We start from the raw sequence: 55182 nt of genomic DNA on the forward strand, positions 1-55182 counted from the left end.
GGCGCCCGGGGGGCCGACCCCCGGGGGGGGGCCGCCCCCCGCTACCACGTCAGCTCAGTTGACGTCGATGCGCACCGAGTCGAAGGCGGGGGTCTGGTTGGCCCGCTCCATCATCGGCAGGCGGTGCGAGCCGTCACCGGCCCAGACAGAGCACTGGGCGGTACCCGACTCCGGCAGGCCCGGAACCTGGATGGTCACCTCGTCGGCCTGGGCGCCACCGCGGCCGTCCTCCGTCGCGACGAAGAACGCGGGCACCTCCTGCGGCTCCGGCGGAGCGGTCAGGCTGTCCAGCATCCGGCAGGCGGTGTGGAAGTGACCACGGACCAGGCCCTGGTCGTTGAGCAGCGAGCTCTCCACGTAGTAGCCACCCTGACCGGCGGCCAGGAAGCGGTCCCGGACCAGGTTGCGGGTGCTGACCCGCAGGGTGAAGGGCTGGTTCTGACCGACCTGATCGGGGAACTGGGTGATCAGCAGCGACGGGTTGTTGGCCGCCGCGCCGACCTCACCGAACTCGGTGCTCACGCAACGGTTGCCGGTCTGGAAACCGTCGTGCGGCTGGAGCTGGCTCTCGTCGCAGTCGTTGGCGAGCACGCCGAGCCCGGCGCCGGGCTCGGTGCCGCCACCGTTGTTGCCGCCACCGCCGTTGTTGCCGCCACCGTTGTTGCCGCCACCGGGGGTGGTGGTGGGCGTGCTGCCGCCGCCGTTGTTGCCGGTGGGCTGCACCTGGCACTCGGCGAGCTGGGCGAGGCCCTGCGGCCGGGGTCCGACCCGGTCGATGGCGGTGGTGATCCGGTCCAGCACGGCGCGGCGCTTGCCGGCCAGCGGCTGGAGGATCGCGTTGCGGATGAACGCCTCACCCTTGTTGCCCTCGGCAGCCAGTCGGCGGTCCGCCTCGGCGATCTGGGTCTGCAACTGGGCGAGGTTGCGGTCCACCTCGGCCCGCGCCCGGTCCGGCACCTGCGGCAGTTTGGCCGCCACATCCGGGCAGGCGATGGCCGTGCCGGTGCCCACCGTGCCGTCCTTGCCGTCCTCGCACTCGGGGACCGACTGTTGTCCGTCACCCCAGTGATTACGCACCCATCGACCGTTCTGCCAGGTTCGGCTGGTCGAGCCGCCACTCGGCGCGGTCGCGCCCGGGCTCGGCTCCACGCACTGCCCCGCAGCCGGACGTGGCTTATTTGTCCGCCGGTCCTGGGCCGACGAAATCTGAGTCACGGCGACAACTCCGCCGAAGACCGCGAGCGTGCCGACAACTGCCAGCAGACGCTTGCTCCGCGCGTTGCCGGAAGGCCGGCGCGCCCGAGTGGACCTGCGCATCGAATTGCTCTCCTTCTCGATCCGGTAGTGGATTTCTGCCCTCGGCGGACCGACGGATGTGAGGTGGCACGGCCGCGGCAGGGACCCACCGTGACCTACCCGGTAATGCGTCGATGGCCGACGATGCCCTTTCCGCACCGTCTCCCGCGCCCGGTGGACGCGGATGGGGAGATCCTGTTCATTCGCGCAGGAGTACGGGGCGCCGGCCGGGAAGGTTCAACTGACGCACAGGAAATTGCCGCGACCGGACACGGAGCCGGCGCGGAGCGGGGATCAGCAGGCGAAACGGCGCCGGTCAGTCGGCGCAGAGGTGGTCGAAGGCGAACCCGCCGACCAGTTCGTGGCGGCGCTCGCTCAGCGCGGCGATCTGCGCCGTCCAGTCGGCGCGCGGCAGCAGGTCCGCGACCGCGTTCTCCCGCAGTCGCTCCCCCACGGCGACGGCGGCGAGATCCTCGGCCAGCCGGGCCGCGTCGATACCGCAGGAGAAGCGGTGTTCGGTCACCGAGACCCGCTCGACGAGGCACGCGTCGGGGCGTACCTGCACCCAACTCCACCCCTGTGCCGGCCCGTCCACCCAGCGGACGTGCAGCCCTCGCACGATCGGGTCGGCCACCTGCCCGGCCACGTACGCCTCGACCGCCGCCGCGCGGGTCAGCGCGCCGAGGTCGTTGACCGGTCCGGTACGCCCGTCCGGCAGTCGGCCCAGGATGTCCCGGAAGCCCACCGGCGCCGGTTCGGGGCCGGCGGCGGTGGGCCCGGCGCCGCCCGCGGCGTAGGCGCGCGCGTCGATCACGTACTCGACCAGGCGGCGGCCGTGCTCGGCGGCCCGCAACGTCGGCGAACCGATCCGCAGCACGGGCAGGCCGGCGGCGGCGCTCACCGCGTCCTTGAGTCGCTCCACGCGCTGCTCCGCCGAGGCGGCCGACGGCACCGGGCCGATCTCCACGGCGACGACCGGACGGCCGGTCTCGGCGGCGTAGACGACGAAGTCGAAGCTGGCGCGGCTCGCCGAGGTCCACTGGCTGCCGGTGACACCGGGTGGGCGGCCCTGGACCAGATCACTGAGCCGGCGTGCCGGCAGGACCCAGTGGCCGGCGCGGCTGAGCAGGGCGTCGTGCTGCGCCTCGGCGGGCATCGCCCGCAGCCAGCCGCGGTCGTCGCTCCCGATGCTCGTCATCTGCCTGATCCATTCGCCGGTCGGTCGAGCCGGGCCGAGTCTAGGTGGTCGATCATGGGCCACCGACTTCCGATGTGACCGGGATCACAGCAGCGTCGACGTTCCAGGGATGGCCGCCGGGTGTATCCAGCGACCGCCGGTACCGGACCGGCCCGGAGGTGAGCATGTCGCGACAGCAGTTCGGCTTCCTCGCCGGGTTCCTCGCCGTGGCGGTCTGGGCGCTCGTCGGCGCCGGCGTGACCGCCCTCGCCGTGCTCGCCGGCCTACTCGGCTGGCTGGTCGTCCGGGTGCTCGACGGCGACCTCGCGGTGACCGGTCTCGGCGACCGCCGCGCCGACGCTCGGCGACGCCGATGACCACCCGTCCGTCCCCGGGGCCGAACCCCGCCAGCGGACTGGCCGGCGGGACGACCGGTTCGGAGCGCCCCCCGGGCGACGCCGCCGACGTCGCCCGGATCGCGGCGCAGGCGGCCAGCCTCGTGCCGGGTGTGTCCGTCGTCCGCCCGGCGGCGGTCCGCCTGGATGACCGGTCCGTCGGACTCGACCTGCACCTGATCACCTGGTACGGGCACAGCGTGCCGACGATCGCCGAAACGGTCCGGACGGTGGTCGCCGATCGGGTGGCCGCCCAGACCGGGCTCACCGTGGCGGTGGTGACCGTCACCGTGGACGACCTGCTCGTCCCCGGCGTCGACTCCTCCGGAGCCGGCGCCGCCGCACCGGAGGACGGCTGAGATGCGCACCGCCAACCGGGTCGCCTCGGTGCTGCTGGCCGGCGCCCTGCTGATCGGCGGCGTGGCGGTCGCCGTCCAGGCCGTGCTGCTCAGCCTGAACCGCCCGCCGCTGCTCGACACCGCCAGCTGGCTCGACACGCTGAGCGGCACCCGGTGGCGCGAACCCACGGTCCGGGCCGTGGCCGGCGGGACGCTCCTGTTGGGCCTGGCCATCCTCGTCGCCCAGGTGCGCCGCTGGACGCCGGTCCGCGTGAGCGCCGACGAGCGCGACGGCTGGTACCTGCACCGGCGCTGTGTGGAACGCCGGCTCACTGACGCCGCCAGCGCGGTGCCGGGCGTCCGCCGCGCCCGCGCCCGGCTCCGACGGCACGACGGCCAGTGGCGTCCCCGGGTCCGCGCGACCGGCGACCCGGCAGCCCGGGCGGAGATCGAGTTCGCCGTGCACCAGGAGTTGCACCGGCTCACCGCGCCCCGCCCCGCCCGGGTCGACGTCCGGTTGCTGCCCCGTCGGCGGACGGCGTGACCAACGCCGGGCACCGACTGCTGTGGACCATCATCGCGCTGCTGCTGGTGGCGGGCGGCGCGGTGGCGCTGGCGGCCAGCCTCGGCACGCTACCCGGCGTCGACTCGGCGGCGGTGCTGCTCAGCGCCGATCTGGTCGACAGGTGGCGGATGGCCGCGCCATGGAGCACCCTGAGCGCAGCCGCCGTCGGGGCACTGGTCGCCCTGACCGGGCAGCGCCTGTTGGCCCGGGAGCTGCGGGGCCCCGGCGGCACGCTGCGCGGCACCCTGAGCCACCCCGGACGCCGGCCGGGCCGCACCCGGCTGGCCGCCGACGTTCTCACCGACGCGCTGGTACGCGACCTGACCGGCAACCCCGGGGTACGCCGGGCCCGGGTGGTGCTCACCGGCGCGCCACCGCACCCCGACGTGTGGATCCGCGTGGACCTCACCGCGGACGCGCCGGCCGCCGGCGTACGCGAGCACGTGCACGCCGCGGTCCGCCGGTTCGCGGCGACGGCCCACTGCCAACCCGCGCACCTCGACGTGACCGCCCGCATCGAGCCCGGCCATCCCTGACCCGCCGCCGGCCCGAGCGGCATGATCGGTGCCGGCGGCTCAGCCGTCGGTGGGGCGGCGGGCGGCCAGGGTGCTGGCGCCGATGGAGACCGCCAGGGTCAGCACCACCACGGCGAGGGTCAACCAGACCGGCAGCTTGCCCACCGGCGTCTCGGCGAGGATCAGTTTCAGCCCGGCGAAGGCCAGCAGCAGCGCGAGCCCGTACCGCAGGTAGCCGAAGTGTCGCAGGAGCCCGGCGAGGCAGAAGTAGAGGCTGCGCAGCCCCAGGACGGCGAACGCGGTGGCCGTCCAGACCAGGAAGGTGTTGGTGGTGATGGCGAGGATCGCCGCCACCGAGTCGATGGCGAAGACCACGTCGGTGGCCTCGATGGCGACGAGTGCCACCAGCAGCAGCGTCGCCACCCGCCGATCGGCCACCCGGGCGGTGAACCGGCCGCCGTGGTAGTGGGCGTCGGTGGGCACCAACCGGCGGAACAGCCGGACCACGACGTTGCGTTCCGGGTCGACGTCGGGCTTGCCGCGTACGGCCAGCCGCCAACCGGTCCAGATCAGGAACGCGCCCAGCACGAACCCGGCCCAGGTGAGCCGGTCCAGCAGCTCGGCACCGGCGAAGATGAACAGCAGCCGGAAGACGAGCGCGCCCACGACACCCCAGAACAGCACCTTGTGCTGGTAACCCGGCGGCACCTGGAAGTAGCCGAAGAGCAGCGCGAAGACGAACACGTTGTCCACCGAGAGCGCCTTCTCCAGCAGGTAGCCGGAGAAGTACGCGATGGCCGGGTCACCGCCGAGGCCCCACCAGACGACAAACCCGAACAGCAGGCCCGCGCCGATCCAGACGGCGCTCCACAGCAGCGCCTCGCGGAGCTCGATGACGTGGTTGTCCCGGTGCAGGAGCACATCCACGGCCAGCATCACCGCGATCACCGCGCCGACCACCGCCCAGGCCCAGAGCGGGACCGCGACCGTCGCCTCAGCCACCGACGCCCTCCGCATCGACCACCGCCCGTTACCAGGCCGGCCGGCCCTCTCCGAGCCTAGGTGAACACCCGACCCGGCAGCGGGCGGTCCGACGAACCGGCGGCGTCCATCTCGGACGCCACGGCCGGGCGCCGGCGGTCGTCAGGGTCGCCGGACGGGACCCGAGGGGGTCGAACGTCCCGGGTCGTTGCGGTCTGTCGGCCCTGCCACCGGGAGCGCCGTGGGCGTCCACTGGAGATGCCACCGGGAAGCGCGGTGCGAAGCTGAGAAGGGACGTGGAGACCATGACCGCGACGATCGACCGGGTCACCAACGAGAACACCGCTCCGAAGGCCGGCACCGTTCACGACCGGGCCGTCCGGTACCTCCTGGCCGGCACCCGGCTGGCACTCGGCTGGATCTTCCTCTGGGCCTTCGTCGACAAGATGTTCGGCTTCGGGATGGCCACCGAACAGAAGAACGCCTGGATCAACGGGGGCAGCCCGACCAAGGGCTTCCTGACCTTCGGCGTGACGGGGCCGTTCAAGGATCTCTACACCGGGATCGCCGGTGCCGCCTGGGCGGACTGGCTCTTCATGGTCGGCTTGGCCGGGATCGGTGTCGCCCTGCTGCTCGGCATCGGTATGCGGGTCGCCGCCGTGGCCGGCGGGCTGCTGCTGGTCCTGATGTGGACCGCCGTGCTGCCTCCGGAGAACAACCCCTTCATGGACGACCACCTGATCTACGCCGCGGTGCTGGCGGTCCTGGCCCTGGTCAACGCCGGCGACACCGTGGGGCTCGGCCGGGTGTGGGCGGCACTGCCGATCGTGCGGCGGATGCCCTGGCTCCGGTGAACCACCGCACCACCCCTCGGCGGGCGTCACCAGCACCGGTGACGCCCGCCGCGGCGTGGTGACCCACGACCCGAATCCGCACCGTCACCCGGGATCACCGACGCCCGATCGGTGGACGGGTTGCGGGGCAGGTGGCGGGTCCGCCGCACATCGGTGCGGGGTGATCCGGCAGGATCGACGGTGACCGGACACATCACCCAACACGGCAGGAGATCCCCGCATGAACCAGGCAGCAGGCGCCCAATCGGGTAAGCCGGAGGTTGGTCCGATCGAGGGTGCACCGCCGGCCGACCTCGTGATCGAGGACATCACCGTGGGCGACGGCCCGCAGGCCGAGCCGGGCCAGCTGGTCAGCGTGCACTACGTCGGCGTGTCGCACTCGACCGGCGGCGAGTTCGACTCGTCGTGGAACCGGGGCGAGGCGTTCGACTTCCCGCTCGGCGGCGGTCAGGTCATCGCCGGCTGGGACCAGGGCGTCGCCGGCATGCGGGTCGGCGGTCGCCGCCGGCTGACCATCCCGCCGCACCTGGGGTACGGCGACCGGGGCGCCGCCGGCGTCATCAAGCCGGGCGAGACGCTGATCTTCGTCGTCGACCTGCTCGGCGTGCGCTGACCGAACGTCTGGGGTCGCCGGCCCACGCCGGCGGCCCCGCGCCCCGCCCGGGGCCTTACTCGTCGACCAAGTCAGGCGGCCAGTTGCAGGTCGGTGGGCGCGACCACCGGGCGACGCGCCGCCGCGATCGCCGTGGCCGGCTCCAGAATCGTCATCACACGGTGCAGCCCGCTGACGCGCAGCACCCGCGCCACCACCGGGCTCGGGTCGACCAGGACCAACTCGCCGCCGCAGGCCCGAACACGCAGATGCGCGGCGAGCAGCGTGCGAACGCCAGCCGCGGAGAGCAGCCGCAGCTCGGACATGTCCAGTTGAAGCACCGGGCGGGCCGGCGCGGACCACAGCGCGGACCGGAACGCGGCCACCGTGGCGATGTCGACCTCGCCGGCCACCCGCATGAGGACCAGTTGGTCACCCACGCTGACCTGCACGTCGAGCCGGTCGCTGTGCTCTTCCATGCCAAGAAATCTAGCCGTCACCACCGACACTTTCGCCCCTCCAGGGAGTGATTCCGGGTACGCCCAGGGGCATACCCCGAGGTACCCCACCTCCCTCTCGGGGTGGAGTCAGGGGCCCCGCGCGGCGCGCCGCGCGGGCGCGGAGTCGGGGAGTCGGCCGGCACTCGGGTGGAGAATAGGTCGATGCTGATCCCCCGGCCCCGGCCGCCCCGGCTGATCCGTCCCGTCCGCGAGCCGGCGACCAGCCCTCCGGCGCTGGCCGGGGCGTGGGCCCCCACCGACCGCCGGCTCGACCAGGCCGAGTTGCTCCCCCTCCCGGCGGGCGCCGTCGGCCCCGAGGACGTGCTGGTCGACGGCTCCGGGCGGGTGATCAGTGGCGACGAGGACGGTCGGCTCTGGTGGTGGCCGGTCGACGCTCCGGCCGGCACCCGGCCCCACCTGCTGGCCGACACCGGTGGCCGTCCGCTCGGCATCGAGCTGGACCCGTCCGGTGAGGCTCTGGTGGTCTGCGACGCGTACCGCGGGTTGCTGCGGGTCACGCCGGACGGCGCGGTACGCGAACTGACCGGAACGGCGCCCCCGGTGCACCTGGCCAACAACGCGACGGTGGGCCGTGACGGCACCATCTACTTCACCGACAGCTCCGATCGGTTTCCGGTCTCACACTGGAAGCGGGACCTGCTGGAGCACCGCCCCAACGGTCGGGTGCTGGCCCACCATCCGGGCAGCGGTCGCACCGAGGTGGTGACCGACGGGCTGTACTTCCCCAACGGGATCGCGCTGACCCCGGACGAGTCGGCGCTGATGCTCGTGGAGACCAGCACCCACCGCCTGCTGCGCGTCGAGCTGAGCGGCGGTGTGCGGGTCCTCGCCGACCTGCCCGCGTACCCGGACAATCTCGCCTCGGTGGGTGACGGGACGTACTGGATCGCGCTGCCCAGCCCTCGGGTGCCGATCGCCGAGCGGCTGCTGCCCCATCCGCGGCTGCGTCAGATCGCCGCTCTGCTGCCCGACGCCATGCAGCCGCAGCCACGCCGCTACGGGCTGGTCGCGCTGGTCGACGGCGCGGGCGCGGTCCGCCGCACGCTGCACGGCCCGAACGGGCACTACTCGATGATCACCGGGGTACGCCAGCACGGCGACCAGCTCTGGCTGGGCAGCCTGACCGGGTCCGGGGTGGCCCGCGTACCCCTGGGGTGATGGCCCGACGGGGCCGGCCCGCCGTCGTGGCGGTCCGGCCCCGTCGGGCCGCGGTCGGTGACTCAGCGGCCGCTGACCGAGGGTGCCGGTGCGGGCGATCCGCCGGCCACCGCGCCCGGGTGCGCCGGGGCGACCGGCGCGGGCTTGAGGCCCGGCGGCACCGGTAGGGCGCTGCCCCGGACGAACTCGTCCCAGCTCACGTTCCAGGCGGTCCAGCCGTTGCCCGGCTGCAACTCGACCTCGGTGCCCTTGACGGTGATGAGATCACCGACCTGCGTGACCCCCATCAACCAGTCGGCGGCCGTGGCGGAGACGTTCGCGCAGCCGTGCGAGACGTTGGTGTTGCCCTGGTCCCCCTCCGACCAGGGGGCGGAGTGGATGAACTCGCCGCCCCAGGTGTAGCGCTGGGCGTCGTCGACGTCGACCACGTAGCCCCCGTCCGGCTCACCCCGGGTGTCGAAGGTGACCCGCTCGTGCTTCTCCATGATCACCATCTTGCCGCTGGAACTGGGCGTGCTCGGCTTGCCCAAGCTCACCGGGATCCGGCGGATCTGCTTGCCGTCGCGCAGCACGGTCATCTGCTTGGTGGCGTTGTCGATCTCCAGCGAGACCTGTCGTCCGATCTTGGAGGTTGCGGTCCGCTCAGCGTCGCCAACCTTGTCCTTACCGATCGGCAGACCCTCCAGACCGGCCCGGACGCTGATCGTGGTCCCCGGTTTCCAGAAATCGGGCGCCCGGTAATAGACCTGACTTCCATCCTCAAGCCACGACCACGCGCCCGGCTGCGGCGGATTGGTCTTTACGAACAACCGCCGCTGCACATCCGCTCTGGCCTCTTTCGGAATTCCCGGGTCGAACGCCACCGTTACCGGCATCGCGGTGCCGTACGTCCGATTGCCGACGAAATAGAGGGTGCTGGTGATCTGCGGTTTGGTCGATTTGGCCATCGTCGTGAACGTGGTGGTGCGGGTGGTGGTGGCACCGGAGTCAGCGGTCGCGGTCACCTCGGCGGTGTAGGTCCGCCGTGGTTGCAGCGGAGCGCTCGGCACCCAGCCGGAGCCGTCCTCGCGTGGCTCGGCGTTGACCTGCTTGCCCTTGTCGTCGGTGAGGCGTACGCCGGTGACCCGCCCGCCCTTGACCACGGTGCCCACCTCGGCGCTGACCGGGACGTCCCGCGCCTTGTCCCCCGGTGTCACCGCGAGTTCCGGCGGAGCGGCGTGCAACTTGTCCGAGCCGGTCGCCGACTCCCGCTCGGCGGTGCACGCACCCAGGACGAGTGGTGCGGCTGCGATGGTTACCGCCAACAGCGTCAATCGCCGCCTAGACGTCATGTTTCATTCCCCCCGTTTCGACTTCCCTCCGTCACATTCTTTCCCGCTTGAGGGGGTCATTCTCGGCATTTGGCAAGAATCGGCGGCGCATTTACCGGCGCATTTTCCAACAATGTTCCAGTTGGCAGAACAGGGGTTCAACCGACCCGTGTCATGCGTTTTGCTCCGCTTGAGCGACCCGACCTCGACTGTCCGGATGCCGCGCCGGTGCCGGCACCTGAGGGGCCGAGGACGGGGGGCCACGGCCGGAGGACCGGGGGTCGGGGCCGTGCGAGGTGCGGCCAAGCAGGGCGCGATGGGCGCGCGGGGCGTAGAAGGTCACGCCCGGTGGCGCACGTCGTGGGAGGACTTTTGTCAACTGAAGCGAAGCTTCTGCCGAACGCGACAAAGCTTTGCCTTCGTCCGGAGGCAAGGGTAAGGTCACGATCGAGATAGAGGGTTGCCCATTCGTCGATCACTTGCCGCCACCTCTGCCGGGTCGCCGCGTTCCGCTCCCGATGGGTCCGGGCCGCACTCGCGCGCCGTCCCTCACCGTCCAGCCGAAGCCCGCCTCCGGCGGTTCGGCGCGCCCGGCAGACGGCAGTCAGGTCGACCGCCGCCGACGGCGTGCCAGCCGTCAGGAAGGGACCACCACCATGGATCAACAACTCAACCGACCGGGGCCGACACCGGCATCCGAGCCGGTCAGCCGACGTGGAGTGCTGCGCGCCGCGACCGTCTCCGCGGCCGCCGTCGGCGCCGCCGGTCTGCTCGCCGGCCCGGCCACCGCCGCACCTGCCGCACCCGGCGCATCCGGCGGCCACGCCCAGGGCCGCCGCCGGGTGCCGGTGGACCGGATCAGCATTCAGCTCTACACCCTGCGTGATCAACTCGCCGTCGACCTGCCCGGCACCCTGGACGCGCTGCGCCGAATCGGCTACCGGCGAGTGGAGCACGCCGGTTTCGTCGGACGCACCGCCGCACAGTTCCGGGCCGCGCTCGACCAGGCCGGGCTACGTTCCACCTCCGGGCACGTCGGCATCCCGCAGCCGTTCGACGCCGCCACCTGGGAGCAGGCCCTCGCCGACGCCAACGTGGTGGGCTGCAAGAAGATCGTCCACCCGTACTTCGGTCGGGACGCGAGCGGTCAGCCGATCCGGGACCCTGCCGTCTACCGGGCCCTGGCCCGGGACCTGAACCGCGCCGGTCGGCTCGCCGAACGCGCGGGGCTCGACTTCGGCTACCACAACCACCAACTCGAGTTCGTGCCGCTGACCGGCGGCTCGACCGGGTTCGACATCCTCAGCTCGCAGACCGATCCCCGGCTCGTCCACTTCGAGCTGGACCTCTACTGGACCTGGCGGGGCGCCCACGACCCGGTCGACGTGATCAAGGCCAACCGTGGCCGGATCCGCCAGGTGCACGTCAAGGACCTCGACGTCGAGGCTGGCTTCGCCGACCTCGGCGACGGCGTCATCGACTTCGGCCGGATCTTCGCCCACGAGCGGGAGGCCGGCATCGAGGAGTACATCGTGGAGCGTGACGACGCGGGCACCGCGCCGCGCTCCCCCGCCGACGCCCTGGACACCGCCCGCGTCGGCTTCGACTATCTCGCCTCACTTCGGTACTGAAATCACCTCGGGGGACACACCTGATGAACAGGACCGCACTCGCGTCCGCCCTGCTGCTGGTGACGGCCGGCCTGGCCGTACCACCGTCGGCGGCGGCCGCGGCGCCGGCCGCGCCGCCGGACAGCAGCTTCCAGAAAGTGACACTGAACGACTTCCCGGGCGAGCCGATGAGCCTCGCCGTTCTGCCCGACCTGCGGGTGCTGCACACCTCCCGCACCGGTGAGGTCCGCATCCACGACCCGCGCACCGGGCTGAACACCCTCGCCGCCGACATCCCGGTGTACGAGCACGACGAAGAAGGCTTGCAGGGGGTCGCCATCGACCCGAACTTCGCCCAGAACAAGTGGGTGTACCTCTACTACTCGCCGCCGATGGACACGCCGGTGGACGACCCGGCGACCCCCGACGTCAACGAGGGTGACGCGCCGGAGACCGGCACCGCGGCGGATTGGCAGCGGTTCAAGGGCGCACTGCGGTTGTCCCGGTTCAAGCTGGACGGCATGCGGCTGAATCTCGCCAGCGAGCAGCAGATCATCGACGTGCCGACCGACCGGGGCATCTGCTGCCACGTCGGCGGTCAGATCGACTTCGACAGCAAGGGAAACCTGTACCTGTCGACAGGTGACGACACCAACCCGTTCGCCTCCGACGGGTACATCCCCATCGACGAGCGGGCCGACCGCAACCCGGCGTACGACGCCCAGCGCAGCTCGGCCAACACCAACGACCTGCGCGGCAAGCTGCTGCGCATCAAGCCGAAGGCCGGTGGCGGTTACACGGTGCCGGCCGGCAACCTGTTCAAGCCCGGCACGGCGAAGACCCGCCCGGAGATCTACGCGATGGGGCTGCGCAACGCGTTCCGGTTCGCCGTCGACCGACGCACCGACAACGTGTACCTGGGCGACTACTCCCCGGACGCCTCCAACTCGAACCCGGAGCGCGGGCCGGCCGGGCACGGCCGGTGGATGCTCGTCGACAAGCCGGCGAACTACGGCTGGCCGTACTGTGTGACGCCGACGATCGCCTACCGCGACTACGACTTCGCCACCGGCCAGTCCGGCAAGAAGTTCAACTGCGCGCGCCCGGTCAACGACTCGCCGCACAACACGGGCAAGCGGCAACTGCCGCCGGTCGAGCAGCCGCAGGTCTGGTACGCCTCCGCGGCCTCGGGTGAGTTCCCGCAGCTGGGCACCGGCGGCATCGGCCCGATGGGTGGCCCGGCGTACGACTACGACGGCACCAGCACGTCGCGTACCCGCTGGCCGGCCTACTACGACGGGGTGCCGCTGTTCTACGAGTGGACCCGCGACTACATCAAGGAGTTCCGCCTCGACTCCGACGGCGATGTGAAGGACATCCGCCCGGTGGTGCCGTCGCTGGTGGTGGACAACCCGATGGACATGGAGTTCGGCCCGGACGGCGCGCTCTACGTGCTGGAGTACGGCGACGGCTACTTCGCCGAGAACCCGGACGCGCAGTTGTCCCGGATCGACTTCGTCCGGGGCAACCGGACGCCGATCCCGAAGATCAGCGCCGACCCGACAGTGGGGCAGGCCCCGCTGACCGTCGCGTTCTCCAGCGCCGGCACGACCGACCCGGACGGTGACAAGCTGAGCTACGCGTGGGACTTCAATGCGGACGGGTCAGTGGACAGCACCGCTCCGAACGCGACCTGGACGTTCCCCGAGAACGGCTCGTACACGCCGACGCTGAAGGTGACCGACCGCACCGGACGGTCCGCCTCGGCGTCCCTGCCGCTGGTGGTCGGGCCGACCGCGCCGCTGGTCGAGTTCGTCGCCCCGGTGGCCGGGCAGCCGTTCCAGTTCGGGCAGACGGTGGCGTACGAGGTGAAGGTCACCGACGACCTGCCGGTGGACTGCTCCCGGGTGAAGGTCACCTACGTGCTCGGGCACGATGAGCACGGGCACCCGCTCTCCACCTCGACGGGTTGCTCCGGGACCATTCCCACCTTCCTGGACGGTGGGCACAGTGGTGCGGACAACCTGACCGCGGTGTTCGTCGCGGAGTACACCGACGCGCCGACCGACCCGGGCGTACCCCCGCAGTCGGGCTCGGCGACGGTGGTGCTGGACCCGACCCCGGTGGCTGGTCTGGCCGGCTGACCAGCTCAACCAGGGCAGCGGCGGCGGTCGGATCACTCCGGCCGCCGCCGCACCTCGTTCAGCTCCGAGCTATCGCCGGGCGTCCAGGCCGACCAGGCGCCGGCCACTCAACTCCAGTCGCTGTCCAGGTGGTTGTCGCGCCACCGTCCGCCCACCGGCGGGGTGTCCAGTCGCATCCCCCCGTCGGCGTTGCCGGCCAGGTCGTTGTCCTCGACCCGGCAGTCCACGCAGCTGCCACGTCCGGTGATCCACAGCCCGTGCGTCTGGGTCTGGGGCTCGTTGTCGTGGTTGTCCCAGATCCGGTTGCCCCGGATGGTGGCCGAGTCGAACGGCGCGTCGATGGTGATACCGGCGCGCAGTTGGGGCGCGGCGACCAGTTCGTACGCGGATCCCGGCGGTGGCACGTCCCCGCTCCACGCGGTGAACGCGTCCGGACGGACCGGGGCGAGGGTCAGCTCGTCGCCGGTGTTGGCGGCCACCATGGCGACGGTCTCTCCGACCCGCAGGACCTTGCCCCGGTGCCCGTCGTGCGGCCAGTTGGCCGACCGGTCCACCAGGCACCGTTTGCTGTAGCGGACGGCGTCGCCTGCGCCCGTGGTGCCCTCGCCGTACTGCCGCCCGTTGTTGCGGATCCGGTTGTTGAGCAGCACCGCGTCGGTCATCTGGTGGTCGATCCGGACCGCGTCCAGCCCGTTGCCCCAGAACTCGTTGCTCTCGATCACCACGTCCCGGATCGAGCCCCGGTAACCGCGGCCGAGGTCGTGCGCGTGGTAGCCGTGCCGCCCGTTGCCGCTGATCCGGTTGCCCCGGATGGTGTACGGGCCGGGGCTGTTGCCGATGCGGACCCCGTCGCACAGGTTGCCGTCGATGACGCAGTCGGTGAGCAGACCGCCGCGGCCGGCCACTGACGAGGTGCCCTGCGCCGACACGTCGAACCCGGTCTCCAGGTTTCCGGTCATCGTGCAGGCGGAGACGATGAGGCCGTCGGCGCCCCAGTCGGAGATGCCGAATCGGTTGCCCTGACTGTGGCAGCCGACGATGCGGTAGCCGCTCGGCGGCGTCCAGTAGTCCTTCTGCAGTTCCAGGAAGATGCCGTTGGTGCCGTTGGCCAGGGCGGTGCAGTTGGCGATGGTCAGGCGCTCCACCGCGCCCCAGCCGCCGATGCCGATGCCGATGCCGGCGCCGCCCCACTGCTCGCCGTTGTCCAGTCGGCCACAGCCGACCACCACCACACCGTCGATCAGGGAGTCCTGGAGGAAGTCGCAGCCCAGCCCGGTGGCGGCGGTGTGGTGGATGTAGAGGTTGCGGAAGACGCCCCGCACCACGTACTGCAGGCCGAGGCCCTTGGCCAGGTAGTTGTACTCGGCCATGGCGACGCCGGAGCCGTCGATCTGGAAGTCGGCGAAGGTGCAGTCGGCGATGTGTCGGTCCCGGTCGGCGCCGTGCTGCACGGTGGTCCAGAACGCCAACGGGGTCGGGTCGGCCCGGTTGCCCTCGTTGCTGAGCATGAACCGGGTCGCCGCCGGGCCGGCCCCGATCAACGACACGCCGCTGCGCCACACCGTGCCCGCGTCCCGGATCGAGTAGATGCCCGGCGGGCAGTAGATGACCCGGGCCCGCCCGTCCGAGGCGTATCCGGCGCCGAGGCGGTCCACCAGGGCGGCCAGCGCCGGCTGGTCGTTGGTCGAGCCGTCACCGGTCAGCCCGTACTCCAGCGCGTCGCAGTACAGCGGCGCGCCGGCCGAGGCGGGCCGTCGTACCCGGATCGAGTTCAGTAACAGCTCGTTTCCCACGACCACAGCCCGGCCCCCTTCGACGCGTTCGGTGCGCTCCGGCGGGGCCGACTTCCCGATCACACCACCGGGAAACCTCGGCCCGATCACACCGTCGGGAAACCCCGGACGTGCGCCGGCCCCGGCGCCGCACGGGCAGCGCCGGGGCCGGGGGTACGCGTCAGACGGCGGCGATCAGCAGCGCCGGGCGCTCCACGCAGTCGGCGACGTGCCGCAGGAAGCCGCCGGCCACCCCGCCGTCGCAGACCCGGTGGTCGAAGGTGAGGCTGAGCTGGGTCACCTTGCGGACGGCGAGCTGCCCGTCGACCACCCACGGCTTGTCCACGATCCGCCCGACTCCGAGCAGGGCCGCCTCGGGGTGGTTGATGATCGGCGTGGAGCCGTCGACGCCGAACACCCCGTAGTTGTTCAGCGTGAAGGTGCCGCCGGTCAGCCGGGCCGGGGGCAGACTGCCGGCTCGCGCGGCGGCGGTGGTCGCCGCCAGTTCGGCGGCCAGCTCGGCGGTGGTGAGCCGCTGGGCGTCGCGCAGCACCGGCACCAGCAGCCCTCGGTCGGTCTGCGCGGCGATGCCGAGGTGCACCCCGGCGGACTGGACGATCCGCTGCGCCTCGGTGTCGACCCGGGCGTTGAGCTGCGGGAACCGGCGCAGCCCGCTGAGGCAGATCCGGGCCAGCAGGGCGAGGATGCTCACCGGCGCGTCGGGCGTCGCCGCGTTGATCGCGGCGCGGGTCTCCAGCAGCCCGGTGGCGTCGACGTCGACCCAGATGGTCACCTCCGGGATCTCCCGCCGGCTGCGGGAGAGCTTGTCGGCGATCACCTTGCGGACGCCGGTGAGCGGGACGATCACGTCGCCGTCCCCGGCCGGGGCGGAGGCGACCTGCGGGTCCGGCACGGCGGCGAGCCGGGCGGGCACGGCCAGCGCGGCCTCCACGTCGGCGCGGCGGATCACGCCGCCGGGCCCGGTGCCCCGCACGGCGCCGAGGTCGACGCCGTGCTCGCGGGCCAGCCGCCGCACGATCGGCGAGATGACCAGCGCGGCGGGCGACCGCGACGGATCACCGGCCCCGCTGCCCACGCCTGGGGCGGTGGGAACCGTCGGGTCGGCGTCGGTGCCGGCGTCGACCGGTTCCGGGGCGAGGGCCAGCCGGGGCCGCCGCCGACGGCGGGTGGCGTTGCCGTGGCCGGTGCCGTACCCGATCAGCACGTTGCCGGAGCCGGCCCGCTCCTCCTCCCGGTAGGTGGCGTGCCCGGCGGGCTCGTCGCCCCCGTCCAGCGGCGCGATGGTGATCAGCGGCTGGCCGACCGGGCGTACCTCACCGGCCGCGCCGTGCAGGGTGACCACCCGGCCGGCGTACGGGCAGGGCACGTCGACGACGGCCTTGGCGGTCTCCACCTCGACCACGCTCTGGTCGACCGTCACGACGTCCCCCACGGCGACCCGCCATTCGACGATCTCCGCTTCGCTCAGCCCCTCGCCCAGGTCCGGCAGGAGGAAGACCTGCGTCCGCTCGACGGTGGTCATGCCGCCGCCCAACGCGCGTCCGGCTGGTCGTCCCACTGCAGGCGGGCCACCGCGTCGAGCACCCGGTCCACGCCGGGCAGGTGGGTGTGCTCCAGCATCGGCGCCGGGTACGGGATGTCCAGCCCGGCGACCCGCAGCACCGGGGCGTGCAGCGCGTGGAAGCAGCGCTCCTGCACCCGGGCGGCGATCTCCGCGCCGACACCCGCGAAGCCGGGGGCCTCCTGGACCACCACGCACCGGCCGGTACGCCGGACCGAGGCGGCGATGGTGCCGTCGTCGAACGGCACGATCGTGCGCACGTCGACGACCTCCAGGTCCCACCCTTCCTCCCGGGCAGCCTCGGCAGCCTCCAGCGCGACCGGCACCGCCGGCCCGTACGCCACCAGGGTGGCGTCGCGTCCGGGGCGGCGCACGACGGCCTTCCCGAACGGCTCGGTCCGGGCCGGCAGAGACGCCTCGTCGCTGGCGAAGTAGAGCTTCTTGGGCTCCATGAAGACCACCGGGTCGGGGTCGTCGATCGCCTCGCGCAGCAGCGAGTACGCGTCGTCGACGGTGGCCGGGGTGACCACCTTCAGCCCTGGGGTGTGCGCGTAGTACGCCTCGGACGAGTCGCAGTGGTGCTCGACTCCGCCGATCCCGCCCGCGTACGGCACCCGGATGACGATCGGCACGCTGAGCTTGCCCCGGGTGCGGTTGCGCAACTTCGCCACGTGCGAGGCGATCTGCTCGAACGCCGGGTACGCGAACGCGTCGAACTGCATCTCGACCACCGGGCGCAGGCCGGACATGGCGAGGCCGACGGCGAAACCGACGATGCCGGCCTCGGCGAGGGGGGTGTCGAAGCAGCGGTTCTCGCCGAAGCGGGCCTGCAGGCCGTCGGTGATCCGGAAGACGCCGCCGAGCGCGCCGACGTCCTCGCCGAAGACGACGACCCGGTCATCGGCGGCGAGCGCGTCGGCCAGCGCGGTGTTGAGCGCCTTCGCCATGGTGGTGGCCATCAGGCGTCACCCTCCTCGGCGCGGGCGGCGGCCAGCTCGGCGCGGACCAGCTCACGCTGTTCGATCAGCTGCGGGGTGGGCTCGGCGTAGACGTGGTCGAAGAGGCTCAGCGGATCGACAGTGGGCTGCTCGTTCATCCGGGTCCGCAGGTCCGCCGCGTACGCCTCGGCCTGCTCGGCGATCTCGGCGACCGCCGCGTCGTCGAGCACACCGCGCGCCCGCAGGTAGGTCTCCAGTCGGGCGATCGGGTCCCGGTCCCGCCAGGCGTCGACCTCGGCGCCGTCGCGGTAGCGGCTGGCGTCGTCGGCGTTGGTGTGCGGTTCCATCCGGTAGGTGTGCGCCTCGACCAGGAACGGCCCCTTGCCGGACCGGGCGTGGGCGATCGCGCGGGTGAGCACGGCGAGCACCGCGACCGGGTCGTTGCCGTCGACCTGCTCGCTGGGTACGCCGTAGCCGACGCCCTTGTAGGCCAGCGACGGCGCGGCGGTCTGCCGCGACAGCGGGACGCTGATCGCGTAGCGGTTGTTCTGCACGAAGTAGACCACCGGCGCCTTGAACACGGCGGCGAAGTTGATCCCCTCGTGGAAGTCACCCTCGCTGGTGGCGCCGTCGCCGATGAAGGCCAGCGCAACGGTGTCGCGACCCTGGTAGGCCTCGCCGTGCGCCAGCCCGGCGGCGTGCACGCACTGGGTCGCGAGGGGGGTGCACTGGGGTGCGGTGCGTACCTCGGTCGGGTCGTAGCCGCAGTGCCAGTCGCCGCGCAACAGGGTGAGCACCTCGACCGGGTCGATGCCCCGGGCAACCAGCGCCATCGACTCACGGTAGGTGGGGAAGACCCAGTCGGTGTCGCGGACCGCGAGGACCGCGCCGACCTGGCACGCCTCCTGGCCCCGCGAGGACGGGTAGACGGCGAGCCGGCCCTGCTTGGTCAGGGCCGTCGCCTGGGTGTCGAAGCGGCGGCCGAGCACCATCCGGCGGTACAACTCGTGCAGCACCTCGGCGGCGGGTTCGGGGTAGTCGGCGCGGGCTGGCAGCGGCGTGCCGTTCTCGGCGAGCAGGCGGACCGGCTCGGCGTCCGGCAGCAACGAGCGGGCCGGGTCGGGCGGGGTGACCGTTCGACGGGCGCGCGGGGATGCCCTGCGGACCGCCTGGGGAGTGGTCGTCACGGCGGAACCTCCTGGGACGTGTGGTGAGCCTATGCTTCCGCCTGGAGGATGATTGACTCAAGATCGACGCGGAAGGCGGGACGGTTGGCATGCGGAGGGCCAGTCAGTGAGCCAGGAGACCGCCGACGAAGCGGGCCGGGCCGCGGAATCGGGACGATCGGCCCGATCCCTGGACAAGGTCGACCGGCGGATCCTCGACGAGCTGGTCCGCGACGGTCGGACGTCGGTGCGTACCCTCGCCGAACGAATCCACATCTCCCGCACCAACGCGTACGCGCGGGTGGAGCGGTTGCTCCGCGACGGGGTGATCACCGGGTTCCGGGCCCAGGTGGCGCCCGCGGCGGCCGGGCTGGGCACGTCGGCGTACATCGCCCTGACCATCGAGCAGAACACCTGGCGAGAGGTGTCGGCCGAGCTGGCCCAGGTGCGTTACATCGAGCACGCCGCGCTGCTCGGCGGTGACCACGACGTGCTCGCGCTGGTGCGCGCCCCGGACAACGCCGCGCTGCGCGACGTGGTGCTGGGCCGGGTGCAGAGCATTCCCGGGGTGCTGTCCACCCGCACCTGGCTGGTCTTCGAGGAGTTCGACGGGGCCGGCAGCCCCTGGGCGTGACCGGGATGGCTCACCGCTCCGGCGGGGCCTCCAGCCCGTCGCGGTCGGCCAACTCCAGCAGCGGCTCCAGCGAGTGCCGGTCACCGTCCAGGCCGGCGTGCGGGTCACCGCGCTCGGCGAACCGGGCCGGCATGCTGAGCACGTCGAAGTCCTCCGGTCGGGCCTGGTCCAGCTCCGACCAGTCCAACGGCGCGGAGACCAGCGCCGCCGGCGTCGGCCGGATCGAGTACGCCGAGGTCACCGTGTGGTCCCGGGCCATCTGGTTGTAGTCGACGAAGACCGGCCGGTCCCGCTGCTCACGCCACCAGGTGGTGGTGACCAGGTCCGGCAGCCGGCGCTGCATCTCCCGGCCCAGCGCGAGCACCGCCCGACGGCAGTCACCGAAGCTCCACCGCGGCTCGATCGACAGGTAGACGTGCAGGCCCCGGCCGCCGGTGGTCTTCGGGTAGCCGGTCATGCCCAGCTCGGCGAGGAACGCCCGCACCTCGTGCGCCACCGGCACCACCTGCTCGAAGCCGACGCCGGGCATCGGGTCCAGGTCGATGCGCAGCTGGTCGGGGCGTTCCACGTCGGCGGCGGTGACCGGCCACGGGTGGAATCGCAGGGTGCCCAGGTTGGCGGCCCAGATGACCACCGCCAGCTCGCTCGGCGCGACCTCGTCGGCGGTACGGCCACTGGGGAAGGTGATGTGCGCGGTCCGCACCCAGTCGGGCGCCCCCGCGGGCAGCCGCTTCTGGTAGAACGCGTCGCCCCGGTTGGTCTGCCGGGTGGCGATCGTCGCGCCCTCGAAGACACCGCGGGGCCAGCGTTCCAGCATGGTCGGCCGATCCCGCAACGCGCGCAGGATGCCGTCACCCACCGACAGGAAGTAGTTGACCACGTCCAGCTTGGTCAGCCCACGCTCGGGAAAGTACGGCTTGTCGGGGCTGGAGACGCGGACCAGCCGCTCGCCGACCTGGATCTCCTCCGCCGCCGTGGCCATCTGCCGAGGGTACGACGCGCAGGCACGTCGTACGGCCATCGAACGGACACCCGTGCGGCGCGGCGGCGGAACTGGCCGGCGACGGCGGGGCTGGCGCACCCGGTCAGGTGATCAGCAACACGCCGACCACGACCAGTGGCAGCCCGACGAAGAGGAAGATGCCGACGCCGGTGAGCACCCGGCCACCGTCGGCCGTCTCGCGCTCAGGTGCGGCGCCGAAGGTGGCGCGCGGGCCGAGCATGCCCACCCGGCTCAGCGTCAGGTCGCCCGTCACGCCGACGAGCCCGCCCACCACGACCAAGCCGATGCCCAGCCGGTTGGTGTAGGCACCGCCGGCGATCGCCACCCAGATCGCTGCCGCGACGGCGACCAGCACCCCGGCTATCACGAACAATAGAAACGCTTCCCGCAGACCTCGCACGACGGTCACCGTCGACACCCCCCCGTTGGCTGTCGAACACATTGTTGCGCATCAACCCGTCGCGACGCTGCCCCGAAGAACGGTGGCGACCTGCACGGTCGTCAGACGGCGTGCGATCGACGGGGCCACGGTTACCGCGGTGGGCACCCGGGTACGGGGGCGGCATGGCGGAACTGGCGACGCTCTGGATCATCCGGCACGGTGAGAGCACCGCGAACGTGGCGGCGACACACGCCGAGGCGACCGGTGATGAGCTGATCGGCCTCAGGCACCGCGACGCCGACGTGCCGCTCTCCCCCACCGGCGAGGAGCAGGCCCGGGCCACCGGTCGTTGGCTGGCCGGCCTTCCCCCGGACCGTCGACCGGACGTCGCGGTGGTCTCGCCGTACCTGCGGGCGGTCTCCACCGCCGAATTGGCACTGCACGGCACCGACATTCCAGTGAGCCGGGACGAGCGGCTGCGCGACCGGGAGCTGGGCATCCTCGACGGGCTGACCGGTCATGGGGTGCGGCGGCGGTACCCGGACGAGGCCGCGCGCCGGGAACGACTCGGCAAGTTCTACTACCGGCCGCCGGGCGGAGAGTCCTGGACGGACGTGGCGCTGCGGTTGCGCACGCTCCTCGGCGACCTGCGCCGAGACCACGAGGGCCAGCGTGTTCTGCTCTTCGGCCACGACGCGCTGGTCTTTCTGCTGCGCTACCTGGTGGAGGGGCTGACCGAGACGGACCTGATGGCGCTGACCCGCCAGCACGTGATCGCCAACTGCTCCATCACCGACTGGTCCGCCGACGCGGAGCACCGGCTGACGCTTGATGGTTTCAACGAGGTCGGCCACCTGCACCGACAGGGCGCCCAGCCGACCAGGGAGGACGAGATCCATGCCGAGCCGGTCTGAGGTGAAGGTGATCACGCCCGGACTGCTGCGGGACTGGGCGCTGCCGGTGCCGGTCGGTGGGAAGGAGAGCCGGGGCACCGTGCTGGTGGTCGGCGGTTCCCGCTTCACGCCGGGCGCCGTGCTGCTCGCCGGGGTGGCCGCGTTGCGCGCCGGCGCCGGGGTGCTCCAGCTCGCCGCGGCCGAGTCCACCGCCGCCGCGCTGAGCATCCAGGTGCCGGAGGCGTTGGTGATCGGTCTGCCGGAGACCGCCGACGGCGCGGTGGCCGCCGACCGGGACGGCCAGCTCGGCGACCTGGTCGGGCAGGCCGACGCGGTGGCGATCGGGCCGGGTCTGAAGGCGATCGACGAGACCAACCGCCTGCTCAGCCTGGTCCTGGAGGCGGCCCGTCCGGACACGTCGCTGGTGCTCGACGCGTACGCCCTCGGTGCGCTCAGCCACGCACCGGACCTGCTGGTCGGCTCGGGTCGGCCGGTGGTGCTCACCCCCAACGTCACCGAGGCCGGGCACCTGCTCGGCCGGGACCCGGGCGACGACCTGGACGCCGAGGCGGCCGAGGTGGCCGCCCGGTACGAGGCCGTGGTCTCGCTGTACGGGCACGTGGCCGCCCCGGACGGGCGGGGTTGGCGGGAGGAGAGCGGCGACGCCGGGCTGGGCACCTCCGGCAGCGGGGACGTGCTCGCCGGATTGCTGGCGGGGTTGCTGTCCCGGGGTGCCGACCCGGCGCAGGCGGCCTGTTGGGGCTCGTTCGCGCACTCGGTGAGCGGCCAGCGGCTGGTCCCCCGCTATGGCCGGATCGGCTTTCTGGCCCGGGAGTTGCTCGACGAGATCCCCCGCACCCTGGCCATGGTCTGAGGCGGTTTCACCTGTTTCCGTAGTCGGTGTCGGGGTACCGGAACCACACCAGCCGAGACTTTTCAGGGAGGTCAGACCGGTGTCGACCGATGCCATCGTCCTGCTCAAAGAGGACCACAAGGAAATGCGCCGCCTGTTCAAGGCCTTCCAGGACGCCGAAAAGGGGCTGCTGATCGAGAACGTCACCCACCACGTCGAGGAGGAAGAGCAGGAGTGGTTCCCCAAGGTCCGCGACGCGCTGGGCCGCAAGCAGCTCCAGGAGATCGGCGAGAAGATGATCGCGCTGCGCGCCGACGCGCCGCGTACCCCCACCGCGCCGCGCCGCGCCCCGCCCCGCCCCGCCCCGCCCCGCCCCGCCCCGCCCCGCCCCGCCCCGCCCCACCCCGCGATCTTGCACTTTCCGCTGCTAGTTAGCGATATTTGGTGACGTTTTGTCGCGACAGAAAGTGCAAGATCGCGAGAGGAGGGGGCACCTACCGAGCACCGTGGGATGGTCGCCTCCCGGAGGGCGGCCCGAACGACCGGGCCCGGCCCGGTAGGATCGGCCCGGGCCGTTACTGGCGCGTGGGGATGGAAAACCATCGGGGAGCGGCCTCGTCACGTGGACGTTTGCCGAGCGCCTGGGCCTTCCCGCACGTCTGTTGGAGGTCGCATGTCCCGCAACGCCGAGTCCACCGCATTCCGGAGCGCCCTTGAGGTGATCCGGGCTGTCGAGCCGCGGGTCGCCGACGCCATCGGCGCCGAGCTGACCGACCAGCGAGAGTCACTCAAGCTGATCGCCAGCGAGAACTACGCCTCCCCGGCGACCCTGCTGGCGATGGGCAACTGGTTCAGCGACAAGTACGCCGAGGGCACCGTCGGTCGCCGCTTCTACGCCGGCTGCCAGAACGTCGACACCGTCGAGGCGCTCGCAGCCGAGCACGCCCGGGAGCTGTTCGGCGCCGCGCACGCGTACGTGCAGCCGCACTCGGGGATCGACGCCAACCTGGTCGCCTTCTGGGCGGTGCTGGCCGACCGGGTGGAGTCCCCCGCCCTGAAGAAGGCCCAGGTCCGCCAGGTCAACGACCTCACCGAGGCCGACTGGTTCGCGCTGCGCCGCGAGCTGGGCAACCAGCGGATGCTCGGCATGTCGCTGGACGCCGGTGGCCACCTCACCCACGGCTTCCGGCCGAACATCTCCGGCAAGATGTTCGACCAGCGCAGCTACGGCACCGACCCGGCGACCGGCCTGATCGACTACGACCGGGTGGCCGAGGCTGCCCGCGAGTTCAAGCCGTTGATCCTGGTGGGCGGCTACTCGGCGTACCCCCGGAAGGTGAACTTCCGGATCCTGCGCGAGATCGCCGACTCGGTCGGCGCGACCTTCATGGTCGACATGGCGCACTTCGCCGGTCTGGTGGCCGGCAAGGTCTTCACCGGTGACTTCGACCCGGTGCCGCACGCGCACATCGTCACGACCACCACGCACAAGTCGTTGCGCGGCCCGCGCGGCGGCATGGTGCTCTGCCAGCCGGAGCTGGCCGACCAGGTGGACCGGGGCTGCCCGATGGTGCTCGGTGGTCCACTGCCGCACGTGATGGCCGCCAAGGCGGTCGCGCTCGCGGAGGCACGCCGGCCCGACTTCGCCGACTACGCCCAGCGGATCGTCGACAACGCGCAGGCGCTCGCCGAGGGGCTGCTGCACCGGGGCGCGAAGCTGGTCACCGGTGGCACCGACAACCACCTGGTGCTGATCGACGTGTCCGGTTACGGGCTCACCGGTCGGCAGGCCGAGCAGGCCCTGCTCGACTCGGGCATCGTCACCAACCGCAACTCGGTCCCGCAGGACCCGAACGGCGCCTGGTACACGTCCGGCATCCGGATCGGCACCCCGGCGCTGACCACCCGGGGCCTCGGCACCGCCGAGATGGACCAGACCGCCGAGCTGATCCACACCGTGCTGACCCAGACCACCGCGGGCGCCAACGCCGACGGCACCCCGTCGAAGGCGAAGTACACCCTGGACCCGGGCCTGGCCGACAAGGTCGCCCGGCAGGCCACCGACCTGCTGGCCACGCACCCGCTCTACCCCTCGGTCGACCTGGGCTGACCCGACCGACTCGCGTCGATCATGGAGTTGTGGTGCCCGAATCAGGGCGGGTAGCGACTTTCGTCCACCACCACAACTCCATGATCGACGCAGGCGGACGGGGTGAAGCCCTCCGGAGGGTCAGACCAGGGGGCGCTTCAGGTGGTAGCGGTGCACTTCGGTGCTGCCCTGGACGTTGTTGACGTCCTCGGCGGCGGAGACCAGCTCCCACCCCTCGCGGCCGGCGAGGTTGAGGTGCGCGATGGCGGTGTCGCCGTAGGCGGTGATGTCCTTACGGGAACCGTCCGGCGCGTACCAGACGAACGAGACGTGAAAATTGCGGCCCTGTCCCTGATAGCGACGGACGAGCAGGGCGTACTCCCAGGCAACCATGGGCCCTATTATGTCTGTCCACCCAGGACGGCGGCAGGCGGGTCGTCGCACATTGCCATCCGATGAACGCGGTGCGTCAACCCGCCCGGCGGGTCAGCTCGTCGGTGATCAGCGCCGCGAGGCGATCCAACCCGACGTCGATCTGCTCCGGCGTGACCGCGCTGACCGACAACCGCAACGCGCACACCGGCGCCGTGTCGTCGTAGAAGTGCGCCATCGGCGTCCACAGCACGCCATAGTCACGTGCCGAGCGGTCCAGCAACGCGTCGTCGACCGGGAACGGCACGGTCACCACCACGAAGAACCCACCGGCCGGCACCGTCCAACGCACCGACGCCGCGCCGTCCGCCCCGGGCGGGAACCGCCGGGCCAGGCCGGCCACCAGGTGGCGCAGATTCCGGGTGTACGCGGACCGCTCCCGGGTGTTCGCGGCCACCAGACTGCAACCGTGCTCCAACAGCCGGCCGCCGATCACCGCCTGCGCAATCGGCGACGTGTTGACCGTGACCATGCTCTTGATCATGGCGAGTTGGTCGGCGAACGGGCCGACCCGCCCGCCCGGCCCGGCCACCCGCTGGTCGGCGACGACGTACCCGACCCGTGCGCCGGGGAGCACGGTCTTGGCGAACGAGCCGAGATAGACGACGCGCCGACCGGTGTCCAACGCCTTCAGGGTGGGCGAGCGCGGCCCGTCGTCGCTGTGGAACAGGCCGTACGGGTTGTCCTCCAGCAGCAGCAGATCCTCCTGCGCCGCCAGGTCCAGCAACCGTTGCCGGTGTCCGGCGTCGATGCTGACCCCGGAGGGGTTGGCGAAGTCCGGCATCAGGTAACAGGCGCGCGGCCGCAGCCCCGCCGCCCGTGCCCGGCGTACCTGGGCGGCCAGGTCGGCCAGGTCGACCCCGGACGACCCGCCGGCGACCGGCCAGACCGGCAGGTCCACCAGCCGGGCCGCCCCGGTCAGCCCGACGTAGGTCGGGGCGACCGCGAGCAGCACGTCCGTCGGCCCGGCCCGCAACGCTCGCAGCACCAGGAACATGGCCTCCTGGCAGCCGACGGTCACCACGACGTCCTCCGGGTCGACGCTGATCCCCTCGTCGACGGCGAGGTTGCGGGCGATCAGGTGGTGCACGATGCCCTTGGTCCGGCCGTACTGCAGCAGCAGTCGTCGGGCCTGCTCGGGTCGGTGCCCCAGGTCGTCGACGAGGTGCCGGTGGAAGGCGTCCAGGTGCCGGTGCACGGCCGCGAGGTCGAAGAACTCCTCGTACGGCCGGCCGGCCGCGAGCGACACCGCCGCCGGGTAGCGTTCGGACACCTCGTTGAGGAAGTTCATCGAGGTCAGCGCCGGGTCACCGAGCGCGGGGTGCAGGTCGGCGACGGTCAGGTCGACCGGTTCCGCGGCGCTCACCCGTCAACCCACCCCGAGGGTACGCAGTTCGCCGGCCGCCACCGGGTCGGCACAGCCGGCCAGGGTGAGCGCGTCGGTCAACTCGGTGCCGAGCAGCGCCAACGCGTCCCGGGCGGCCGGTTCGCCACCGACGGCCAGCGCCCAGAGCAGCGGCCGACCGATCAGCACCCCGGACGCACCCAACGCCAGCGCACGCAGCACGTCGGTGCCGCTGCGGATGCCGCTGTCCAGCAGTACCTGGCACCCGTCCCCGACCGCGTCGACGACCTCCGGCAGCATGGTGACGCTCGCCGGTGAGCCGTCCAGTTGCCGCCCGCCGTGGTTGGAGACGACCACCGCGTCCGCACCGACCCGTACCGCCTCGACAGCGTCGCGCGGGTCCAGCAGGCCCTTGACCACCAGCGGCAGGTCGACCTGCTCGCGCAGCCACGCCAGGTCCGCCCAGCGCAGCGCCGGCGCGAACGACGCCGCGGTGTGCACGGCGATCGCGGACACCCCGGGGGCACCGGAGTGCGCCAGCGCGTCGCGGCCGTCGGGGAGGTTCGCGGCAACCACCTCGGGCGGCAGCCGGAACGCGTTGCGCAGGTCCCGGGGACGTCGGCCGAGCACCGGGACGTCCACGGTGACAACCAACGCCCGGCACCGGGCCGCCGCCACCCGGTCCAGCAGGTCGCGGACGAGAGCCCGGTCGCGCAGCCAGTACAGCTGGAACCAGACGTCCGCGCCCACCCCGGTCACCTGTTCGATGGGTGTGCTGCCCAGCGTGCTCGCCAGGTACGGGATCCCGGCCGCGCCGGCCGCCGCCGCGAGACCCAACTCCCCGTCCGGGTGCACCAGCCGCTGGTAGGCCATCGGCGCCACTCCGACCGGCATGGCGTACCGACGGCCGAGCAGGTCGGCGCCGAGGTCGACCGTGTCCACGCCACGCAGCACCCGGGGCAGCACCGCGACCCGGTCCAGCGCGTGTCGGTTGGCGGCGAGGGTCACCTCGGACGCGCTGCCCCCGGCCAGGTAGTCCCACACGTCCGGCGGCAGCACGGCCCGGGCCCGCTCGGCGTAGTCGGCGAGCGACACGGTCGGCGGGTCGGCCAGCACCCGTTCACCCATCGGCTGTCCCCGGGCCCGTCGCGGCCACCGGCTCGGCCGGCTCATCCACGTCGTCCGGCACGGTCGGCAGCCCGAAGCGCTCCCGGAGGAACGCCGCCGCGCCGCGCTGCGCCCTTCGCCCGTCGGCGAAGGTTCCGGGCATGGCGAAGAACCCGTGGATCATGCCCGGGTAGTGCGCCAGCCGGGTGGACACACCAGCGTCGCGCAGCCGCTCGGCGTACCGCTGCCCCTCGGCGCGGAGGGGGTCCAGTTCGGCGGTGATCACCAGCGCCGGCGGCAACCCGGACAGGTCGTCGGCGAGCAGTGGCGACGCCAGCGGATCCCGGGCGTGCGCCGGGTCGGAGAAGTAGTGCCGCCGGTACCAGGCGACCGAATGGCCGTTGAACAGTGTCGGGTCGTCGTCACCGACCGGTTCGGCGCTGGAGTCGGTGTTCGGATAGACGAGCAGTTGCGCGGCGAGTGGTGGCCCGTCCGTACGGCTGAGCAGGGTGACCGCGGCGGCCAGGTTCCCGCCGGCGCTGTCCCCGCCCACCGCCAGCCGGGTCGGGTCCACGCCCAGCCGGTCGGCGTGCCCGGCGCTCCACGAGGTGGCGGCGTGGCAGTCGTGCACCGCCGCCGGAAAGGGGTGCTCCGGGGCGCGGCGGTAGCCGACGGTGATCACCTGACAGGGCACGGCGTTGGCCAGGCGCCGGCAGATGCCGTCGGCGGTGTCGATGCTGCCGAGCGTCCAGCCGCCGCCGAAGAAGTACAGCAGGGTGGGCAGCGGACCCGACCCGCTCGGCCGGTACACCCGCAGCGGCAGCTCACCGGCGGGGCCGGGGATGCGCTCGTCGCGTACCTCGGTCACCGGCTCGACCGCGCCGCTGCCGGCGCGGATCGCGGCCAGGTCCGCGGCGCGCGCCTCGGCGAGGGTCTGGGTGTACAGCGGCGGGGTGCCGGCCGCGGCCCGGGCCGCCCGGTACGCCGCCACCTCCGGGTGCAGGGCCATGTCGCTCCTATCCACCGGTGCTGACCAGCAGCTTGTCGATGCCGCGCAGGAACAGGCTGCCGCTGTACGTCGGCGTCTCGGTGACTGTCAGCGTGGGGAACCGGGCGAACAGACGGGGCAGCGCGAGCCGTCCCTCCAACCGCGACACCGCCGCGCCGAGGCAGAAGTGCAGGCCCACCCCGAAGGCCAGCGACGGTGGGCCGGGACGGGTCGCATCGAAGGTGTCCGGGGCCGGGAAGCGGGCCGGGTCCCGGTTCGCCGCCCCGATCATGATCAGCACGTTGTCGTCCTTGGCGACCGGCACGCCGTCCAGCACGGTGTCGGCCGGCGCGGCGCGGGCCAGGAAGTGCACCGGGCTCGCCAACCGCAGCACCTCGTCGACGCAACCCTGTGCCAGCGTGGCGTCGGTGGGCAGCGCCGCTACCGTCTCCGGGTGCGCCAGCAACAACGGCAGCCCGTTGCTGAACATGTAGACGGTGGTGACGAAGCTGGCGTTGAACAGCACGATCAGGTTGCTGATCAGCTCCTCCTCGGTCAGCTCCACCTCCCCCGAGTCGAGCGCCTCGACCAACCCGCTGAGCAGGTCGTCTCCGGGAACCCGACGACGGTGCCCGATCAGCTCGCGGTAGAAGACCCGCAGATCCTCTGCGGCGGTGTTGGCCGCGGCCAGCCGCTGCGGGGTCTTCCCCGCCACGTCCAGGAATTCGTCGATCCATTCCACCCGCTCGCGGTACCACGGCAGCTCGGCGACCGGGATCCCGATGAACTCGGCCATCACCAGGGCCGGGATCGGGTACGCGAAGTCGGCCACGAAGTCGACAACGCCCTCCCCGGCGTCCGCCATCCGGTCCAGCAGCTCGTCGACGACCCGCAGGATCACCGGTTCCAGCGCGCCGAGGCGGCGCGGCGTGAAGGTGCGGGAGAAGACGTGCCGCATCCGGGTGTGATCGGGCGGGTTGATGAACATCATCGAGGTCTGGAAGGTCCGCAGGATCTCCTGCTCCTCCCAGCCCGGCGGCGGCTGTTTCGTCCACTCCGGATCGCGCAGCAACCCGTCGATCAGGTCGTAGCCGACCGCGACCGCGGCCACCGTACGGTGCTCGGCGCGCGCCGGCACCGCGCTGATCGGCCCGAGCCGATGCAGCTCCGCATACCACGGGTACGGATCCTGTCGGCCCTGTTCGCTGTACAGACCGGTGAGTAACTCCCCTACCTCCATGACGAAACTCCTCCCCAGGATGTCGGTGGCCGGGGGCGGCGAGGATCACCCGCCGCCCCCGACCGATGTCACAGATCGAGCAGCCGCAGCGGCACGGCGTTGGCCAGTGCCTGGTTGCCGGCGTCGTTCGGGTGGATGTGGTCCCCCGAGTCGTACGCGGCCAGCAACTGGCTGGGTCGGGCCGGGTCACGCAGCACCCGGTCGAAGTCGAGCAGCCCGTCGAACTCCCGGCTGCCGCGCAGGTACGCGTTCACCGCCTGGCGGGTGGCCTCCTTCTGCGGCGTCCACACGCCCGGTGCGCCGTGCCCCTCGTACGGCGTCAGCGTGGCCACCAGGCTGGTCAGCCCGCGCTGCTGGAGTTGCTGGTTGATCTGCCGCAGAGTGGCGATGATCGCCTCGGGTGTGTCGTTCGACATCCAGATGTCGTTGATGCCCAGGTGGGTGACGACGGTACGCACCCCGGTCTGGCCGAAGACGTCCTCGTTGAGCCGGGCCGCCGCGTTCGGGCCGAGCTGGTAGTAGCCGGGGTAGTCGCCGTCGCCCGGCTCGGTGCCCTCGTGGTTGAGCCGGTTGCCGGCCAGGCTCAGGTTGAGCACGCCCGGGGTGTGCTTGTCCGGCCGGTCGGCGAGCAGCCGGTCGGAGAGCAGGTCGGGCCAGCGCCGGTTGGCGTTGACGGTGCTGCCGTTGCCGTCCCCCATGGAGTCGCTGAGCACGACCAGCGCGCCGGGGCTTGCCTTGCGCTGCACGTCGATGCCGGAGAGGAAGAACCAGCAGCAGGTGGGACGGGTGGTGAACCCGGTGCCCTCGGCCGCCCCGGTCAGATCGCCGGCGCCGATGAAGTTGGCCTGTTGGGACTGCCCGTGAAACGTGGTCGGGCCGGTCGGCGTCGGGAAGTGCAGGGTGACCACCAGGTCACTGTCGTCAGCGACCCGGAAGGTCAACGGGTCGCTGAGCAACTCCGCGCCCCGGTTCATGGTCGCCGTGGTGGCACCGGTGAAGGTCAACGGGCGCACCGACGCCGGGTCGATGTCGGAGAGGTCGTCGGGGGTCGCCGTGTTCGGCCGGGCGACGGTGGCGCGGCCGACCTTGACCGCCTGCTCGCCGTAGAGGTTGCTCAGCCGGACCCGTAGCGCCGGGCCGCCCACCGAGACGTGCACGATCATCCGGACGCTCTGGTCGTTGAGGCCGGTGTTGGTCAACCCGACCGAGTTGCCCCGGGTGACCGCGGTGGCCCAACTGCCCGCCCAGTCGGCGCGATCGGGCCGCCCGGCGGCGGGGCCGGCCGGGCCGGCGCTGGACGGGCCGGCGCTGGCGACGACGGCGGGTGCGCCGGCGACCAACAGCGCGGCCGCGGCGGCGATGACAGGCCATCTCTTCGGGGTTGCCGTTGCCATGGAACCTCCATCGTGTGGAGCCCAGGGCCGTCCGTCGACGGCGCCCGCCTGGACGATGGTCCAGAAACCTAGCCGCCCCCACAGACGGGCGTCAATCAACCTGATCGACGTGATCAAATGTCCGGCGGGCCGCTCGGACCGCCCGTCGGCACGGTTCCGACCGGCGGTTTCCGACCTAGGCTTCCAGGCGGCGGCGGTGCGGTCGCCCGAGCGCGCCACCGTCGCGTCGTCACCGGGAGCTGCCCGGGGACCGCCGCTTTCTCGGATGGGGGCTGCCGGATGACTGACGGACCCGGGCACACCACGATGTACGTGCACAGGGTGTTGGATCTGTTCGCCGAATTCGGCGACCGGGAGGCGCTGGTCGGGGCCGATCGGCGACTCACCTACACCGAGGCCGCCGCGCGGGTCCGGGCGATGGCCGCGACGTTGACCAGGCATGGCGTACGGCCCGGGTCGGCGGTGCTGGTGACCGTCGCGAACGCGGTGGAGGGGCCGCTGCTGCAGCTCGCCCTGCACCTGCTGGGCTGCCGGACGATGTGGGTCGCCCCGGTGACCGCGCGCCGGGAGGTCGACGAGTTCATCCGGTTGGCCCGCCCCGACGCCCTGGTCTACGACGCCCGGGACCGGGCCAGCCTGGGCCCGGAGCTGGCCGCCGCGCTGCCCGGCACACCGGTGTGCTGTCTGGGCGCGGGCGGAGCCGGCCCCGACCTGACCGCCGACGCCGACGTATCGGACCTACCGGCGACCGTGCCGGCACCCGAGTCGTTCCTGCAGACCAGCGGCACCACCGGAGCCCCCAAGCTGGTGCACCACCGGGAGAGCTTCTACGCCCAGATCCTCACCCTGGCCGCCGACTTCCGCGCCGCCGGGTTCCCGCTGCTGCGGCACCTGTCGCACTCGCCGATGTGGCTGGCCAGCGGGCAGATCACCACGCTGTTCAACCTGTTCACCGGCGGGGTGCTGTTCCTGCGTGACGACTGGGACCCGGTGGCCTTCGTGGACACCGTGCAGCGCGAGCGGATCAACTCGACCTTCGTCACCCCACCGATGCTCTACGAGGTGCTGGACCACCCGGCGCTGATCGGCGCGGACTTCTCCGCCATGTTCATGTTCAACGTGGGCGCCGGGCCCGCCGCGCCCGCCCGGCTGCGCCAGGCCATCGCGCGCTTCGGCCCGGTGCTGCGCATCGTGTACGGCCTCAGCGAGGCGGTCGTGATCACCGCGCTGCCCGGCCTGACCGACGATCCGGAGCACCCGGAGCGGCTGCGCTCGTGCGGGCGGCCCTACGGCGACGTGCGCATCGAGATCCGCGACGACGACGGCGCGGTGCTGCCGACGGGCCGCGACGGCGAGGTGTGGGTGCAGACCCGACTGAGCTTCGCCGGTTACCACGGTCAGCCGGAGCTGACCGCGCAGACGCTCGTCGACGGGTGGGTGCGCACCCGCGACATCGGCCATCTCGACGACGACGGCTACCTCTACCTGGTCGATCGGGCGCACGACATGATCGTCACGCATCGGCGGAACTGGGCCATCTTCTGCCGTCCCATCGAGGATGTGCTGGTCGGGCACCCCCAGGTACGGGCCGCCGCCGTGATCGGCGTGCCGGACGAGACGGTCGGTGAGGTGCCGTACGCGTACGTGGTGCTCGGGCCGGGCGCGACGGTCACCGGGGCGGAGCTGATCGACCTGGCGACCACCGAACTCAACGAGATGTGGGCGCCGGCCGCTGTGGAGTTCGTCGACCGGCTGCCGGTGAACCGGTCGATGAAGGTGGACAAGCGGGCGCTGCGCGCGCGGCACGCGGCCCGTCGGGCGGCGGCGGTCGGGGCGTGACCCCCCGCCGGCAACTGGTCGTCCTGGTCAGCGCCGACCTGATCTCCAACCTGGGCACCCGCATCTCGGTGGTGACCATCCCGTGGCTGGTGCTGGTCACCACCGGCAGCCCCACCAAGATGGGCCTGGTCGCGTTCGCCGAGACCCTGCCGTACCTGCTGTCCAGCGCGTTGGGCACCCCCTGGGCGGACCGGATCGGCCTGCGCCGGACCTCGATCCTCTGCGACGCGGGCAGCGCGGTGGCGATGGTCGTCGTCGCGTTGACCCCGTGGTTGGGCTTCGCCCCGCTGGTGGCGCTCGTCGCGGTGGCCGGCGCGCTACGGGGCATCGGGGACAGGGTGAAGCACGTGATGTTCCGGCCGGTGGCGGAGGCCGCCGGGGTGCCGCTGATCCGGCTGACCTCCGCGTACGACGGGCTCAGCCGGGTGGTGACCCTGTTCGGCGCCGCCGTGGGCGGCCTGCTGATCGCCGCGTTCGGGGTGACCGAGGCGATCCTCATCGACGCGGCCAGCTTCGGTGTCTGCGCGTTGCTCATCGGCGTCCTGGTCCGCCCGCCGGCCGCCCCGGCGCAACCCGCCCAGCAAGAGAGTTACCTGCGTGCCCTGCGGGGCGGCTTCAGCTACCTGTTCAGGGACCGGCCGCTGCTGGGCATGCTCGCCGTCATCTCGGCGCTGAACATGGTGGCCAACGCCAGCGTGGCCGTCTACATCCCGGTCTGGATCGCCCGGGAGTTGCACGGGCCGAGCGGCCTCGGCCTGGTGCTGGCGGCGTTCTCGGCGGGCGCGCTGCTGGGCAACCTGGTGTTCACCGCGCTCGGGCCCCGGCTGCCCCGTCGGTTGACGTTCCTGGTCGGCGCGCTGGTCGCCGGGACGCCCCGACTGGTGGCCCTGGCGATCAGCGACGATCTGCCGGTGGTGCTCGTGGTGACGTTCCTGTCCGGAATCGGTATCGCGGCGGTCAACCCCCTGCTCGGGGTGGCGCTCTACGAACGGGTGCCGCCGGAGTTGCAGACCCGGGTGCTCGGCATCGCCGGTTCGTTGGCGTTCGTCGGGTTGCCGGTCGGCGCGCTGCTCGGCGGCTGGTCGGTGGACGCGCTGGGGCTCACCCCGGCCCTGCTGACCATGGCGGCGGCGTGCCTGGTGATCACCGCGTACCCGCTGTTGAACCGGGCGGTGGGCCCGGAGACACCGGCGCGGCCCACCCCCGCCGCAACCCCGTAAACCGGTTGTGGCCCGGCCCGGGCTGCCGCAGGCTCGCACAGATGAGCGCGCAGCCGCCGCCCGGCGTCCCGGTGACCGACGCCGCCTTGGCCGACCGGATCGACGTGGCAATGGTCCGCCGACTGGTGGCCGAGCAGTTCCCCCGGTGGGCGCAGCTTCCGGTACGCCCCGTCGAGGTCGGCGGTTGGGACAACCGCACCTTCCACCTGGGTGGGGAGATGACCGTGCGGCTGCCCAGCGGCGCCGGGTACGCCCTCCAGGTCGACAAGGAGCAGCGCTGGCTGCCGGTGCTCGGGCCACAGTTGCCGGTGGAGATCCCCGTTCCGCTGGCCCATGGCCGGCCCGGGGCCGGGTACCCGTACCCGTGGTCGGTCTACCGGTGGATCGACGGGCAGACCGCCCGAGCTGAGCGGATCGACGACCTGACCCGGTTCGCCACCGACCTCGGCGGTTTCCTGAGCGCCCTGCGTCGCGTCGACGCCACTGACGGCCCGTTGGCCGGCCCGCACAGCGCCTGGCGGGGCGGCCCGCTGTCCACGTACGACGCGGAGACCCGGGCGGCGATCGAGGCGCACCGCGACCGGTTGCCCGTCGACGTCGTCGCCGGCATCTGGCAGGCCGCCCTCGACGCCGTCTGGCCCGGCCTGCCGGTCTGGTTCCACGGCGACGTCGCGGAGGGCAACCTGCTGGTCCGCGACGGCCGGCTCGCCGCGGTCATCGACTTCGGCTGCTCCGGTGTGGGCGACCCGGCCTGCGACACCGTGATCGCCTGGACCCTGCTGCACGGCCCCAGCCGCGCCGCCTTCCGCGCGGCGCTCGATCTGGACGACGACACCTGGGCGCGCGGACGGGGCTGGGCGCTGTGGAAGGCGCTGATCACCCTGGACGATGAGGACCCGGCCAAGGCCGAGCGGGCCGGGCACGTGCTCGGCGAACTCCTCGCTGAGCACGCCGTGGCGCGCTGAACCCGTACGGTGTGGGAATGGCCAGTTGGGACGACGTCCGTCGGATCGCGCTAGCGCTGCCCGAGGCCACCGAGCGGGCCTCGTACGATGGGCTGCCGGCCTGGCGGGTGCGCGACAAACCATTCGTCTGGGAGCGACCGCTGCGGCGGCCCGATCTCGACGCGCTCGGGGCCGCCGCACCTGACGGCCCGCTGCTCGGCGTACGAGTGGCCGACCTCGGCGTCAAGGAGGCCCTGCTCGCCGACGACCCGTCCATCTACCTGACCACCCCGCACTTCGACGGCTACCCGGCGGTGCTGGTCAGACTTGACCGGATCAGCCCGTCCGAGCTGGTCGAGGTCATCACCGACGCGTGGTACGCGCGGGCCCCGAAGCGGCTGGCCGCCGCCCACCGCGAGTCGGTCAGGCCCGGGTAGAGCTGCTGGTCCTCCCCCGGGTGCGGGCCGGCCCGCACCGGATCGGGGTCAGGCTGGTCGGACCGCCCGACGGTCGGCTAGCGTGCCGACATGCCATCGACGCTCACCGAATCGACGGACCCGTACTGTCTGCGCCCCGGGGAGGCCGCCGAACTGCTGCACGGGCACCCGTGGCAGCGGTTCGTGGCACTCGGCGACAGCGTGGTGGAGGGGATGTGTGAGCCGACACCGGGCTACCCGGACGTGCAGTGGGTCGACCGGGTCGCCGCCGAGCTGAGCGCCGTACGCCCCGGGCTGGCGTACCGGAATCTGGGTCGACGCGGGTTGCGCGCGCACCAGGTGCGGGCCACCCAGCTCGCCGCGGCGCTCGACTTCGCACCGGACCTGGCGCTGGTCGTCTGCGGGGGCAACGACGCCTTCCACCCGGCGTACGACGCGGAGGCGGTGGACGCCGAGCTGACCGCGATGATCACCGCGCTGCGCGACGGGGGCGCCGACGTGATCACGGTGGGCATGTTCGACGTCTCGCACAGCCCTGCGGTGCCCGAGCACCTCCGGGCCGGTCTAGGGAAACGAATGCGCCGCCTCTCCGCCCACACGGCCACCCTGGCCGAGCGCCTGAACACGATCCACGTGCACCTGACCGACCACCCCCTGACGGCCGACCCCACCCTCTACAGCACCGACGGCCGCCACGGCAGCGCCCGCAGCGACGCCATAGCCACAGCCCAAACCCTCCGCACCCTCTCCCCCCACCGCACCCTCTAACCCCCAGCGCGTTGCCCCCAGCGCGTTGATCATGAAGTTATTGCCACGACACGCCGCCCCGAAGGGCAATAACTTCATGATCAACGGGGGCAAGTGGGGGGTGAGCCCGGGTGGGGTGGGTGGGGGGGTCAGGTGGTCAGGAGGATTCCGGTCAGGAGGACGCCGTGGGCCAGGTTGAGGACTCCGTCGCAGCCGGGGTAGCCGACCCGGGCCAGGCCGCCGGAGGCTTGGCGGCCGAAGAGGTACGGGGCCAGGGAGTACGGGACGTCGGCGGTGACCGTCTCACCGGTCTCGATCTGGACGAAGTCCATCGACACCCGGTCGGTCGGCAGGTACTCCTGCAGGATCGCGCCGCCCTGGTCGACGGCGGCCCGCACACCGTCGGCCCAGTCCGCCGCGCTCAGCTCCGGGCCGAGCAGCACCCCGTGCCCAGCCGAACCGTCGGCCGGCTTCGCCACCAACGTGGCCTGCTCGGCGATGGCCCGGTCGAGCGCCGCGGCGGTCAACGGCACCGTGTACGGCACGTGCCGGCGGATCAGCGCCTGGTCGTCGGCGGGGAGCCCGTCCACGTCCGCCCACAGCCAGGCAAAGGTGATCTTGTTGCCGAGCAACCAGGCCGCCGTCGACACGAACATCGGTAGCGTGCCGAAGGCGAGGGCCACGGCCACCGCGTCCAGGCCGGCGGTCGGCGTGACCCGGTTGGGCACGAAGAGCCGGAACAGCGCGTCGACCGGCGCGCCGTCGACGACCAGGCGGTGGTCGGCGTCCACGGCGGCGGTGGCGACCGGCGCGATGACCAGGTCGATGCCGAAGTCCCGGGCCCGTACGGCGAGGGGGTCGAGGATCCGGATGAACGTCTGCGGGTCGTCGAGGCCGGGGTAGTCGGCGTCGAAGTCCATCAGCAGCGCCACCCGGGCGCCCTCGGGCAGCCGCAGCTCCTCGCGGATCGCCACGAACCGCTGGTCCAGCAGGGACGGCGCGGCCCGTAGCGGCAGGTCGTCGAGGATGCCCTGCTCCTGGTAGAGGCGCGCGTACCGCTGAATGACGGTGTCGGCGTCGAACCCGCCGCCGAGGCTGCTGTCGATGTTGTACTCGACGAACTTCGGCACCCCGGCCGAGAAGATCACATCTGGTCGGTACGCGGCCAGCAGCGCCTCGGTCAGCGGCTCGGCCTCGTCCAGCAGCCGGGTCTCCCCCGCCGGCACGCCGAGCAGCCGGCGCAGCTCACCGGCGGTGCCGGCCCGACGACGGCAGGCGTCGAGGATGAGCTGCGCCAGCCTGTCGCAGACCTCGTTGAGCTCCCGCCAGGCGTCGGCGGTGAGCACCGGAGGGCGGGCCAACCGCCACTGCTTGTTGTAGGTGGCCCTTCCGTGGAAGACCTGCTCCCAGGCCGCCGCACCACTGGCCACCATGGCCCGACGGGCCGGCTCCGGCAGGTCGGTCCAGGCCCGGCCGGCCGGCGGCCACGGATAGTTCGGGTCGATCATGATGAGTCCTTCATGGTCAGGTGGATGGCGGTGGTGAGCTGGTCTCGGCCGGGCTGGACGGCCCGGTCCAGCGCCGGGGCGAACGGCAGCACCGCCCCGTCCGGTCGGGTGACCCGGCGCGGCGGGGCGAGCAGCCGGACCCGTTCCACCACCGAGGTGATGATCTCGGCGGCCATTCCGCAGGAACGGTTACCGTCGTCGAACACCACGAGGCGTCCGGTGCGGGCCACCGACTCGCTGAGACCGTCGATGTCGAACGGGTACAGGGTGCGGGGGTCGAACACCTCCACCGAGACCTGGTCGGCCAACTCCTCGGCCACCGCGAGCGCGTCGTGCACCAGATGTCCGATCGCGACCACTGTGACGTCATCGCCGAAGCGGTGGATCCGCCCCCGGCCCAACGGCACCGGCACCAGGTCGTCGATGTCGTCGCGCACGTCCATCGCGCCGGCCGGCGCGAACACCACCACCGGGTCGTCGTGGCGGATCGCGGTGACCAGCAGCCCGTACGCGTCGGCCGGGGTGGCCGGCACGACGGTGACCACGCCGACGTGAGCGAAGAGGCTGTACGGGTGGTCGGAGTGCTGCCCGGCCCACCCGGTACGCGAGCCGGAGCCGGGCACCAGGTAGGTGACGGGGACACTGCACTGCCCGCCGGTCATCAGCGGGAACTTGTGCGCGTGGTTGACGATCTGCTCGAACACCAGGAACAGCAGCGAAGGAATTTGAAACTCGATCACCGGCCGCAGCCCGGCCAACGCCGCCCCGGTGGCGAAGCTGGTGAACGCCTGCTCCGACAGCGGGGTGTCGCGGACCCGTTCGGCCCCGAACCGCTTGGCCAGGCCGGTGGTCACCATCGACGCCCCGACCTGGACATCCTCGCCGAGCAGGAACACCGCGTCGTCGCGCGCCAACTCGTCGGCGAGGGCCCGGGTCAGCGCCCGGCGGTACGACAGTCGGGGCACCTCAGCCACCTCCGGTGCATGCGGTCATTCAGCCACCTCCGGTGCGTGCGGTCATTCAGCCACCTCCGGCGCGGGCGGTCAGGCCGCTGGCGTACAGGTAGGTCAACGCGTCGGCCGGGTCGGGTTCCGGGCTGGCCAGGGCGAACCGCACCGCCGCGTCGAGGGTCGCCTCGACCTCGGCGTCCACGGCGGCGCGGTCGGTGTCGCAGAGCCGTTCACCCTGGATGCGGACCGGGTCCCGGGCCCGACCTCGGGTCACCTCGTCGGGCGCGCGGTAGTCGAGGCGTACCGCGTGTTCGAAGGTGTGGTGGGCGTCGAAACGGTAGGTCCGGGCCTCGATCAGTTCGGGGCCGCCACCGGCGCGCATCCGGCCGACGGCGGCGGACGCGGCGACGCGTACCGCCTCGGGGTCCTGGCCGTCGACTTCGACGGCCGGAATGTCGAACGCGGCGGCCCGGCCGGCGATGCTGCCGGCCACCGCGCCGGCGACCGGCATGGTGGTGGCGTAGCCGTTGTTCTCGCAGACGAACAGCACCGGCACCCGCCAGAGCGCGGCCAGGTTGAACGCCTCCAACAGCATCCCCTCGTTGACCGCGCCGTCGCCGAAGAAGCTCACCCCGACGGTGTCGTGGCCCTGGCGTCGCCGGGCCCAGACCGCGCCGGTGATGATCGCCCCGGAGGCGCCGACGATCGCATTGGCGCCGAGCACGCCGATGCTCAGGTCGGCGGCGTGCATCGAACCGCCCCGCCCGGCGTTGAGGCCGGTGGTCCGCCCGCACAGCTCGGCGAGCATGCGGTTCGGGTCGGCGCCCCGGGCCAGCACGTGCCCGTGCCCGCGGTGGGTGCCGGCGAGCACGTCGTCGGCGCCGAGCGCGGCGCAGACGCCGGCGGCGATCCCCTCCTGACCGAGGTACGGGTGGATGCCGCCGACGATCTGCCCGCCGTGGACCAGCTCCACCGCCCGTTCTTCGAACCGGCGGATCAGCCGGACCGTGCGGTAGAGCCGGACCGGGTCGGCCTCGGTCACGCAGGCCCCTTGATGGCGGCCAGGATGTCGTCCCAGAGCCGGGCCCGGGCCGCGAGGGCGGTGTTGACAGTGTCGGCGCACTCCTGCCACTTGGTGTCGTCGTCGCCGCACAGGTCGGCGAGCATCTGCATCGCCATCGGGGTGTGCTGTTCGCCGTCGACCTCGATGTGCCGCTCCAGGTAGTCGACGAACTTGTGTAGCCGGTTGCTGCGCTCGTTGACCGCGACGACCTGGGTGAACATGTCCGGGATCAGGTCCTCCCGGCCGAACGCGAACGCGGCGGCCTGGCAGTGCACCGGGGTCGAGTCGATGATCTGCCAGGTGGTCGCGGCGAACGCCGCCGACGCCGGCGGTGCCCCCGCCTCGGCGAGCGCGTCGGGCACCGGCCGGCCGGCGCGCAGCAGGTCGATCAGGGCGTTCACGGCGGAGGTGTCCGCGCCGGCCTCGGCCATGCCCTGCACGTACAGCTCGAAATGGCTTATGTAGCCCTCGCCCAGTTCGTCGCTCTCCTCCACCATCACGATGTCGTTGATGAGGCGGCGGCTGCCGGTCGGGCCGGTGGGGATCCACGGCACGGTGACGCAGGTGAGCTGCCGCTGCAACGACTTCAGCAGGGACATGAAGTCCCAGACCGCGAAGACGTGGTGCTCCATGAACGTGACCAGCGCCTCGTGGGTGTCCAGGTTGGCGTAGAGCGGGTGCTTGACCACGACGTCGCGTCGGTCGGTCACCGCCCGCTCCAACCGCTCGATGCCCGGGTGCGTCTTACCCCAGTCGTACCGTGACATGTCAGCCTCCCTGCTGGGCGCGGTGGCGCCAGATGATCGGGCAGTAGTCGGGGTCCGAGTAGTCCGGCCGCCCGTCGTGGGTGCGGCGGACCAGCACGTCGTGGTTGTACGCGGCGAGCGTGCCGTCGGAGAGCGGATACTCCCGCCAGGCGTTGTCGCCGTCCTGAAGGTGCAGCGAGATCGCCTGCCGGGGGCGACCGCTGACGTTGGGGCCGCTGCCGTGATAGGTGCGGCAGTGGTGGAAGCTCACGTGTCCCTTGGGGATCACCATCGGGACCTTGCGGATCTCGGCGCCGTTGTACGCGGCGTTCTCGGCCAGCATCTCCTCCAGCTGGCTGCGGTCCCGGTCGGCGAAGTGCCGCACCACGGTGTCGTCAGCGCCGATCTCCTTCCACCGGTGCGAGCCGTCGACCATGGTGATGGTGCCCATCTCCTCGCCGCAGTCGTGGAAGGGGATGAACGCGGTGAGCATCTTCTCCGACGACGAGGACGCCCAGTAGTGCTTGTCGAAGTGCCAGGGCACGATGTTGCTCGGCTCGCCGTCGATCGGTGGCTTGTAGATCAGCGTGGACTGGAAGACCCGGATCTCGTCGGCCTCGGCCAGCCGGGCGGCGACAGCGCCGATCAGCGGCTTGCGCAGGATCGCGCCGAGCCCGTCGTGCTCGTGGTGGACGTAGTCGTTGTGCCGCTGCACCGGGCCCTTGGACGGGTCCCAGTAGGCGAGCTTCGGTGGGCGCACCGGCAGCCGACGGTCCCGCTCCCCGTCGTAGTAGCGCTGCGCGGCGGCGGCGAGAGCGTCCACCTCGTCGTCGGTGAACACCTTTCCCGACAGGTACCAGCCGTGCTCGGCGTAGTGCCGCACGTCGTCGTCGGACGGCAGCAGCGCCTGCTCCTCGGCGGTCAACACGGGTTCGAACTCGGTAGCGGTCACTGTGCCTCTGGTTCGCGACTGCGGGGCTCGCAAACCCGGCTCACTCCTCGCGCTCATGCCCCCACCCCCTGTGGTGTGGCCGCCACGGCGGCCAACTCCCGTTCCTTGGCCTCGTAGAGCGCCTTGATGTTGCCGCTGCCGAAGCCCCGCGCGCCGCGCCGCTCGATCAGCTCCAGGAAGAGCGTGCGACGCACGTGCATCGACTCGGCGAAGATCTGCAACAGCTGACCGTCGTGGTCGGAGTCGACAAGCACACCCAGCTCACGCAGCCGGTCCAGTGGGGCGTCCACCCGCCCGACCCGCGCCTCCAGGGCGTCGTAGTAGCTGGCGGGTGTGCCGGCGAAGCGCACCCCGCGTCGGCCCAGCGCCTCCACGGCGGTGACGATGTCGTCGGTGCGCAGTCCCAGGTGTTGCACTCCCGCGCCGGCGTGCTGGTCGAGGAACGCGTCGATCTGCCCCGGGCGCCGGGTGCGGTCCGGTTCGAGCAGCACCACGGTGACCCGCCCGGACGGGCTCTGCACCACCTTGGAGTTCATCCCCTGCCCGTCGACCTCGATGTGCTCCTCGAAGATCTGCGCGAAGTCGAACAGCGCCTCGAAGTGCCGGACCGTCTCGTCGAGCTGACCGGGCGGCACACAGACCGCCAGATGGTCGATCTCGGCGAGCACCGGCGGGTGGTCGTCCGTGGCGGAGGGCGCCGCGGTGATGGCGCCGGGCAGGAACTCACCCCGGTCGCCCCGGCGTTGCACCAGCCGGTGCCGCACGTCGGCGAAGCCGTCCACCTCGGCGATCACCACCTCGGCGTCCGCGCCGGTGCGGGTGATCGGCGGCGTCACACCGGTCGCGCCCCGACCCACCAGTTCGGCGTACGCGGCCGCGACGTCGTCGACCTCGACCGCGACGACCGCGATGCCGTCACCGTGGCGCTGCACGTACCGCGCGGCCGGATGCTCGGCGCTCAACCCGGAGGTGAGCAGCAACCGGATGTCGCCGTGGCAGAGCAGCAGCGAGCGTTGCGCGGCCAACCCGGTCTCCGGGCCACCCTGGCCGCAGACTTCGAAGCCGACGGCGGTGCTGAAGTAGAAGGCCGCCTGTCGGGCGTCCCCCACGTAGAGTTCGATGTGGTCGATACCACGGATGTCCATATTCCCTGAGCCTTCCCACCCGATTCCCCTGCGTTGCCGTCCGGACGTGCCCCGCCCGGGATGCCGCCTCGATCACCCCCTCGGCTCGGCGACGCGCGCCAGTAGCAGGCTCACGTTCTGTCCGCCGAACCCGAACGAGTTGGTGACCGCGTACTCCGGCTCGACCTTGCGGGGCGCACCACGGATGTGGTCCGCCGGGCAGGCCGGGTCGGGATCGTCGAGGTGGTACGTCGGCGGCAGCAGCCCCCGACCGAGCGCCAACGCGGTGGCCGCCGCCTCCAACACCCCGGAGGCGCCGAGCAGGTGACCGGTGAGCGCCTTGGTGGAGCTGACCGGCACGCCGCCGACACCGAAGACGTCGGCCAGGGCGGTGGCCTCCGCGATGTCGCCGAGCTTCGTGCCGGTGCCGTGCGCGTTGACGTAACCGACAACCGCCGCCGGCACACCGGCGCTGCGCAGCGCCCGGCGGATGCACGCCGCCGCGCCGGCACCGTCGGGGCGAGGCGCGGTCGGGTGGTAGGCGTCCGTCGTCGCGCCATGCCCGGCCACCTCGGCGTACCCGACGACGCCGCGCGCCGCGGCGTGCTCGGCGCGTTCCAGCACCAGCAGCGCGGCGCCCTCGGACAGGACGAACCCGTTGCGGGAGGTGTCGAACGGCCGACTCGCCCGGCCCGGGTCGGTGCCGGCGCGCGCCAACGCCCGCGCGTTGCCGAAGGTGTCGGCGAAGGTCGGGAAGAGCGGCGCCTCGCTGGCCCCGCAGAGCACCACGTCGGCTTCCCCGGTAGCGATGAGCCGGACCCCGTCGGCGACGGCCTGGGCGCCGGAGGCGCAGGCGGTGCCGACCGACGAGCTGTAGCCCCGGATACCGTGCGCGATGGCGATCCGCGCCGCCGGCATGTTCGGCAGGATCCCGGTGAGCAGGTACGGGCTGACCGCCGCCCGACCCCGGGCCGCCCGAGCGAGCACCTGCGACTCCAGGGTGGCCATCCCGCCGACCCCGCCGACGATCACCCCGATCCGGTCGGGGTCGACGTCGCGGCCCACCTCGATGCCGGCATCGGCGAGGGCGTCGGCGGCGGCGAGCAGGGCGAGCACGACGATCCGGTCCAGCACCCGGGTCTCCGGCCCGGACGCGACGGTCCGCGGGTCGATGTCGGGCAGCAGGCCTGCGACGTCCAGCGACTCCTGCGCCGGATGCCCCTGCGGCGGGCGGGTCAGCCCGGACCGGCCGGTGGTCAGCGCCTCGAAGGTCTCCTCGACGCCCCGCCCGACCGGGGTGAACAGACCCATCCCCGTGATCAGGGCGCTCACGCCGCCGCTCCGCTTCGCTCGCTCATGAGGCCACCTCGGTGAGGTAGCGCTCCCGCAGGACCACCTTGCGAACCTTGCCGGTCACCGTGACGGGGATGTCGGCGGCGCGTACCGGCACCACCCGGCGCAGCGTGGCCCCGACGTCCGGGCCGAGGGCGGCGCGGACCCGCTCGGTGCGGTCCTCCGCCTCGTCGGCACCGGCGGCCAACTCCAGCAGCACGTCGGTGACCACCACGCCGGCCTCGGCGACGATCACCACAGTGCAGTCGGTGACGTCTGAGCAGGCGGCGAGGATCCGCTCCTCGGACAGCGCGGTGTAGAAGCGCCGCCCGCCACCGGCGTCGACCGAGTCCACCGCCCGGTCCAGGTGGTAGTAGCGGCCGTCGGCGTCGGCGCGCACCAGGTCACCGGTGAGGTACCAGCCGCGCTGGCGGAAGCGGTAGGTGGTGACCGAGTCGTTCCAGTAGCCCCGGAACAGCGAGGGCGAGTCGATGCCCAGGAAACCCACCTCGCCGACCGGCACCGGCTCGCCGACGGCGTCGAGCACCGCGACCTTGGCGAACTGGTACGGGCGGCCGATGCAGCGGCCGTACCGGTCGGTGTCGGCGCGGTGGGTGATGTGGAACATCGAGTGCCCCATCTCGCTGGAACCCAGCCCGTCGATGAAGACCGAGCCGGGCACCTTCGCCACCCCGTCACGGGTGACGGTGTCGTGCCAACCGACAGCGACGAGGCGGCGGATGTGCGGCTCGTGCGAGGCGTCGCCGGTGTTGAACCACAGCCGCACCGAGTCCAGGTCGTACCCGGACAGGTCGAAGCGGGCCAGCTCCGCCCAGGTGACCGAGAAACCGAACACCCCGTCGGGCCGCCAGCGTTGGATCGCGTCCAGCACCCGCTCGCCGCCCTGCTCGGAGAGCAGGAACATCTGCGCTCGGTTGCCCAGCGCCTGGTTGACCATCAGCACCGTGGCGGTGTGCGGTGCGGGCAGCGCGTTGAGGATCCGGCTGGTGCCCTGCGCCTGCGGCATGCTGAGCAGGTGCCGGGTGGCCGCGAAGAGGCTGGCGTGCGAGTGCAGCACCGCCTTGGGCACCCCGGTCGTCCCGGACGTGTGGGTGATGACGATCGGGTCGTCCGGGTGGTGCCGGTAGTGCGCCGGCGCCGTGGCCGGGTCGCCCGTCCCGGCCTGCGCGGGCGTGCCGAGCAGCGGTACGCCCAGGTCGTGTCCGGCCAGCAGCGCGGTGTGCTCGTCGTCGGCCAGCACACCGACGCCCCGCAGGCGGCGGATGTACTCGGCGGCGATCTCCGGGCGGAGTTTGCCGTTCATCAGCGCGGGGATCGCCCCGAGCCGGGCCAGCGCCAGGAAGCTGAGCACCATGTCGGCGGCGGCGGTGGCCCAGACGGCGACCGGATCGCGGGGGCGTACCCCGTGTTCGTGCAGCCAGGCGGCACGGGCGGCGACCCGCTCGTCGAGCTGCCCCAGCGTCAGTGGCGTCTCGGCGGGGTGCCCGTCGAAGGCGGTGTCGAAGGTCAGGCCGGGCCCGTCCGGGTCGGCGCCGTGCGCCAGCACCCGGGCCAGGACGTTGCCCGCCCCCAGCTCGGTGTCGGCGGCCAGCGCGCCGCGCAGTCCTTGTTTCCTCATGGTCGTGCTCCTCCCCCCAGCAGCACCGCGAGGGCCTCGGTCGGCCCGTCGGGTGCCTGTTCGATCAGGATCAGCAACACCTCGTCGGCGTCACCGTCGTCGCGCAGCAGGTCGGCCTCGGCGACGCCGTCGCTGTACGGGTCGCCGGTCGGGCTGAGACAGACCACCGGTCCCCGCAGACCCCAGCGGGCCGCGACGTGCCCGGCGACGCTGTTCGGCACGGACTGGAAGAAGAACAGCGGGCCGATCCGCCCGCCGGCCTCGACGGTCGCCCGTACGTGTCGGGCGCTGGCGAGATCGCCGCTGGCGCTGACCAGCACGATTCCCGTCCGCACCCCGGCGGGCACTCCCGCCGACCCGTACGCCCGGCCTAGGCACCGGTGCGCCACGGCGACCACCACCGGCGCGAAGTCCGAGTGCACGAACCCCGGCACCCCCGGCGCGCTGCCCCCGAGGTCCCCACGTTCAGGCCACCAAGCCCGAGCCCTGACCCCCGCCGATCTTGCAGTTTCGGTTGTCGTTTCGGGTGTTTGGTCGTAATCGTCGGGGCAGAAAGTGCAAGATCGCGGGGAGTGGGGGGCGGTCATCCGACGCCGACCAGGAGAGCGGTGTTGGCACCGCCGAAGGCGGCGTTGAGGGTGAGGGCGTGGGTGGCGTCCGTTTTCTGCGGACGGGCGGTCACCACGTTCACCGGGCAGTTCACGTCGGGGGCCAGCCAGCCGGCGTTGATCGGCAGCTCGCCGTGGCGCAGCGCGAGGGCGGTGACCACCAGTTCGAGCAGCCCGGACGCCTCCAGCGCGTGCCCGTGCACCGACTTCGTGGAGCTGACCGGGACCTGGGTGGCGTGCCCGCCGAGGGCCCGGCTCAGCGCCGCCGCCTCGGCGGCATCGCTCTGCGCGGTGCCGGTGGCGTTGGCGTTGACGTAGCCGACGACCTGCGGTGGCAGCCCGGCCCGGCGCAGCGCGCCGCCGACCGCGCGGGCCAGCCCGCTGCCGCCAGGCTCCGGCTGGCAGGGATGGAACGCGTCACCGGCCCGGCCCCAACCGGCCACGGTGGCCACCGGATCGACACCGCGTCTTCGGACGGTGCTCGACTCCAGCACCACCGCGGCCACGCCGTCGCCCAGCAGCAGCCCTCGGCGGCCGGTGCTGAACGGGCGGACGGCCCCGTCGACCGCGAGGGCGCGACCGGCGTCGAAGAGCGCGAACTGGTCCGGCTCCACCAGGTAGCCGGCCGCAACCACCACCCGCTCGACATCACCCCGGGTGATCTGGGCGGCGGCGTCGGCCACCGCCGTGCTCGCCGACACGCACGCGCTGGTGTAGACCCGGGTGTGCCCCGACAGGCCACATCGGGCGGCGAGCTGATTGGCGAGTACGGCCGGAGACGGTCCGGTGGCCGGTCCACCGTGTACGGCGAGCAGTAGGGCGCACCCGGTGCGCCGCGCGCCGTCCAGGCCGGCCGCCCGGCAGGCCGCGTCGATCGCGGCGGCCAACTCGTCGGAAAGCGTGCCGACCTCGGGCAGGGTGGCCGCCACGGTGACCCGGCGGGCGGCGGTGTCGAATCGGCGTACCGGGCCGAAGGCCGGCACGCCGGCCAGCACGCCGGCAAGCTGCGCGTCGACGCCCCGACCGAGGGCGCTGACGGCGTACATACCGGTGAGCTGGGCGACGCGCGCCTCAACCATCTGTGGGGGCGGTCAGCGACGTCCGGAACACCGCCAGGGCGTCGTCGACGGTACGGATGCCGGCCAGCTCGTCGTCGGCCAGGTCGAGCCGGCGTTCGTAGCGCTGCTCGACGAGATGCACCAGCCAGGCGAGCTCCATCGAGCCGATCCGGTCGGGCACCTCGGCAGCTGGTTTCGCGGTGAGTTCGGCGAGCATGCTCAGCAGGTCAGCTCGCCCCAGATCGGGCTGACCGCTCATCAGACTTTGTCGCTCGTGGCCTCGGCGACACGCTTGGCGACCATGGTGGTGAACTCGCCGACCGTCATCAGGGCCAGCTGCTCGGACTCGTCGTCGGCGAACGTCACGCCGTAGCGGTCCTCGACCCGGACGGACAGGTCGGCCAGGGCGAGAGACTCCAGGTCGACGCCGGACGGGCCGAGTGTGGTGTCGTCGTCGAGCCCCTCGACGTCGTAGTTCATGTCGGCGAGCTGCTCGACGACGAAGGCGCGGACCTCGGCTCTCATGGATACCCTCTCTGCGTGGCTCAGCTGACGGTGTCCGGTCGGGACACCGCCTACGTGTGGGTCGGCCGGGACACCGGCGGTCAGCCGGATCCGGCCGCTGTGCTGCTGCGGCGGGCGGGCACTCTGCTGCTCGGCAAGGCGGAGGCCGAGTTGGTGCTGACGCACGACCGCGATGGACGGCCGGTCGTCCGGGTCGCCGGGGCGGCCGGAACGGTCGAGCTGGCGGTCAGCGTCAGCCGCACCGCCGGGCTGGTGGTGGTCGCCGCCCGTCGGGCCGGGGCGGTCGGGGTGGACGTGGAACGCGTCCGCCCGCTGCCGGCGCTCGCCCTGGCCCGCCGCTGGTTCCCGCCCGCCGAGCTGGCCTGGTTGGGCGATCGGCCCGAGGCCGACCGGACGGTGGACTTCCTGCGGCTGTGGACCGCCAAGGAGGCGGTCGGTAAGGCGCTCGGGCGGGGGTTGCGCGACGGCGGGCTGGGCCGGTTCATGCCAACGCCGGGGCTGCCGTTGCGGCCGGTACCCGGCGTCGAGCCCCTGTGGGTGGGTCACCCGCAGCTGGGCGGAGGGCTCGTCCTGGCTGTCGCCGCGCACGCGAGGGCGCCTGTCGACGTCGAGGTGGCGCAGTGGCCCGGTCACGGGGTGACCGCCGAGCGCAGCGCGTCGGTCGAGCGGACCAGCTTGCCGGTGGTGGTACGGGGCAACTGATCGAGCAGGTGCAGCGCCCGGGGCCGCTTGTAGCCGGCCAGCCTTTCGGCGAGGAGCTTGTCCAGCGTCTCCTCCGACAGTGGGCCGTCGGGTTGGACGTACGCGGTGATGCCGTCGTCCCAGACCACCACCGCGGCGGCCACCCCGGTCAGCTCGGCGACTGTCGCCTCCACCTCGGTCAGGTCGACCTTCATCCCGCCGACGGAGACCTGCGAGTCGAGTCGACCGCGCACCGTGACCAGGCCGGTGTCCTCATCGACGGTGCCGGCGTCGCGGGTGTGCAGCCAGCCGTCCGACCAGCGGGTCGGATCGCTCAGCCCGACGTACGGCGACGCCGGGCAGGACACCCACAGCTCCCCGCCGGACTCACGGACCTCGATGCCGGGCGCCGGGGCGATCGACGGTCGGTGCGCCCCGTGCAGGTCGGTGCCGATCACACCGACCTCGGTCATCCCGTACATGTTGCCCAGCGGCACCCCGTAGCGGTCGGTGAACGCCCGGGCGACCGCGGCCGGCACCAACTCCCCTCCGGTGGTCATCCGCCGCAGCTGGGGCAGGGGACCGGCCAGCCGGGTGGAGGCGAGCAGTCCGATGTGGAACGGGACGCCCAGCACCGTGGCCGGCGTGGCGCCGGCGCTGATCGCGGCCAGCACGGCGTCGCCGCTGAGCCGCTCCGGCGGCACCAGTTCGACCCCGGCGTGCAGCCCGTAGAGCAGACCGCCGACCAGGCCGAGCACGTGCACCATCGAGGGCAGCAGGATGATCCGTTCGCCGGGCAGCGCCACACCGTCGATGCGGGTGTAACGGTGCACCTCGGCGACCAGGTCGGCAGCGGTGCGGCCGATCACCTTTGATGGGCCGGTGGAGCCGGAGCTGAGCTGGATCACGGCATGGCCGCTGACCGCCGGGCTGTCGCCGTACCGGGTGACGCCCTCGGTGACGTCGACGAAGATCTTCAGCGCGCCACCGCCGGTACGCAGTGGAGCGATCACCACCTGCGGGGTCAACCGGAGCAGCGCCCGGTCCACCTCGTGGTCGGTGAGCCGGTGGTCGAGCAGGATCGCCTGCCCCCCGGCACGCCAGGTGGCCAGCAGGTTCACCACGTACGCGAGGGACGGGGGCAGCCGCAGCGCCGCGGCGCCTCCGGGGCGCAGTCCGGCGGCGGTGAGCCGGTCCTGCGCGGCGCTGACCAGGCGGTGCAGGGTGGCCCGGTCGATGGGCTCGGGCAGTCGAAGACAAACGTCGGTCGGGTGGCCTGCGAAGAGGACTTCGTCCACCCATCCAGGGTCTGTCACCGTAGGATCTTCTGCCGTCACTGCCGTTCACCGCCCAGCATCAAAGAGGGCGAATCCGCCCATCACGTACGCCTGTCGGGGTGTTGCGGGGAACCATACGACGCCTCCATGGTCATTGCTAGATGCAAATGGATGGATCAAAACCAGCGGCCAGCCGGATTGCCGACAGCCCGTTCAGCAGACAGAATCGGCCGGGCGATTCGCCGCAGCGTCACCGAGACGTGACGCCTCGTACTACCGTCGCGCGCCCTCAGCCGGACGGCCGATGGCGACGCGGTCATTGGGTGAGCCCGACGAGCGTGGCGAGTCGCGCCACGCTGGCACCCGCACGTCGAGGATGGCATCGCTCATCGTGTGCGCCAGCACGGCAGGCCCGGCACCGGCGTGATAGCCGACGAACAGCACGGCATCAGTGTGCTCGTCCAACCCCGCGAGCATGCCAGCGGGCGGGGTTTGCCCCCGCGCGGCCCCACCCCACCGCGCCGATCTTGCAGTTTCGGTTGTCGAAACGAGTGGCATATCCCTTATGCCACGACAGTATGTGCAAGATCGCGGAGAGCGAGCCGCGCGGGGGCGCGGGGGGGGGGGGGGGGGGGGGGGACGGTCAGGCCAGGGCTGGGGTTTGGGCGTGGATGTGGAAGCGCAGCGAGCGGGCGTCGGTGAAGCACTCCCGCATCGGGCGGACGAGGTCCCGGTGCTCGGGGCTGCGTTCCCAGCTCTCGAAGTCGGCCAGGCTCGCCCACTCGCTGGTGATCAACCACTGCTCCGGGTCGGTCGACGAACGGCACACCTGGTCGACCAGGTGCCCCGGCACGCCGCCGGCAACCAGGTGCCGCACCTGCTCGTACGCGGCGAGGAACTGCTCGGTGCGCGGCACCGGCACCCGTACCAGAAAGACCACCCGGGCTCGTTGCTCGCTCATCACGCCTCTCCTCTCATCGGCGCGGCCCCACGCAGGACCAGCGCGCTGTTGAACCCGTCGAAGCCCCGCGCGCACACCAGTGCGAGCCGGCTGCTCGGTCGACGGTGCTCCCGCAGGAAGTCCAGTTCACAGCCCTCGGCTACCTCGTCCGGCCCAGCTGACGCGGGCAGGATGTCGTGGGCGAAGGCGAGCAGCGCGGTGGCCACGTCCAACGCCGAGCCGCCCTGGTACGCCCGACCGGTCAGCGGTTTCTGCGTGGTCACCGGAGGCGCCCGGTCGGCGAACACGGCCCGCAGGGCCTCGGCCTCGCTGCGGTCGTAGCGGGGCACACCGAGCGCGTCGGGCAGCACCACGTCGATTCCGGCCGCCGCTACGCCCGCCCGGTCCAGGGCCAGGCGCATCGCCCGCGCGTACTGGGCCGGATCACCGGCGCTGTCCGCTGTGGTGTGCGCGGCGTCGTGGGTGGAGCCCCACCCGCTCACCTCGCCGTAGATCCGTGCGCTCCGGGCCAGGGCGTGCCCCAGCTCCTCCACCACGAACACCGCTCCCCCCTCGGCCGGCAGGTAGCCGCTGGCCGTGGCGTCGAACGGCAGGTACGCCCGCTCCGGGTCGGCGACGTCGCTGAGCAGCCCCGAGCGCAGCTGACAGGCCAGCGCGTACGGGCTCAACGGGCACTCGGTGGCCCCGGCGATCACCACCGGGGTGCCGCGGCGTACCGCACGGGCGGCGTGCGCCAGGCTGTCCAGCCCACCGGCCGATTCGGCGACCAGCACCCCGCTCGGTCCCTTGAACTGGTGGTGGATGGAGAGCTGCCCGACGCTGGCCGCGTAGAACCAGGCGATCGACTGGTACGCCCCGACCGTGCGCGACGAGCCGCCCCACAGGCGTTGCAGCTCCCGCTGACCGAACAGGTTGCCCCCGGACGAGCTGGCCAGGGTCACCGCGTAGCCATATGGGTCGGGGGCCCGGTCGGGCAGGCCCGCGTCGGCCAACGCCAGCCGGGTGGCGGCGAAGCCGAGGTGCGTCCACCTGTCGGTCTGCACCAGTTGCCGGCTGTCGGCGTAGGAGTCGGCGGTGAAACCGGGCACCTCCCCGCCGAAGCGGGTCGGATAACCGGACGGGTCGAACAACGTGATCGGCCCGGTCCGGCGGGTGCCGGCGAGGACCGTGCGCCAGTGCGCGTCCGCGCCGACGCCGCTCGGTGCGACCACCCCGATGCCGGTCACCACGGCGCGAGCGACCTCGGCGCTCCCGCCGCCACGCTGCCGAACGGCGCTCACGCCGCCACCGCGCCGAGCATCCGACGAAACACCATCGCCGACTGGAAACCGCCGAACCCGCTGCCCACCGAGAGTGCGACGTCCACCGGGACCTCCCGCGCCTCATTGGGTACGTAGTCCAGGTCGCACTCCGGGTCCCGGGTGCTCCAGTTCGCCGTCGGTGGCACCACACCGAACTCGATGGCGAGTGCGCACGCGGCCATCTCGATCGACCCGATCGCGCCGAGCGAATGCCCGACCATCGACTTGATCGAGCTGATCGGCACCCGGTACGCGGCCTGGCCCAACGCCCGCTTGAACGCGGCCGTCTCGTGCCTGTCGTTCTGCCGGGTGCCGGAGCCGTGGGCGCTGATGTAGGAGACCTGCTCGGGAAGGATCCGCCCCTGCCGGAGCGCGTCGGTGACGGCGAGGCCCATCTCCAACCCGTCCGGGCGGAGCCCGGTCATGTGGAAGCCGTTGCTGCGGCTGGCGTAGCCGGCCACCTCGCAGTAGATGTGCGCCCCTCGTCGCCGGGCGTGCCCGGCCTCCTCCAGCACCAGCACCGCCCCACCCTCGGCCAGCACGAACCCGTGCCGGTCGGCGTCGAACGGGCGGGAGGCGTGGGCCGGGTCGTCGTTGTCCGGGCTGGTCGCCTTGATCGCGTCGAACGAGGCGACAGTGACCGGTGAGATCGGCGAGTCGGACGCGCCGGCCAGCATCACGTCCGCCTCACCATCCACGATCATCTGATGGGCGTACCCGATAGCGTCGATGCCGGAGGTGCAACCGGTGGACACCACCTGCGCCGGGCCGTGCCACCCGTGCCGACAGGCCACGTCCGCCGCGAGGCTGCTGGGCACCAACGCCTGATAGAGGTACGGGCCACCGCGCGCCCCGTCCACCAGCCAGCGCCGGCCGTGCTCGCTCACCGTGACGTACTCCTGCTCCAACGCCATGGTGCCGCCCACCGCCGTGCCGAGCACCACCCCGGCCCGGTCCCGTTCCGCGTCGGTGAGCACCAACTGGGCGTCGGCCACCGCCTCCGCGGAACAGGCCAGCGCGAACTGCACGTACCGGTCGGCCCGGAGTCGCTCGGCCTCGCTGAGCCCGGCCGCGACCGGGTCGAAGTCGCACTCCGCCGCGATCTGCGACCGGAACGCCGACGGGTCGAAGAAGCTGATCCGCCGGGTGGCGGTCCGCCCCTCGGTGATGGTCTTCCAGAAGCGGTCCCGGCTGGCACCGCCCGGGGCGACCACCCCAATCCCGGTCACCACCGTGCGGCGCCCGGTCATGATGCCTCCACCAGTTCGGTGTCGACGTGACCCAGCTCGGGCCGGGGGGCGAGCGGACCCAGGTGGAAGACCACCTCGGCCGGTTCGACGCCGGTGTTGCGCAGTCGGTGCCGCACGTTCACCGGAACGAACAGCCCCTCACCGGCGGCCAGCAGCGTCGGCTGGTCGTCCAGGTCCACGGTGATCGCGCCCCGCACCAGGTACAGGAACTCCTCGCTGTACGGGTGGTAGTGCTCGGCGATCCGCTCCCCCGGCGCGAGCGTGGCCACCCCGAGGAAGCCCGAGGTGCTGCCGACGGTGCGCGGGCCGAGGAGCACCCGCAGCTCACCGCCACGCCGGCGGTCGGCGGGTACGTCCCGGGCTGCGATCGGGCGGGTGCTGAGGTCACTCATCGTCGGCCTCCGTCGGCTCGTCGCTGGCGGTCGGGCTGCCCTGGTCGGCGCGCTGCCAGGCGATCCGCTCCACCCGGTCCTTGATCACCGCGAGTTGGATCACGCTGTTGGTGTTGATCCGTTCGGTCATCGCGGCGTTGTCGACCGGCGCGGTGGGCTTCATCGCGAAGTCCTGCGTCCAGGTCATCCGGGTGCCACCGGCCTCCCCGGTGTAGCGCCAGTGGATGCGCATGTACTCGAACGGCCCGGTCTCCACCCGGTGTGCCCGGACCTGCCTGCTCACCGGGTCGGCGGTGCGCTCGCTGACCCAGCTCCAGGACACCCCGTTCTCGTCGGGATACATGGTGAGCCGGAACCGCACCATGTGCCCCTCGCGGTGCAGGATCTCCACCACGGCGTACTCGGTGAACAGCTCGGTCCAGTTCGCCACATCGTTGGTGACCTCCCAGACCAGTCCCAGCGGCGCGTCGATGACCACGCTGTTCTCGGTGTGCCCGGGCGGGTCGGCGCGGCGGGCGACCAGGTCGGCCACCGCCGGGATGCTCAACTGCCCGGCCTGTTCGGGGATGCTCACCTGCCAGCGGTCGGCGACGACCGCGGACAGCTCCAGCAGGGCGAGCGAGTCCATGCCCAGTTCCTCCAGCGACGCGGCGGGCGCCCGGGCCGCGGCGTCGGCGTCCAGCCCGCAGTGCGCCACCAGGATGTCGGTGATCTCGGCGGTCATCGGGCGACCATGGGTGACGGTCATCGGGTCCTCCTGTGGGTTGCGTCGGGATCTGCGGCGGGCGCGGTGCGCGGTGCGGGGGTGGCCGTCGGCCGCCGCGCGGGCGCGGCGAGCAGACGGTCGACCAGGCCGGTGGTGTAGCGGCCCTTGCGGAATGCGGCGTCGTCGAGCACCCGCCGGACGAACGGGATGGTGGTGTGCACGCCCGGACCGGCGACGTCGAACTCGTCCAGGGCACGTTCCAGCCGGTTGAGGGCCAACTCCCGGTCGGGCGCCCAGACGATCACCTTGGCCAGCAGCGAGTCGTACCAGGGGCCGACCAGGTAACCGGCGCTGGCGTGGGTGTCCACCCGGGTGAACGGGCCGCCGGGCGGCGTGAACCGCTCCAACCGCCCCGGGGTGGGGGCGAAGTCGCGCCCGGGGTCCTCGGTGTTGACCCGGCACTCCACCGCGACGCCGTGCAGGCGGATCTCCTCCTGACGCCAGCGCAGTGGCACACCGGCGGCGATGTGCAGTTGCTCGTGCACCAGGTCGATCCCGGTGACCATCTCGGTGACCGGATGCTCCACCTGAATCCGGCAGTTGATCTCCAGGAAGTGGAACTTCTCCTCGGCGTCGACCAGGAACTCC

57 protein-coding genes and 1 riboswitch (1 of these 58 only partly in view) are annotated in these 55182 nt (G+C 72.3%); of the genes, 20 read left to right on the top strand and 37 right to left on the bottom strand.

Annotation, left to right across the window (positions count from 1 at the left end; genetic code table 11):
- Positions 1-54: 54 nt before the first annotated feature.
- The gene (locus V6U86_RS17660; protein WP_334504654.1) at positions 55-1317 is read right to left on the bottom strand and encodes a hypothetical protein; all 1263 of its coding nucleotides are present in this window, start codon (positions 1315-1317) and stop codon (positions 55-57) included.
- Between the two features lie 295 nt (positions 1318-1612).
- Complete coding sequence (locus V6U86_RS17665; RefSeq protein WP_334504658.1) at positions 1613-2494, bottom strand: DUF2726 domain-containing protein; 882 nt, start codon at positions 2492-2494, stop codon at positions 1613-1615.
- 164 nt (positions 2495-2658) lie between these two features.
- Here V6U86_RS17665 and V6U86_RS17670 point away from each other — a divergent pair, with 164 nt between their 5' ends.
- The 4 genes from V6U86_RS17670 to V6U86_RS17685 are packed head-to-tail and all read left to right on the top strand — an operon-like array spanning position 2659 to position 4307.
- On the top strand, positions 2659-2850 hold the full coding sequence (locus V6U86_RS17670) for a hypothetical protein (RefSeq protein ID WP_334504660.1): 192 nt from the start codon (positions 2659-2661) through the stop codon (positions 2848-2850).
- Positions 2847-3227 carry an Asp23/Gls24 family envelope stress response protein gene (locus tag V6U86_RS17675; RefSeq protein ID WP_334504663.1) on the top strand — a complete coding sequence of 127 codons (381 nt, stop codon included), beginning with the start codon at positions 2847-2849 and terminating at the stop codon, positions 3225-3227. Before V6U86_RS17670 ends, V6U86_RS17675 begins: the two co-directional genes overlap by 4 nt.
- A gap of 1 nt (position 3228) precedes the next feature.
- Complete coding sequence (locus tag V6U86_RS17680) at positions 3229-3750, top strand: DUF6286 domain-containing protein (RefSeq protein ID WP_334504665.1); 522 nt, start codon at positions 3229-3231, stop codon at positions 3748-3750.
- Positions 3747-4307, top strand: a complete 561-nt coding sequence (locus V6U86_RS17685; RefSeq protein WP_334504667.1) for a hypothetical protein — start codon at positions 3747-3749, stop codon at positions 4305-4307. Before V6U86_RS17680 ends, V6U86_RS17685 begins: the two co-directional genes overlap by 4 nt.
- 39 nt (positions 4308-4346) lie before the next feature.
- Here the strand turns inward: V6U86_RS17685 and V6U86_RS17690 are convergent, their stop codons facing one another.
- Positions 4347-5303, bottom strand: a complete 957-nt coding sequence (locus V6U86_RS17690) for a TerC/Alx family metal homeostasis membrane protein (RefSeq protein ID WP_442934953.1) — start codon at positions 5301-5303, stop codon at positions 4347-4349.
- 260 nt (positions 5304-5563) lie between these two features.
- Here V6U86_RS17690 and V6U86_RS17695 point away from each other — a divergent pair, with 260 nt between their 5' ends.
- Positions 5564-6121, top strand: a complete 558-nt coding sequence (locus V6U86_RS17695; RefSeq protein WP_442934954.1) for a hypothetical protein — start codon at positions 5564-5566, stop codon at positions 6119-6121.
- A 220-nt stretch (positions 6122-6341) separates the two neighbouring features.
- Complete coding sequence (locus V6U86_RS17700) at positions 6342-6734, top strand: FKBP-type peptidyl-prolyl cis-trans isomerase (protein WP_334504675.1); 393 nt, start codon at positions 6342-6344, stop codon at positions 6732-6734.
- Between the two features lie 71 nt (positions 6735-6805).
- On the opposite strand, the gene V6U86_RS17705 is transcribed toward V6U86_RS17700, so the two are convergent.
- Positions 6806-7192 carry an STAS domain-containing protein gene (locus tag V6U86_RS17705; protein WP_334504677.1) on the bottom strand — a complete coding sequence of 129 codons (387 nt, stop codon included), beginning with the start codon at positions 7190-7192 and terminating at the stop codon, positions 6806-6808.
- Between the two features lie 183 nt (positions 7193-7375).
- Here V6U86_RS17705 and V6U86_RS17710 point away from each other — a divergent pair, with 183 nt between their 5' ends.
- Positions 7376-8392, top strand: a complete 1017-nt coding sequence (locus tag V6U86_RS17710; protein ID WP_334504679.1) for an SMP-30/gluconolactonase/LRE family protein — start codon at positions 7376-7378, stop codon at positions 8390-8392.
- 62 nt (positions 8393-8454) lie between these two features.
- Here V6U86_RS17710 and V6U86_RS17715 read toward each other — a convergent pair whose 3' ends face one another.
- Positions 8455-9723, bottom strand: coding sequence for a L,D-transpeptidase (locus V6U86_RS17715; protein ID WP_334504682.1), 1269 nt, complete (start codon positions 9721-9723; stop codon positions 8455-8457).
- 635 nt (positions 9724-10358) lie between these two features.
- On the opposite strand from V6U86_RS17715, the gene V6U86_RS17720 reads away from it, so the two are divergent.
- Both V6U86_RS17720 and V6U86_RS17725 read left to right on the top strand, forming a co-directional pair.
- Complete coding sequence (locus V6U86_RS17720) at positions 10359-11333, top strand: sugar phosphate isomerase/epimerase family protein (RefSeq protein ID WP_334504684.1); 975 nt, start codon at positions 10359-10361, stop codon at positions 11331-11333.
- 23 nt (positions 11334-11356) lie between these two features.
- Positions 11357-13456 (top strand): PQQ-dependent sugar dehydrogenase, encoded by a 2100-nt coding sequence (locus tag V6U86_RS17725; protein ID WP_334504686.1) that lies wholly within the window; start codon positions 11357-11359, stop codon positions 13454-13456.
- 107 nt (positions 13457-13563) lie between these two features.
- Here the strand turns inward: V6U86_RS17725 and V6U86_RS17730 are convergent, their stop codons facing one another.
- From V6U86_RS17730 to pdhA, 4 genes are all read right to left on the bottom strand, one after another.
- A complete protein-coding gene (locus tag V6U86_RS17730) occupies positions 13564-15249 on the bottom strand; it encodes a right-handed parallel beta-helix repeat-containing protein (RefSeq protein WP_334504809.1) in 1686 nt (561 codons plus the stop codon).
- A gap of 160 nt (positions 15250-15409) precedes the next feature.
- Positions 15410-16771 (bottom strand): dihydrolipoamide acetyltransferase family protein, encoded by a 1362-nt coding sequence (locus V6U86_RS17735; RefSeq protein WP_442934955.1) that lies wholly within the window; start codon positions 16769-16771, stop codon positions 15410-15412.
- On the bottom strand, positions 16768-17772 hold the full coding sequence (locus tag V6U86_RS17740; RefSeq protein WP_334504813.1) for an alpha-ketoacid dehydrogenase subunit beta: 1005 nt from the start codon (positions 17770-17772) through the stop codon (positions 16768-16770). Before V6U86_RS17740 ends, V6U86_RS17735 begins: the two co-directional genes overlap by 4 nt.
- The gene (gene pdhA / locus V6U86_RS17745; protein ID WP_334504815.1) at positions 17769-18968 is read right to left on the bottom strand and encodes a pyruvate dehydrogenase (acetyl-transferring) E1 component subunit alpha; all 1200 of its coding nucleotides are present in this window, start codon (positions 18966-18968) and stop codon (positions 17769-17771) included. Before pdhA ends, V6U86_RS17740 begins: the two co-directional genes overlap by 4 nt.
- A 73-nt stretch (positions 18969-19041) precedes the next feature.
- Here pdhA and V6U86_RS17750 point away from each other — a divergent pair, with 73 nt between their 5' ends.
- Positions 19042-19548, top strand: coding sequence for an Lrp/AsnC family transcriptional regulator (locus V6U86_RS17750; protein WP_334504688.1), 507 nt, complete (start codon positions 19042-19044; stop codon positions 19546-19548).
- A 10-nt stretch (positions 19549-19558) separates the two neighbouring features.
- On the opposite strand, the gene V6U86_RS17755 is transcribed toward V6U86_RS17750, so the two are convergent.
- Together V6U86_RS17755 and V6U86_RS17760 are read right to left on the bottom strand one after the other, a co-directional pair.
- Positions 19559-20530, bottom strand: a complete 972-nt coding sequence (locus tag V6U86_RS17755; RefSeq protein ID WP_334504690.1) for a DNA polymerase domain-containing protein — start codon at positions 20528-20530, stop codon at positions 19559-19561.
- A 103-nt stretch (positions 20531-20633) separates the two neighbouring features.
- Positions 20634-20960 (bottom strand): hypothetical protein, encoded by a 327-nt coding sequence (locus V6U86_RS17760; RefSeq protein ID WP_334504692.1) that lies wholly within the window; start codon positions 20958-20960, stop codon positions 20634-20636.
- Positions 20961-21115: 155 nt separating this feature from the next.
- On the opposite strand from V6U86_RS17760, the gene V6U86_RS17765 reads away from it, so the two are divergent.
- The 4 genes from V6U86_RS17765 (at position 21116) to V6U86_RS17780 (ending at position 24789) form a co-directional block, all read left to right on the top strand.
- Complete coding sequence (locus tag V6U86_RS17765) at positions 21116-21847, top strand: histidine phosphatase family protein (protein ID WP_334504694.1); 732 nt, start codon at positions 21116-21118, stop codon at positions 21845-21847.
- Complete coding sequence (locus V6U86_RS17770) at positions 21831-22700, top strand: NAD(P)H-hydrate dehydratase (RefSeq protein WP_334504697.1); 870 nt, start codon at positions 21831-21833, stop codon at positions 22698-22700. The genes V6U86_RS17765 and V6U86_RS17770 overlap by 17 nt, the downstream gene beginning before the upstream one ends.
- A 79-nt stretch (positions 22701-22779) precedes the next feature.
- Positions 22780-23127 carry a hypothetical protein gene (locus tag V6U86_RS17775; RefSeq protein WP_334504700.1) on the top strand — a complete coding sequence of 116 codons (348 nt, stop codon included), beginning with the start codon at positions 22780-22782 and terminating at the stop codon, positions 23125-23127.
- A gap of 116 nt (positions 23128-23243) precedes the next feature.
- A riboswitch (ZMP/ZTP riboswitch) is annotated at positions 23244-23333 on the top strand.
- 19 nt (positions 23334-23352) lie between these two features.
- On the top strand, positions 23353-24789 hold the full coding sequence (locus V6U86_RS17780; RefSeq protein WP_334504703.1) for a glycine hydroxymethyltransferase: 1437 nt from the start codon (positions 23353-23355) through the stop codon (positions 24787-24789).
- Between the two features lie 120 nt (positions 24790-24909).
- Here V6U86_RS17780 and V6U86_RS17785 read toward each other — a convergent pair whose 3' ends face one another.
- The 6 genes from V6U86_RS17785 to V6U86_RS17810 all read right to left on the bottom strand — a co-directional run bounded on the left by V6U86_RS17785 (position 24910) and on the right by V6U86_RS17810 (position 31241).
- Positions 24910-25170 (bottom strand): hypothetical protein, encoded by a 261-nt coding sequence (locus tag V6U86_RS17785; protein WP_334504817.1) that lies wholly within the window; start codon positions 25168-25170, stop codon positions 24910-24912.
- A 67-nt stretch (positions 25171-25237) separates the two neighbouring features.
- Entirely contained in the window at positions 25238-26566 is a 1329-nt protein-coding gene (locus V6U86_RS17790) for an aminotransferase-like domain-containing protein (RefSeq protein ID WP_334504706.1), read from the bottom strand.
- A gap of 3 nt (positions 26567-26569) precedes the next feature.
- The gene (locus V6U86_RS17795; RefSeq protein WP_334504709.1) at positions 26570-27673 is read right to left on the bottom strand and encodes an alpha-hydroxy acid oxidase; all 1104 of its coding nucleotides are present in this window, start codon (positions 27671-27673) and stop codon (positions 26570-26572) included.
- Positions 27666-28661 (bottom strand): alpha/beta hydrolase, encoded by a 996-nt coding sequence (locus tag V6U86_RS17800; protein WP_334504711.1) that lies wholly within the window; start codon positions 28659-28661, stop codon positions 27666-27668. Before V6U86_RS17800 ends, V6U86_RS17795 begins: the two co-directional genes overlap by 8 nt.
- 7 nt (positions 28662-28668) lie before the next feature.
- Complete coding sequence (locus V6U86_RS17805) at positions 28669-29880, bottom strand: cytochrome P450 (protein WP_334504714.1); 1212 nt, start codon at positions 29878-29880, stop codon at positions 28669-28671.
- A 68-nt stretch (positions 29881-29948) separates the two neighbouring features.
- On the bottom strand, positions 29949-31241 hold the full coding sequence (locus tag V6U86_RS17810) for an SGNH/GDSL hydrolase family protein (RefSeq protein ID WP_334504819.1): 1293 nt from the start codon (positions 31239-31241) through the stop codon (positions 29949-29951).
- A 312-nt stretch (positions 31242-31553) separates the two neighbouring features.
- Between V6U86_RS17810 and V6U86_RS17815 the strand changes: the two genes are divergently transcribed.
- The 5 genes from V6U86_RS17815 to V6U86_RS17835 all read left to right on the top strand — a co-directional run bounded on the left by V6U86_RS17815 (position 31554) and on the right by V6U86_RS17835 (position 36482).
- Positions 31554-33113, top strand: coding sequence for an AMP-binding protein (locus tag V6U86_RS17815; protein WP_334504716.1), 1560 nt, complete (start codon positions 31554-31556; stop codon positions 33111-33113).
- Positions 33110-34333 carry an MFS transporter gene (locus V6U86_RS17820; RefSeq protein ID WP_334504719.1) on the top strand — a complete coding sequence of 408 codons (1224 nt, stop codon included), beginning with the start codon at positions 33110-33112 and terminating at the stop codon, positions 34331-34333. Before V6U86_RS17815 ends, V6U86_RS17820 begins: the two co-directional genes overlap by 4 nt.
- A gap of 41 nt (positions 34334-34374) precedes the next feature.
- Positions 34375-35298 carry an aminoglycoside phosphotransferase family protein gene (locus V6U86_RS17825; protein ID WP_334504721.1) on the top strand — a complete coding sequence of 308 codons (924 nt, stop codon included), beginning with the start codon at positions 34375-34377 and terminating at the stop codon, positions 35296-35298.
- 17 nt (positions 35299-35315) lie between these two features.
- Complete coding sequence (locus V6U86_RS17830; RefSeq protein WP_334504723.1) at positions 35316-35714, top strand: MmcQ/YjbR family DNA-binding protein; 399 nt, start codon at positions 35316-35318, stop codon at positions 35712-35714.
- 90 nt (positions 35715-35804) lie between these two features.
- On the top strand, positions 35805-36482 hold the full coding sequence (locus V6U86_RS17835) for an SGNH/GDSL hydrolase family protein (RefSeq protein ID WP_334504726.1): 678 nt from the start codon (positions 35805-35807) through the stop codon (positions 36480-36482).
- A 128-nt stretch (positions 36483-36610) separates the two neighbouring features.
- On the opposite strand, the gene V6U86_RS17840 is transcribed toward V6U86_RS17835, so the two are convergent.
- From V6U86_RS17840 to V6U86_RS17895, 12 genes are all read right to left on the bottom strand, one after another.
- Positions 36611-37969, bottom strand: coding sequence for a hypothetical protein (locus V6U86_RS17840; protein ID WP_334504729.1), 1359 nt, complete (start codon positions 37967-37969; stop codon positions 36611-36613).
- Positions 37966-38934, bottom strand: coding sequence for an alpha-ketoacid dehydrogenase subunit beta (locus tag V6U86_RS17845; RefSeq protein WP_334504731.1), 969 nt, complete (start codon positions 38932-38934; stop codon positions 37966-37968). The genes V6U86_RS17840 and V6U86_RS17845 overlap by 4 nt, the downstream gene beginning before the upstream one ends.
- 55 nt (positions 38935-38989) lie before the next feature.
- Entirely contained in the window at positions 38990-39961 is a 972-nt protein-coding gene (locus tag V6U86_RS17850) for a thiamine pyrophosphate-dependent dehydrogenase E1 component subunit alpha (RefSeq protein WP_334504733.1), read from the bottom strand.
- Positions 39958-40749: a DUF3050 domain-containing protein gene (locus tag V6U86_RS17855; protein WP_334504735.1), complete on the bottom strand. Its 792-nt coding sequence runs from the start codon at positions 40747-40749 to the stop codon at positions 39958-39960. The genes V6U86_RS17850 and V6U86_RS17855 overlap by 4 nt, the downstream gene beginning before the upstream one ends.
- Before the next feature lies 1 nt (position 40750).
- A complete protein-coding gene (locus V6U86_RS17860; protein WP_334504736.1) occupies positions 40751-41680 on the bottom strand; it encodes a phytanoyl-CoA dioxygenase family protein in 930 nt (309 codons plus the stop codon).
- A gap of 53 nt (positions 41681-41733) precedes the next feature.
- On the bottom strand, positions 41734-42825 hold the full coding sequence (gene hppD, locus V6U86_RS17865; protein WP_334504738.1) for a 4-hydroxyphenylpyruvate dioxygenase: 1092 nt from the start codon (positions 42823-42825) through the stop codon (positions 41734-41736).
- Positions 42826-42897: 72 nt separating this feature from the next.
- A complete protein-coding gene (locus V6U86_RS17870; RefSeq protein WP_334504740.1) occupies positions 42898-44136 on the bottom strand; it encodes a beta-ketoacyl-[acyl-carrier-protein] synthase family protein in 1239 nt (412 codons plus the stop codon).
- 22 nt (positions 44137-44158) lie between these two features.
- A complete protein-coding gene (locus tag V6U86_RS17875) occupies positions 44159-45775 on the bottom strand; it encodes a class I adenylate-forming enzyme family protein (protein ID WP_334504743.1) in 1617 nt (538 codons plus the stop codon).
- Positions 45772-46209 carry a beta-ketoacyl synthase chain length factor gene (locus tag V6U86_RS17880; RefSeq protein WP_334504746.1) on the bottom strand — a complete coding sequence of 146 codons (438 nt, stop codon included), beginning with the start codon at positions 46207-46209 and terminating at the stop codon, positions 45772-45774. Before V6U86_RS17880 ends, V6U86_RS17875 begins: the two co-directional genes overlap by 4 nt.
- A gap of 149 nt (positions 46210-46358) precedes the next feature.
- Complete coding sequence (locus V6U86_RS17885) at positions 46359-47462, bottom strand: beta-ketoacyl-[acyl-carrier-protein] synthase family protein (RefSeq protein ID WP_334504748.1); 1104 nt, start codon at positions 47460-47462, stop codon at positions 46359-46361.
- Positions 47455-47700, bottom strand: coding sequence for an acyl carrier protein (locus tag V6U86_RS17890; RefSeq protein ID WP_334504750.1), 246 nt, complete (start codon positions 47698-47700; stop codon positions 47455-47457). The genes V6U86_RS17885 and V6U86_RS17890 overlap by 8 nt, the downstream gene beginning before the upstream one ends.
- Positions 47700-47966 (bottom strand): acyl carrier protein, encoded by a 267-nt coding sequence (locus V6U86_RS17895; protein ID WP_334504752.1) that lies wholly within the window; start codon positions 47964-47966, stop codon positions 47700-47702. The genes V6U86_RS17890 and V6U86_RS17895 overlap by 1 nt, the downstream gene beginning before the upstream one ends.
- A gap of 15 nt (positions 47967-47981) precedes the next feature.
- Between V6U86_RS17895 and V6U86_RS17900 the strand changes: the two genes are divergently transcribed.
- Positions 47982-48668 (top strand): 4'-phosphopantetheinyl transferase family protein, encoded by a 687-nt coding sequence (locus tag V6U86_RS17900; RefSeq protein WP_334504754.1) that lies wholly within the window; start codon positions 47982-47984, stop codon positions 48666-48668.
- Here V6U86_RS17900 and V6U86_RS17905 read toward each other — a convergent pair.
- From V6U86_RS17905 to V6U86_RS17940, 8 genes are all read right to left on the bottom strand, one after another.
- Complete coding sequence (locus V6U86_RS17905) at positions 48596-49945, bottom strand: class I adenylate-forming enzyme family protein (protein ID WP_442934956.1); 1350 nt, start codon at positions 49943-49945, stop codon at positions 48596-48598. The genes V6U86_RS17900 and V6U86_RS17905 overlap by 73 nt on opposite strands.
- A gap of 252 nt (positions 49946-50197) precedes the next feature.
- Entirely contained in the window at positions 50198-50482 is a 285-nt protein-coding gene (locus tag V6U86_RS17910; RefSeq protein WP_334504758.1) for a M55 family metallopeptidase, read from the bottom strand.
- A gap of 85 nt (positions 50483-50567) precedes the next feature.
- Positions 50568-50885: an antibiotic biosynthesis monooxygenase family protein gene (locus V6U86_RS17915; protein WP_088948353.1), complete on the bottom strand. Its 318-nt coding sequence runs from the start codon at positions 50883-50885 to the stop codon at positions 50568-50570.
- Positions 50885-52165 (bottom strand): beta-ketoacyl synthase N-terminal-like domain-containing protein, encoded by a 1281-nt coding sequence (locus tag V6U86_RS17920; protein WP_334504768.1) that lies wholly within the window; start codon positions 52163-52165, stop codon positions 50885-50887. The genes V6U86_RS17915 and V6U86_RS17920 overlap by 1 nt, the downstream gene beginning before the upstream one ends.
- Complete coding sequence (locus V6U86_RS17925) at positions 52162-53436, bottom strand: beta-ketoacyl-[acyl-carrier-protein] synthase family protein (protein ID WP_334504770.1); 1275 nt, start codon at positions 53434-53436, stop codon at positions 52162-52164. The genes V6U86_RS17920 and V6U86_RS17925 overlap by 4 nt, the downstream gene beginning before the upstream one ends.
- A complete protein-coding gene (locus V6U86_RS17930; protein ID WP_334504773.1) occupies positions 53433-53828 on the bottom strand; it encodes a cupin domain-containing protein in 396 nt (131 codons plus the stop codon). Before V6U86_RS17930 ends, V6U86_RS17925 begins: the two co-directional genes overlap by 4 nt.
- Complete coding sequence (locus V6U86_RS17935; protein WP_334504775.1) at positions 53821-54576, bottom strand: SRPBCC family protein; 756 nt, start codon at positions 54574-54576, stop codon at positions 53821-53823. The genes V6U86_RS17930 and V6U86_RS17935 overlap by 8 nt, the downstream gene beginning before the upstream one ends.
- A protein-coding gene (locus tag V6U86_RS17940; RefSeq protein ID WP_334504778.1) for an acetyl-CoA carboxylase biotin carboxylase subunit crosses the window boundary here: on the bottom strand, positions 54573-55182 show its 3' portion. 821 nt of this gene lie beyond the right edge of the window; the window shows 610 of its 1431 coding nt (coding positions 822-1431); its start codon lies beyond the right edge, outside the window; its stop codon occupies positions 54573-54575. The genes V6U86_RS17935 and V6U86_RS17940 overlap by 4 nt, the downstream gene beginning before the upstream one ends.

The organism is Micromonospora sp. CPCC 205558 (assembly GCF_036902955.1).
In the GTDB taxonomy this organism is placed as follows: Bacteria; Actinomycetota; Actinomycetes; order Mycobacteriales; family Micromonosporaceae; genus Micromonospora.

Bases quoted from the DNA above. Each gene is read 5' to 3' on its own strand.
- V6U86_RS17840 (WP_334504729.1), bottom strand. From the start codon at position 37,969: ATGATCGACCCGAACTATCCGTGGCCGCCGGCCGGCCGGGCCTGGACC.
- V6U86_RS17890 (WP_334504750.1), bottom strand. From the start codon at position 47,700: ATGAGCGGTCAGCCCGATCTGGGGCGAGCTGACCTGCTGAGCATGCTC.
- V6U86_RS17725 (WP_334504686.1), top strand. From the start codon at position 11,357: ATGAACAGGACCGCACTCGCGTCCGCCCTGCTGCTGGTGACGGCCGGC.
- V6U86_RS17815 (WP_334504716.1), top strand. From the start codon at position 31,554: ATGACTGACGGACCCGGGCACACCACGATGTACGTGCACAGGGTGTTG.
- V6U86_RS17665 (WP_334504658.1), bottom strand. From the start codon at position 2,494: ATGACGAGCATCGGGAGCGACGACCGCGGCTGGCTGCGGGCGATGCCC.
- V6U86_RS17930 (WP_334504773.1), bottom strand. From the start codon at position 53,828: ATGAGTGACCTCAGCACCCGCCCGATCGCAGCCCGGGACGTACCCGCC.
- V6U86_RS17895 (WP_334504752.1), bottom strand. From the start codon at position 47,966: ATGAGAGCCGAGGTCCGCGCCTTCGTCGTCGAGCAGCTCGCCGACATG.
- V6U86_RS17830 (WP_334504723.1), top strand. From the start codon at position 35,316: ATGGCCAGTTGGGACGACGTCCGTCGGATCGCGCTAGCGCTGCCCGAG.
- V6U86_RS17700 (WP_334504675.1), top strand. From the start codon at position 6,342: ATGAACCAGGCAGCAGGCGCCCAATCGGGTAAGCCGGAGGTTGGTCCG.
- V6U86_RS17705 (WP_334504677.1), bottom strand. From the start codon at position 7,192: ATGGAAGAGCACAGCGACCGGCTCGACGTGCAGGTCAGCGTGGGTGAC.
- V6U86_RS17765 (WP_334504694.1), top strand. From the start codon at position 21,116: ATGGCGGAACTGGCGACGCTCTGGATCATCCGGCACGGTGAGAGCACC.
- V6U86_RS17825 (WP_334504721.1), top strand. From the start codon at position 34,375: ATGAGCGCGCAGCCGCCGCCCGGCGTCCCGGTGACCGACGCCGCCTTG.
- V6U86_RS17795 (WP_334504709.1), bottom strand. From the start codon at position 27,673: ATGGGTGAACGGGTGCTGGCCGACCCGCCGACCGTGTCGCTCGCCGAC.
- V6U86_RS17715 (WP_334504682.1), bottom strand. From the start codon at position 9,723: ATGACGTCTAGGCGGCGATTGACGCTGTTGGCGGTAACCATCGCAGCC.
- V6U86_RS17805 (WP_334504714.1), bottom strand. From the start codon at position 29,880: ATGGAGGTAGGGGAGTTACTCACCGGTCTGTACAGCGAACAGGGCCGA.
- V6U86_RS17770 (WP_334504697.1), top strand. From the start codon at position 21,831: ATGCCGAGCCGGTCTGAGGTGAAGGTGATCACGCCCGGACTGCTGCGG.
- V6U86_RS17660 (WP_334504654.1), bottom strand. From the start codon at position 1,317: ATGCGCAGGTCCACTCGGGCGCGCCGGCCTTCCGGCAACGCGCGGAGC.
- V6U86_RS17800 (WP_334504711.1), bottom strand. From the start codon at position 28,661: ATGGCCCTGCACCCGGAGGTGGCGGCGTACCGGGCGGCCCGGGCCGCG.
- V6U86_RS17835 (WP_334504726.1), top strand. From the start codon at position 35,805: ATGCCATCGACGCTCACCGAATCGACGGACCCGTACTGTCTGCGCCCC.
- hppD (WP_334504738.1), bottom strand. From the start codon at position 42,825: ATGGACATCCGTGGTATCGACCACATCGAACTCTACGTGGGGGACGCC.
- V6U86_RS17925 (WP_334504770.1), bottom strand. From the start codon at position 53,436: ATGACCGGGCGCCGCACGGTGGTGACCGGGATTGGGGTGGTCGCCCCG.
- V6U86_RS17935 (WP_334504775.1), bottom strand. From the start codon at position 54,576: ATGACCGTCACCCATGGTCGCCCGATGACCGCCGAGATCACCGACATC.
- V6U86_RS17690 (WP_442934953.1), bottom strand. From the start codon at position 5,303: ATGCGGAGGGCGTCGGTGGCTGAGGCGACGGTCGCGGTCCCGCTCTGG.
- V6U86_RS17855 (WP_334504735.1), bottom strand. From the start codon at position 40,749: ATGTCACGGTACGACTGGGGTAAGACGCACCCGGGCATCGAGCGGTTG.
- V6U86_RS17910 (WP_334504758.1), bottom strand. From the start codon at position 50,482: ATGCCACTCGTTTCGACAACCGAAACTGCAAGATCGGCGCGGTGGGGT.
- V6U86_RS17780 (WP_334504703.1), top strand. From the start codon at position 23,353: ATGTCCCGCAACGCCGAGTCCACCGCATTCCGGAGCGCCCTTGAGGTG.
- V6U86_RS17915 (WP_088948353.1), bottom strand. From the start codon at position 50,885: ATGAGCGAGCAACGAGCCCGGGTGGTCTTTCTGGTACGGGTGCCGGTG.
- V6U86_RS17885 (WP_334504748.1), bottom strand. From the start codon at position 47,462: ATGGTTGAGGCGCGCGTCGCCCAGCTCACCGGTATGTACGCCGTCAGC.
- V6U86_RS17670 (WP_334504660.1), top strand. From the start codon at position 2,659: ATGTCGCGACAGCAGTTCGGCTTCCTCGCCGGGTTCCTCGCCGTGGCG.
- V6U86_RS17680 (WP_334504665.1), top strand. From the start codon at position 3,229: ATGCGCACCGCCAACCGGGTCGCCTCGGTGCTGCTGGCCGGCGCCCTG.
- V6U86_RS17710 (WP_334504679.1), top strand. From the start codon at position 7,376: ATGCTGATCCCCCGGCCCCGGCCGCCCCGGCTGATCCGTCCCGTCCGC.
- V6U86_RS17755 (WP_334504690.1), bottom strand. From the start codon at position 20,530: ATGGCCACGGCGGCGGAGGAGATCCAGGTCGGCGAGCGGCTGGTCCGC.
- V6U86_RS17675 (WP_334504663.1), top strand. From the start codon at position 2,847: ATGACCACCCGTCCGTCCCCGGGGCCGAACCCCGCCAGCGGACTGGCC.
- V6U86_RS17875 (WP_334504743.1), bottom strand. From the start codon at position 45,775: ATGAGGAAACAAGGACTGCGCGGCGCGCTGGCCGCCGACACCGAGCTG.
- V6U86_RS17720 (WP_334504684.1), top strand. From the start codon at position 10,359: ATGGATCAACAACTCAACCGACCGGGGCCGACACCGGCATCCGAGCCG.
- V6U86_RS17735 (WP_442934955.1), bottom strand. From the start codon at position 16,771: ATGACCACCGTCGAGCGGACGCAGGTCTTCCTCCTGCCGGACCTGGGC.